This window comes from Plantactinospora sp. BB1 (assembly GCF_003030385.1).
Taxonomy (GTDB): Bacteria; Actinomycetota; Actinomycetes; order Mycobacteriales; family Micromonosporaceae; genus Plantactinospora.
This window is the reverse complement of the sequence record NZ_CP028159.1, coordinates 1,670,255-1,727,925: the sequence shown is the minus strand read 5'-3', so window position 1 is coordinate 1,727,925 and position 57,671 is coordinate 1,670,255. Positions and strand designations below refer to the sequence as shown.

The 57,671-nt window shown below is 73.1% G+C and carries 46 protein-coding genes and 3 pseudogenes (2 of these 49 running past the window's edge); 22 read left to right on the top strand and 27 right to left on the bottom strand.

What is annotated here, in order from left to right:
- Nucleotides 1–118: the 5' portion of a dihydroneopterin aldolase gene (gene folB / locus C6W10_RS07280; RefSeq protein ID WP_107257388.1), read on the bottom strand. The gene continues 305 nt to the left of window position 1, outside the view; 118 of the gene's 423 nt are visible here — the first part of the coding sequence; it begins with the start codon at nt 116–118; its stop codon lies off the left edge, out of view.
- Nucleotides 115–963 (bottom strand): dihydropteroate synthase, encoded by an 849-nt coding sequence (gene folP, locus C6W10_RS07275; RefSeq protein WP_369938654.1) that lies wholly within the window; start codon nt 961–963, stop codon nt 115–117. Before folP ends, folB begins: the two co-directional genes overlap by 4 nt.
- A gap of 465 nt (nt 964–1,428) precedes the next feature.
- On the opposite strand from folP, the gene C6W10_RS07270 reads away from it, so the two are divergent.
- The 6 genes and pseudogenes from C6W10_RS07270 to C6W10_RS07245 all read left to right on the top strand — a co-directional run bounded on the left by C6W10_RS07270 (nt 1,429) and on the right by C6W10_RS07245 (nt 9,358).
- Complete coding sequence (locus C6W10_RS07270) at nt 1,429–1,740, top strand: hypothetical protein (protein ID WP_107257386.1); 312 nt, start codon at nt 1,429–1,431, stop codon at nt 1,738–1,740.
- Nucleotides 1,741–1,755: 15 nt separating this feature from the next.
- Nucleotides 1,756–2,118 carry a hypothetical protein gene (locus C6W10_RS07265; protein ID WP_107257385.1) on the top strand — a complete coding sequence of 121 codons (363 nt, stop codon included), beginning with the start codon at nt 1,756–1,758 and terminating at the stop codon, nt 2,116–2,118.
- Between the two features lie 553 nt (nt 2,119–2,671).
- Nucleotides 2,672–5,691, top strand: a pseudogene (locus C6W10_RS07260) (ATP-binding protein); the annotation flags it as partial.
- A 2-nt stretch (nt 5,692–5,693) separates the two neighbouring features.
- Nucleotides 5,694–7,646 (top strand): hypothetical protein, encoded by a 1,953-nt coding sequence (locus C6W10_RS07255; protein WP_107257383.1) that lies wholly within the window; start codon nt 5,694–5,696, stop codon nt 7,644–7,646.
- 4 nt (nt 7,647–7,650) lie between these two features.
- Complete coding sequence (locus C6W10_RS07250; RefSeq protein WP_107257382.1) at nt 7,651–8,196, top strand: hypothetical protein; 546 nt, start codon at nt 7,651–7,653, stop codon at nt 8,194–8,196.
- A 25-nt stretch (nt 8,197–8,221) separates the two neighbouring features.
- On the top strand, nt 8,222–9,358 hold the full coding sequence (locus tag C6W10_RS07245) for a M23 family metallopeptidase (RefSeq protein ID WP_107257381.1): 1,137 nt from the start codon (nt 8,222–8,224) through the stop codon (nt 9,356–9,358).
- A gap of 368 nt (nt 9,359–9,726) precedes the next feature.
- Here C6W10_RS07245 and C6W10_RS07240 read toward each other — a convergent pair whose 3' ends face one another.
- From C6W10_RS07240 to C6W10_RS07225, 4 genes are all read right to left on the bottom strand, one after another.
- Nucleotides 9,727–10,560, bottom strand: a complete 834-nt coding sequence (locus C6W10_RS07240) for a MerR family transcriptional regulator (protein ID WP_107257380.1) — start codon at nt 10,558–10,560, stop codon at nt 9,727–9,729.
- Nucleotides 10,561–10,583: 23 nt separating this feature from the next.
- Nucleotides 10,584–11,483: an alpha/beta fold hydrolase gene (locus C6W10_RS07235; RefSeq protein WP_107257379.1), complete on the bottom strand. Its 900-nt coding sequence runs from the start codon at nt 11,481–11,483 to the stop codon at nt 10,584–10,586.
- 360 nt (nt 11,484–11,843) lie between these two features.
- Nucleotides 11,844–12,110, bottom strand: coding sequence for a hypothetical protein (locus C6W10_RS07230; RefSeq protein WP_234361653.1), 267 nt, complete (start codon nt 12,108–12,110; stop codon nt 11,844–11,846).
- Nucleotides 12,107–12,421 (bottom strand): DivIVA domain-containing protein, encoded by a 315-nt coding sequence (locus tag C6W10_RS07225; protein ID WP_369938019.1) that lies wholly within the window; start codon nt 12,419–12,421, stop codon nt 12,107–12,109. Before C6W10_RS07225 ends, C6W10_RS07230 begins: the two co-directional genes overlap by 4 nt.
- Before the next feature lie 427 nt (nt 12,422–12,848).
- On the opposite strand from C6W10_RS07225, the gene C6W10_RS07220 reads away from it, so the two are divergent.
- Complete coding sequence (locus C6W10_RS07220) at nt 12,849–13,076, top strand: winged helix-turn-helix domain-containing protein (RefSeq protein WP_199853886.1); 228 nt, start codon at nt 12,849–12,851, stop codon at nt 13,074–13,076.
- 136 nt (nt 13,077–13,212) lie between these two features.
- Nucleotides 13,213–13,842 (top strand): hypothetical protein, encoded by a 630-nt coding sequence (locus tag C6W10_RS07215; protein ID WP_107257377.1) that lies wholly within the window; start codon nt 13,213–13,215, stop codon nt 13,840–13,842.
- Between the two features lie 13 nt (nt 13,843–13,855).
- Here C6W10_RS07215 and C6W10_RS07210 read toward each other — a convergent pair whose 3' ends face one another.
- Nucleotides 13,856–14,413 carry a hypothetical protein gene (locus tag C6W10_RS07210; RefSeq protein ID WP_107257376.1) on the bottom strand — a complete coding sequence of 186 codons (558 nt, stop codon included), beginning with the start codon at nt 14,411–14,413 and terminating at the stop codon, nt 13,856–13,858.
- 194 nt (nt 14,414–14,607) lie between these two features.
- Between C6W10_RS07210 and C6W10_RS07205 the strand changes: the two genes are divergently transcribed.
- The gene (locus C6W10_RS07205) at nt 14,608–17,385 is read left to right on the top strand and encodes an FtsK/SpoIIIE domain-containing protein (RefSeq protein ID WP_369938017.1); all 2,778 of its coding nucleotides are present in this window, start codon (nt 14,608–14,610) and stop codon (nt 17,383–17,385) included.
- The gene (locus C6W10_RS07200) at nt 17,382–17,822 is read left to right on the top strand and encodes a hypothetical protein (protein WP_107257374.1); all 441 of its coding nucleotides are present in this window, start codon (nt 17,382–17,384) and stop codon (nt 17,820–17,822) included. The genes C6W10_RS07205 and C6W10_RS07200 overlap by 4 nt, the downstream gene beginning before the upstream one ends.
- Nucleotides 17,823–17,886: 64 nt before the next feature.
- Here the strand turns inward: C6W10_RS07200 and folE are convergent, their stop codons facing one another.
- The 4 genes from folE to C6W10_RS39190 all read right to left on the bottom strand — a co-directional run bounded on the left by folE (nt 17,887) and on the right by C6W10_RS39190 (nt 21,906).
- Nucleotides 17,887–18,561 carry a GTP cyclohydrolase I FolE gene (folE, locus tag C6W10_RS07195; protein ID WP_107257373.1) on the bottom strand — a complete coding sequence of 225 codons (675 nt, stop codon included), beginning with the start codon at nt 18,559–18,561 and terminating at the stop codon, nt 17,887–17,889.
- 41 nt (nt 18,562–18,602) lie between these two features.
- Entirely contained in the window at nt 18,603–20,627 is a 2,025-nt protein-coding gene (gene ftsH / locus C6W10_RS07190; RefSeq protein ID WP_107257372.1) for an ATP-dependent zinc metalloprotease FtsH, read from the bottom strand.
- Nucleotides 20,628–21,099: 472 nt separating this feature from the next.
- A complete protein-coding gene (hpt, locus tag C6W10_RS07185; protein WP_107257371.1) occupies nt 21,100–21,675 on the bottom strand; it encodes a hypoxanthine phosphoribosyltransferase in 576 nt (191 codons plus the stop codon).
- Nucleotides 21,676–21,774: 99 nt separating this feature from the next.
- Nucleotides 21,775–21,906 carry a hypothetical protein gene (locus C6W10_RS39190; protein ID WP_255416216.1) on the bottom strand — a complete coding sequence of 44 codons (132 nt, stop codon included), beginning with the start codon at nt 21,904–21,906 and terminating at the stop codon, nt 21,775–21,777.
- Nucleotides 21,907–22,090: 184 nt separating this feature from the next.
- Between C6W10_RS39190 and C6W10_RS07180 the strand changes: the two genes are divergently transcribed.
- Nucleotides 22,091–23,077, top strand: coding sequence for a GlxA family transcriptional regulator (locus C6W10_RS07180; RefSeq protein ID WP_107257370.1), 987 nt, complete (start codon nt 22,091–22,093; stop codon nt 23,075–23,077).
- 30 nt (nt 23,078–23,107) lie between these two features.
- Here C6W10_RS07180 and C6W10_RS07175 read toward each other — a convergent pair whose 3' ends face one another.
- From C6W10_RS07175 to dacB, 6 genes and pseudogenes are all read right to left on the bottom strand, one after another.
- Entirely contained in the window at nt 23,108–23,965 is an 858-nt protein-coding gene (locus tag C6W10_RS07175) for a hypothetical protein (RefSeq protein WP_107257369.1), read from the bottom strand.
- 63 nt (nt 23,966–24,028) lie between these two features.
- Nucleotides 24,029–25,672: a gamma-glutamyltransferase family protein gene (locus tag C6W10_RS07170; RefSeq protein ID WP_107257368.1), complete on the bottom strand. Its 1,644-nt coding sequence runs from the start codon at nt 25,670–25,672 to the stop codon at nt 24,029–24,031.
- Nucleotides 25,673–25,681: 9 nt separating this feature from the next.
- Nucleotides 25,682–25,900: pseudogene (locus C6W10_RS39645) on the bottom strand (TilS substrate-binding domain-containing protein); the annotation flags it as partial.
- Between the two features lie 101 nt (nt 25,901–26,001).
- Nucleotides 26,002–26,731, bottom strand: a pseudogene (gene tilS, locus C6W10_RS07165) (tRNA lysidine(34) synthetase TilS); the annotation flags it as partial.
- Nucleotides 26,732–26,738: 7 nt separating this feature from the next.
- Nucleotides 26,739–27,809 carry a zinc-dependent metalloprotease gene (locus C6W10_RS07160; protein WP_107257366.1) on the bottom strand — a complete coding sequence of 357 codons (1,071 nt, stop codon included), beginning with the start codon at nt 27,807–27,809 and terminating at the stop codon, nt 26,739–26,741.
- A gap of 48 nt (nt 27,810–27,857) precedes the next feature.
- On the bottom strand, nt 27,858–29,339 hold the full coding sequence (gene dacB / locus C6W10_RS07155) for a D-alanyl-D-alanine carboxypeptidase/D-alanyl-D-alanine-endopeptidase (RefSeq protein WP_234361882.1): 1,482 nt from the start codon (nt 29,337–29,339) through the stop codon (nt 27,858–27,860).
- Nucleotides 29,340–29,996: 657 nt separating this feature from the next.
- On the opposite strand from dacB, the gene C6W10_RS07150 reads away from it, so the two are divergent.
- Nucleotides 29,997–30,503 (top strand): inorganic diphosphatase, encoded by a 507-nt coding sequence (locus C6W10_RS07150; RefSeq protein WP_107257365.1) that lies wholly within the window; start codon nt 29,997–29,999, stop codon nt 30,501–30,503.
- 152 nt (nt 30,504–30,655) lie between these two features.
- Here C6W10_RS07150 and eccD read toward each other — a convergent pair whose 3' ends face one another.
- Nucleotides 30,656–32,083, bottom strand: coding sequence for a type VII secretion integral membrane protein EccD (gene eccD, locus C6W10_RS07145; RefSeq protein ID WP_107257364.1), 1,428 nt, complete (start codon nt 32,081–32,083; stop codon nt 30,656–30,658).
- Nucleotides 32,084–32,398: 315 nt separating this feature from the next.
- Here eccD and eccCa point away from each other — a divergent pair, with 315 nt between their 5' ends.
- Nucleotides 32,399–36,379 carry a type VII secretion protein EccCa gene (gene eccCa, locus C6W10_RS07140; protein ID WP_107257363.1) on the top strand — a complete coding sequence of 1,327 codons (3,981 nt, stop codon included), beginning with the start codon at nt 32,399–32,401 and terminating at the stop codon, nt 36,377–36,379.
- Nucleotides 36,380–36,552: 173 nt separating this feature from the next.
- A complete protein-coding gene (gene mycP / locus C6W10_RS07135) occupies nt 36,553–37,854 on the top strand; it encodes a type VII secretion-associated serine protease mycosin (protein WP_369931372.1) in 1,302 nt (433 codons plus the stop codon).
- A gap of 110 nt (nt 37,855–37,964) precedes the next feature.
- Here the strand turns inward: mycP and C6W10_RS07130 are convergent, their stop codons facing one another.
- The 6 genes from C6W10_RS07130 to C6W10_RS07105 form a co-directional block, all read right to left on the bottom strand.
- Nucleotides 37,965–39,143: a MarP family serine protease gene (locus C6W10_RS07130; RefSeq protein WP_107257362.1), complete on the bottom strand. Its 1,179-nt coding sequence runs from the start codon at nt 39,141–39,143 to the stop codon at nt 37,965–37,967.
- A 134-nt stretch (nt 39,144–39,277) separates the two neighbouring features.
- Nucleotides 39,278–40,003: a CoA pyrophosphatase gene (locus C6W10_RS07125; RefSeq protein WP_107257361.1), complete on the bottom strand. Its 726-nt coding sequence runs from the start codon at nt 40,001–40,003 to the stop codon at nt 39,278–39,280.
- On the bottom strand, nt 40,000–40,686 hold the full coding sequence (locus C6W10_RS07120) for a TlpA disulfide reductase family protein (RefSeq protein WP_234361652.1): 687 nt from the start codon (nt 40,684–40,686) through the stop codon (nt 40,000–40,002). Before C6W10_RS07120 ends, C6W10_RS07125 begins: the two co-directional genes overlap by 4 nt.
- Nucleotides 40,683–41,543 carry an endonuclease III gene (gene nth, locus C6W10_RS07115; protein ID WP_369938012.1) on the bottom strand — a complete coding sequence of 287 codons (861 nt, stop codon included), beginning with the start codon at nt 41,541–41,543 and terminating at the stop codon, nt 40,683–40,685. Before nth ends, C6W10_RS07120 begins: the two co-directional genes overlap by 4 nt.
- A 219-nt stretch (nt 41,544–41,762) precedes the next feature.
- The gene (locus C6W10_RS07110) at nt 41,763–42,830 is read right to left on the bottom strand and encodes a CapA family protein (protein ID WP_369938652.1); all 1,068 of its coding nucleotides are present in this window, start codon (nt 42,828–42,830) and stop codon (nt 41,763–41,765) included.
- Between the two features lie 406 nt (nt 42,831–43,236).
- Nucleotides 43,237–43,962, bottom strand: a complete 726-nt coding sequence (locus C6W10_RS07105; protein WP_107257358.1) for an adenosylcobinamide amidohydrolase — start codon at nt 43,960–43,962, stop codon at nt 43,237–43,239.
- 358 nt (nt 43,963–44,320) lie between these two features.
- Between C6W10_RS07105 and C6W10_RS07100 the strand changes: the two genes are divergently transcribed.
- From C6W10_RS07100 to C6W10_RS07065, 8 genes are all read left to right on the top strand, one after another.
- A complete protein-coding gene (locus C6W10_RS07100; protein ID WP_101369128.1) occupies nt 44,321–44,998 on the top strand; it encodes a Crp/Fnr family transcriptional regulator in 678 nt (225 codons plus the stop codon).
- A gap of 512 nt (nt 44,999–45,510) precedes the next feature.
- Nucleotides 45,511–46,125: a TetR/AcrR family transcriptional regulator gene (locus C6W10_RS07095; RefSeq protein WP_107257357.1), complete on the top strand. Its 615-nt coding sequence runs from the start codon at nt 45,511–45,513 to the stop codon at nt 46,123–46,125.
- A gap of 28 nt (nt 46,126–46,153) precedes the next feature.
- The gene (locus C6W10_RS07090) at nt 46,154–46,978 is read left to right on the top strand and encodes a TIGR03084 family metal-binding protein (RefSeq protein WP_107257356.1); all 825 of its coding nucleotides are present in this window, start codon (nt 46,154–46,156) and stop codon (nt 46,976–46,978) included.
- Nucleotides 46,975–48,738 (top strand): acyclic terpene utilization AtuA family protein, encoded by a 1,764-nt coding sequence (locus C6W10_RS07085; protein ID WP_107257355.1) that lies wholly within the window; start codon nt 46,975–46,977, stop codon nt 48,736–48,738. The genes C6W10_RS07090 and C6W10_RS07085 overlap by 4 nt, the downstream gene beginning before the upstream one ends.
- Entirely contained in the window at nt 48,735–49,934 is a 1,200-nt protein-coding gene (locus C6W10_RS07080; protein WP_107257354.1) for an acyl-CoA dehydrogenase family protein, read from the top strand. Before C6W10_RS07085 ends, C6W10_RS07080 begins: the two co-directional genes overlap by 4 nt.
- 87 nt (nt 49,935–50,021) lie before the next feature.
- The gene (locus C6W10_RS07075) at nt 50,022–51,560 is read left to right on the top strand and encodes an acyl-CoA carboxylase subunit beta (protein WP_369931415.1); all 1,539 of its coding nucleotides are present in this window, start codon (nt 50,022–50,024) and stop codon (nt 51,558–51,560) included.
- Between the two features lie 33 nt (nt 51,561–51,593).
- Nucleotides 51,594–53,687, top strand: coding sequence for a biotin carboxylase N-terminal domain-containing protein (locus C6W10_RS07070; RefSeq protein ID WP_107263732.1), 2,094 nt, complete (start codon nt 51,594–51,596; stop codon nt 53,685–53,687).
- 64 nt (nt 53,688–53,751) lie between these two features.
- A complete protein-coding gene (locus C6W10_RS07065; RefSeq protein ID WP_107257352.1) occupies nt 53,752–54,957 on the top strand; it encodes an acyl-CoA dehydrogenase family protein in 1,206 nt (401 codons plus the stop codon).
- An 18-nt stretch (nt 54,958–54,975) separates the two neighbouring features.
- On the opposite strand, the gene C6W10_RS07060 is transcribed toward C6W10_RS07065, so the two are convergent.
- From C6W10_RS07060 to C6W10_RS07050, 3 genes are all read right to left on the bottom strand, one after another.
- Nucleotides 54,976–56,103: a hypothetical protein gene (locus C6W10_RS07060; RefSeq protein WP_107257351.1), complete on the bottom strand. Its 1,128-nt coding sequence runs from the start codon at nt 56,101–56,103 to the stop codon at nt 54,976–54,978.
- On the bottom strand, nt 56,100–57,041 hold the full coding sequence (locus C6W10_RS07055) for a transporter substrate-binding domain-containing protein (protein ID WP_107257350.1): 942 nt from the start codon (nt 57,039–57,041) through the stop codon (nt 56,100–56,102). Before C6W10_RS07055 ends, C6W10_RS07060 begins: the two co-directional genes overlap by 4 nt.
- 86 nt (nt 57,042–57,127) lie before the next feature.
- A protein-coding gene (locus C6W10_RS07050) for a serine/threonine-protein kinase (RefSeq protein WP_107257349.1) crosses the window boundary here: on the bottom strand, nt 57,128–57,671 show its end. The gene runs 1,256 nt beyond the window's last position; 544 of the gene's 1,800 nt are visible here — the last part of the coding sequence; its start codon lies off the right edge, out of view; the stop codon is at nt 57,128–57,130.

The window sequence follows — 57,671 nt, the reverse complement described above, 5'->3', positions numbered from 1 at the left end:
AGACGCCGTGCCGCCCGCGCGCCCGCAACCCGGTCAGCACGATCCGGTCGGTGCCCGGCCCGGGAAGCCCGGTGGACCCGTCGCCCGGTCGACCCCGGTCGCCCGCCGGCCCGGTCATCCGGCCACCTCCCCGGTGGTCAGCCGGGGACGTCCGCTGGCGGTCCACACCGCGAGCGCGTCCACGGTCTCCCGTACGTCGTGCACCCGTACCCCCCAGGCGCCGGCCGCGACCGCGAGCACGCTGGTGGCGATCGTGGCGGCGGTACGCCCGTCGGTCGGCCGTGGCGTGCCGTCCGGGCCGGCCAGCAGCGCACCGAGGTACGACTTGCGGCTGGCTCCGAAGAGCAGCGGGTAGCCGAGCGCCAGCAGCTCCGGCAGCCGGGCGGTGAGCTGCCAGTTGTCGGCGGGTCGCTTGGCGAAGCCGAGGCCGGGGTCGAGCACGATGCGGTCGGCGGCGACCCCGGCGGCGAGGGCGTCGGAGACCCGCTGCGCCAGCTCGGTGCGTACGTCGGTGACCACGTCGGTGTAGTGCGCGAGTTCCTGCATCCGCTTGGCGTGCGCCCGCCAGTGCATCAGGATCCACGGGCAGCCCGCCTCGGCGACCACCTTGGCCATGTCCGGGTCGGCGAGTCCGCCGGAGACGTCGTTGACCACCGTCGCCCCGGCGGCCAGCGCGGCGGCGGCGACACCGGCCCGGTAGGTGTCGACGCTCATCGGCACGCCCCGGGCGGCGAGTTCCCGGATGACCGGCAGCACCCGGGCGGCCTCGGTCTCGGCGTCGACCCGGTCGGCGCCGGGCCGGGTGGACTCGCCGCCGACGTCGACCAGGTGGGCGCCGTCGGAGTGCATCTCGACCCCGTGCCGTACGGCGGCGTCGAGGTCGGCGTACCGCCCGCCGTCGGAGAAGGAGTCGGGCGTGACGTTGAGGACGCCGATCACCACCGGCCGGGGCGAGCGGAGCAGGTCCGCGCCGGCCCGCCACCCACCGTCGGTCGCGGCGGCTCCCTGGACTGACTCGGTCACGACTCGACGCTACCCACCTGCCCGACTCCGGGCCCGGTCGCCCCCGGGTCCCGCCGGTGGTCCCGCCGGTGGTCCCGCCGGCCCGGCGCGGACCGCCCCTGCCCCGGGGATCGGTGCCGTACCGGTGGCGGGCCCGGCGTCGGCGAGGCGCGTGAAAACCGGCCGGGGAGGAGCGATCGGTGGCACTCCGGGCCGCTTGTTCCAAACAGGCACGCGCCGTACGCTCGCATCAGCCAGATGCCAGAACTTAAGAGATGGGCCGAATCAGGACAAAGATGCCCACAAACCATCACCCTTTGCGGTGATTGCGAGACGCAGGGTCGATCAACACCCCACGACCGACCCGGTTGACCGGGCTTGACAGCAGTGCGGAGGCGGGGCGTCACCGCACCGGGGAGGATTCCGATGTTCGCCATGGAGCTGGTGGAGACGGCATGGCCGGCTGCCACGCACGCGCTCCACACCCTCGCGTTCGTGACGGCGGCCGAGCCCGAGGGCAATATCGACACCGACGGGATCGTCGGCTTCTTCGCCACCAACATCGCGCCCATCCTGCTCGCCGTACTCGGCGTGATCTTCATCGGTCGGGCCAGCAAGGGCGAGGTCTCCAAGGTGCTGACCAGCTCGGCGATCGCCCTGCTCGGCCTGGCCTTCATCGCCGGGGCGGCGACGCTGTTCTTCGTCGGCGAGAACCTGATCAACCTGATCTTCGAATAGACCGCGGAGCACGAGATGCGGCTGCGCACCGACGACGACATCTATCGGGCCCGCCTGGTCTACCTGGGGCCGCCCGGCTACACACTGCCCGTCCACCTGCCTTACACGCAGTACGGGCTGTTCATGTTGCTGGTGCCGCTCTTCATGTTCATTCATTACCTCTTCACGCTCAAGGTCGAGCTGATCCCCGCCTGGGAGATCGCGCTCGCGATCGTCACCACCTCGTTCGTATTCCGGTACGTCGACCCCGACCGGCCCGCCCGGATGGTCATCCGGACGGCACTGACCGACTGGCGGCGCACCCGCGAACCGGCGACAGAGCAGCGCGACCCCCGCCTGGTCGCGACCCGTATCCGGATCCGGGAGCAGTTGACATGACCGACCGCAGCGAGGTGACGGCGTGACCGAGCGAACCAGATTCCTCTGCCGCTGGACGGTGGAGCCCTCCGGGCCGGGCGAGGCGGCGGCATGACCCGCCCCTCCCGGCCGGGCTCGTCTCACCCGGCAGGTCGCCCGGCCGAGAACGCTGGTAACGGTACGCAGTCCTCCGGCTACAACCAGTCTGAGCTGGCCGAGGAGAGCGAGTACGACGCCGCGCTGCTCAGCAACACCGGGCACGGTGCGGTAGCGGTCTTCCAGGCGCCGCAACCACCGGCCCGGAACCGTCCGGCCCGACCCCCCGCCGCGCCGCCGGCCCGCCCGCCGGCCCCGGTCGAGCACCCGGACATCGACTCGCCCTTCCTCGACCTCTTCGGTGCCGGCCCGGTCCAGCCGGCGCCGCCGCCGAGCCCACCCGCCGCGCCGGCACCCCGCCCCGCGCCCCGCCCGCCCGCACCGCATCCGCGGGGCCGCTGGGGCGAGGAACCGGAGGCCGCGGTCGGCCTGCCGGCCTGGGAGCCGGACGAACTCCCGGCGGGTGGCGGCGGGCAGCGGGAGATCGCGTCCGGGCAGCCCACCGCCCGGTACGCTCCGCCGGCCGCCCAGCCCGCCCTGCCGGCGCAGGACGAGACCATCGCCGACCCCGGAGCCGCCGTTCGCCCGGTCGGACCCGCCAGCCTCGACCCCGGCCCGGCCGTCGAATGGCCGGCCGACGCACCCGCCCCCCGAGCCGCGCCGGGCGGCGCCGGAGCCCTGCCCGCCGCTCCCGCCGAGGGACACCCCGGGCGGCCGACCCCGGCGCCACAGCAGCGCGGCGGCGAGCACTCCGGTGCGCTGCCGATCGTCCGCGAGCCCGCCGAACAGCCGACCCGCCGCCCGGCCGAGCCGGACCGCCGGCCCGGCCGGCGACCGGAGCGGGAGACCGCGCCGGTCGCGCCGAAGCAGCGGCGGAGCACGCCGAAGCCGACCCGGCCGCAGCCGCTGACCAAACCCCAGCGGGTACGCGCACCGAAGCTCCGCTTCGGCGACCGGGATCCCGCCGTCGAGCTGGCCATCACCGAGATCGCCGGCCACCTGACCTTCACCCCGAACACCGTCACCGCCTGGTACTGGCTGCCGGAGGTGCGCTGGGCGTTCCGGCCGGACGCCGAACGGGAGGCGCTGCTCTCCGCCATCTCCGAGCAGTACGCCGGGCTGGCCGGCTTCCGGCTGCACCTGCGCCGGACCACCCGGCCGTTCCCGGCCGACGAGTGGGCCCGGACGATCGACCAGCACACCCCGCACCCGCTGGCCACCGTCTCCGGCGCGCCGAGCTGGTCGGATCACCTGGTCGCCGCCCAGCGGCACCTGCTCTCGGTCAACCACGCCGAGGGGCAGACCTATCTCGGGGTCACCTTCGCCCGCCGGTCGCTCGGCAACTCGCTGGCCGAGCGGATCCTCCGGGCCTTCGGCCGGGGCACCCCCGACGGCGAGCGCCGCAAGCTGGGCCGGACGGTCGAGCAGTTCGACGAGGTGCTCGGCGCGTTCGGGATGCGGGGGCGGCAGGTCAGCGCCGAGGAGCTGGAGTGGCTGATGTACCGCTCCGTGGCGCTCTGCATGGCCCCGCCCGGCCAGCTCTCGCCGGTCACCAACGGCCGGTGGGAGCGCGGCGACCTGCTCGCCCTGACCGAGCAGGTGGAGCGCTACCGCACCCCGTACGGGTCGACGGTGAAGCTGGTCAACCGGATGACCGGCGAGGAGCGGCACGTCGCCGTACTCGCGGTGGGCCGGATGGAGCCGCTGGAGATCCCGGAGCGGCACGAGCCGTGGCTGCACTTCCACGAGCGGCTGCCCTGGCCGATGGAACTCTCCACCCGGGTCGACATCCTCGGCCCCGGCGACTCGTTCCGCAATCTGGAGCACCGGCTGCGGATGATCCGCTCGCAGCAGCTCGACTACGCCGAGCACGGCATCGACGCCCCGCCGGAGCTGGAGCGGCTGGCCAAGCGGGCCCTGGTGATCGGCGACGAGATGACCACCGGGCTGCCGGTGGAGTCGGCCCGGGCGCACGGCTGGCACCGGATCGCGGTCGGCGGGCGGACCAGGGAGGAGTGCCTGGAGCGGGCCCGGCGGCTGATCCAGCTCTACTCCCGGGAGCTGCGGATCTCGCTCCAGCATCCGAAGAACCAGGACTGGCTGGCCCGGGAGTTCATTCCCGGCGAACCGATCGCCAACACCGGCTACCTGCGCCGGATGCCGGTGAACCTGCTGGCGGCCGCGCTGCCGCAGGCCGCCTCGACGGTCGGGGACCGGCGCGGCGACCTGATCGGGCGTACCGCCGGCACCTGCCGCCGGCCGGTCTTCCTGGACCTGCACTTCCCGATGGAGGTACGCGAGCGTTCCGGGCTCGCCGTCTTCGTCGCCGAGCCGGGCGGTGGCAAGTCGACCCTGCTCGGCGCGCTCGGCTATCTGGCCGCCCGGCGGGGGGTGCAGGTGACCCTGCTCGACCCGTCCGGCCCGCTGGCCCGGCTCTGCGCGATGCCGGAGCTGCGACCGTATTCACGCGTGCTGAACCTGACCGGCTCCGAGCACGGCACCCTGGCGCCGTACGCGCTGATCCCGACCCCGCTGCGCAGCGAGTTCGCCGCCGGCTCGGCGGGCGACCGGGAGTTCCAGATCGCCGTCTCCAACGCCCGCGCCGAGCGGCGGATGCTGGTGCAGGACATCTGCATGATGCTGGTGCCGCCACAGGTGGCCCGGGAGGCGTCCACCGCGACGCTGTTCCGGCACGCGGTCCGGCAGGTACCGGCCGAGGAGACCTCCACCCTGGACGACGTGGTGGCCTGCCTGGCCGGGCTGGAGGACGAGGGCCGGGAACTGGCCAACCTGCTGCTGGACACCGCCGAGATGCCGTTGGCGCTGCTCTTCTTCGGCCGCCCGCCGGAGGGGCTGCTCGGCGCCGACGCCACGCTGACCGTGATCACCATGGCCGGGCTGCGGCTGCCGGACCTGAAGATCGAGCGGGAGTACTGGTCGGCCGAGGAGGCGCTGGCGCTGCCGATGCTGCACACCGCGCACCGGCTGGCGGTACGCCGCTGCTACGGCGGCGCGATGTCGTCGCGCAAGCTCGTCGGCCTGGACGAGGCGCACTTCATGGAGGGTTGGCGCTCGGGGCGGTCGTTCCTGGTCCGGCTGGCCCGGGACTCCCGGAAGTGGAACCTCGCCGCGCTGGTCTCCTCGCAGAACCCGAAGGACATCCTCGGGCTCGACGTGCAGAACCTCGTCTCCACCGTCTTCGTCGGCCGGATCGCCGAGGACGTCGACATCGCCTCCGAGGCGCTGCGGCTGCTCCGGGTACCGGTCAACGACGGCTACGAGGCGACCCTCGCCTCGCTCTCCAGCGTGGACGCCTCCTCGGCGGACCGGCTCGGCTTCCGCGAGTTCGTGATGCGTGACGTCGACGGCCGGGTGCAGAAGGTACGCGTCGACGTCTCGTACGTACCCGGCCTGCTCGACCACCTGGACACCACCCCGGTCACGGCGAAGGCCGCCCCGGCCAACCTGCCCTCCCCCGTCGCGGACCTGGAGGCTTGACCATGAGGTTCGGAGCCCGGCTCGCCGCCCTGCTGCTCGCGATCGGGGTGCTGGCGACCGCCACCCTGGTCTGGCCGGTGATCGGCGGCGCCACGCCGGCCTCCGCCGCCGTGCCGGTGCCGAGCCAGGCCAAGGTCGCGCTCTGCACCACCGCCGAGTGGGAGGCGAACTTCCGGGACTGCGTCGACCGGCTCGCCAACGTCGGCCAGCACATCCGGGACTGTGTCACCGCGCCCACCCCGAGCGCGCCCGACCAGGGGCTCGGCGGCTGGTTCGCCACCCGTCCCGAGGCGAGCAGCAAGCCGGGCGTGAAGGGGATGTACACCGAGTACGGCAACGCCGGCTACAGCTACGAGACGTACGACGACTCCGGCGGCTGCGCCTCGGACGTGATCGACCCGGGCAGCAAGGTCTTCAACAAGATCGCGGACGGCGAGATCCGGATCGCCGCCGCCATCATCGGCGCCTCGAACGCGCTGCGCGAGCGGGCCTGGGACCCGAGCAGCATGTGGGACTGGGCCGACCCGCTGGTCGAGCAGGCCACCAAGGCGGTCTACGAGCGGGTCTTCAGCGTCTTCGGCATCATCACCCTCTGCGTCGTCGGCGTCTACCTGCTCTGGCGCTCCCGGCAGTCCGACATGAGCAACGCGATGACCACCGCCGGCTGGGCAGTGCTGGTGATGGTCGCGGTGACCGCGATCGCCGCCTGGCCGGTCCGGTCCGCCAACGTCGCCGACGGCACCCTGGTCACCACGCTGAACGTGGTACACGAGGCGGTCGGCCCCCGGGACAAGAGCATCCCGGCCGACCGCTGCGGCTCGCTCAACCCGGCCGGCTGCAAGGACAACCGGCCACCGGCGCTGCGGGCCAGTGACACCGCGACCGAGACGATGCTCTACCGCAACTGGCTGCGCGGCGCGCTCGGCTCCTCGGACAGCGAGACGGCCCGCAAGTACGGCCGGGCGCTCTACGACGCCAAGGCGTTCACCTGGGAGGAGACCGCCCGGATCGCCGCCAACCCGGGCACCCGGCAGACCACCGTCTCCGCCAAGCAGGAACAGTGGATGAAGGTCGCCCAGCAGATCCAGCAGGAGGACCCGGAGGCGTACGAGTACCTGCGCGGCGCCCGCGACTCGGACCGGATCGGCGCCGGGCTGATCGCCATCCTGGCCGCGATCCTCTTCGCGATGTTCGACCTGACCGCGTCCGTACTGGTGCTGCTCGGCTTCCTGCTCTTCCGGTGGGCGGTGATCGCCGCCCCGGTGCTCGGCACGGTCGGGCTGCTCCGCCCGGCCAGCGCCGGGCTGCGCCGGCTGGGCAACGCCGTCGTCGCCGCCGTGTTCAACATCGCCATCTTCGGCACCGGTGCGGCGATCTATCTCTTCGCCGTCGACCTGGTGATGAGCACCTCCACCATTCCCGGCTGGCTCCAGGTGGTGCTGGTCTGGCTCTGCGGCGTGGTGGGCTGGCTGCTGCTACGGCCGTACCGCCGGATCACCCAACTCGGCGGCAAGGACAGCACCGAGGTGATCGCCTCGGCCGGCTCCTGGCACCGCCGGTTCTTCCGGGACGTCCGGGCCGCGTCCCAGCTCGACGACCCGGACCACCGCACCGACATCCGGGTCAAGAACCGCAGCGTGGTGATCCAGCAGACCAACGTACGCCCGGAGGCCCGGCACGAGGACCCGGCCCAGACCGGGGCCGGCAGCCGCTCGGAGAGCAGCCCCGAGCGGGGTACCGAGGCACCCGACTCTCCCCCGGCGGCGGCCCCGGGTGGCGGCTCCGGCTCGCGCCCGGACCGGGCCCGGCCGTCCCGCCGCCGGCCGGCGGAGTGGACCGAGCCCGACGTACCGGTGGAGAACCCCTCCTACGTGATCTACCGGCCCGACTCCGCGCCCGCCCCCGACCCGACGCCCGCCCCCCGGGCGCCCCGGATCCGCTCCGAGGCGAGGTGACGGGATGCGGCGCGCCGTCGAGTTCCTCTTCACCCGGCTCCTCCGGTCCCGGCTCGGGATCGCGATCGTCATCGCCGTGCTGGTGGTCGGGATCGTCGGCGCGGCCCGGCTGATCGCCGGCCCCGGCGACGACCGGCCCGGACTCGTCGGCGGTACGCCCGGCCCGATCAGCATCACCGACCCGGAGGCCGGCGACGACGGGCTGACCGTGACCGAGGAGCCGTCGCCCCGGACCAGTCCCGGCGCGCCCGAGCCGGCACAGGTGGCCCGGTCTTTCGCCACCGCCTGGCTGGACCACCGGGACACCACCGCCGACGAGTGGCACGCGGGGCTGCGGCAGCTCGCCACCGACAATCTCGCCGAGCAGTTGACCGGGGTCGACCCGGCCACCGTGCCGGCGGACCGGATCACCGGGGACCTGCTGGCCGTACCGCAGAACGACAGCCTGGTCGAGGTGGTCGTACCGGTGGACTCCGGCGAACTGCGGCTCGGCCTGGTGGCGGTGCAGGGGCGTTGGCGGGTGGACACGGTGGACTGGCAACGGCGCTGAGCGGGCGCGGGGAGGTGGGTGCGGGATGACCGACCGGGGTCCGACCCGGCGACCGGTACGGCGGGTCGCGCTGGCGGTGGCGCTGACCGGCGTACTCGCGCTGCTCTGCTGCGTCGGCGGCACCGGCGCGTTCCTGGTGACGATGTTCGCCTCCGAGGAGGAGAACCTGGCGGCGGCGACCTTCGGCTGCGGCGACACCGAGCCGGTCAAGACCGACGGCGACCTGCCGCTGGTCGGGCCGTACAAGGCGAGTCAGATGCGGAACGCGGCGATCATCATCAAGGTGGGCCGGAAGATGGGGCTGCCGCCCCGGGCCTGGGTGATCGCGGTCGCCACCGCGATGCAGGAGTCCGGCCTGACCAACCATGGGCATCTCGGCGACCGCAACGACCACGACTCGCTCGGACTCTTCCAGCAGCGGCCCAGCACCGGCTGGGGTACGCCGGAGCAGATCCGCAACCCGGAGTACGCGGCCCGGAAGTTCTACGAGAAGTTGAAGACCATCCGGAACTGGCAGAAGCGGTCGCTCACCCGGGCCGCCCAGGCGGTGCAGATCAGCGCCTTCCCAGACGCGTACGCCAAGCACGAGCCGCTGGCGACCGAGATCGTGAACGCGTTGACCGGCGGGGCCGCCCGGGCCGCCGGTACCGACCTGGGGCTCGGCTGCGCCGACGGGGCGGAGATCGCCGCCTCGGGCTGGACCGCCCCGATCCCCGGCGGGGTCGGCTCCGGATTCCGTACCGCCGCCCGGCCGGCGCACAACGGGGTCGACATCGGCGCGCCGAAGTACACCACGGAGATCCGGGCGGCGGCGGCCGGCCGGGTGCTGGTCTCCCGCTGCGACCCGGACCGGCGGGGCCGGTTGAGCTGCGACGTGGACGGCTTCCCGGGCAAGGGCGGCTGCGGCTGGTTCGTCGACATCCTGCACGCGGGCAACGTGATCACCCGGTACTGCCACATGGTCAACAGACCGATGGTTTCCAAGAACGACATGGTGGAGGCCGGGCAGGTGATCGGGCGGGTCGGATCGAGCGGCAACTCCTCGGGGCCGCACCTGCACTTCGAGGTGCACCTGCGCGGCGACCGGAGCCGGCACGGCGCCATCGACCCGGTGCCGTTCATGCGGGACCGCGGCGCTCCGCTCACCGGAAATGAGCGGTGATACATCAGGTGCAACATGCGTCCGCGACGACTGCAAGCGTCCTGGATTTCGGTGGCGCGTCGGGGCCGGCCGAGGCGTCAGATGTTGACGGCGGCGGCCGTGCTGGACGCGATGGCAAGCGGTCCGGAAGAACTACTAACCAGCTTTGAACGCCCACAGCCGCAGCGCCTCGGCGAGGAGGAGTTTCGGCTTCCGCTCATGCCGAATTCCGAGCGTTTACACAGCGTGATCAGCCTCGGGTAGTGCATCCCGTCAGGACCCTCACCCTTTGCGGCTTGCCGTAGTTCTGGGGAGTCCTGGGCCGTCTCGGTCAACATCAGTGCCGAAGCCGCTGCCGGCGGCCCCGCCCGGCGGGGCTTCGCCCGCCGTCACCGATCGCGCCCGGAACGCCGCGATGCGGTGTCTTCTTGCCATGTTCCGGCCGCATCCGGTGTGGGGTTCACACGCTTGAGTTCGGTCCAGCCGGTCCAGCCTCGCTTCTTCAGCAACTCGATCAGCCGACGGGCCGGCGGCACAGTGTCGAACGCCAGCGTGTCCATCAGCTTGACCAGCGGTGGCTCGATGTGGGTGTCGTCGACGTAGTCCTCGCCCCGTTCGTCGGCCATCTGCGTGATGTAGGCGGCCAGTTTGTCGGCCAGCTCGACCAGCCGTGGGTCGTCGTCGGTGCGGTCTAGTGCCTGGCCCAAGGTGAGATAGAAGCCGATGAGCTGTGGGGCGGCGATCTGCTCACGCTTGCGTGCCATCCATTCCGGGACTCGCTCCGGTGAGTGCGCGGCCAGCGGGATCCAGCCGTCGCGCTCGACCTGGACGATCCGCTCGTCGACCCCGAGCGCCCGCAGCCGGTCGAGATACTCGACCACCACCGGGGGCAGCGCCAAGCTGTCCCCGGAGGCGAGGCGGGCGATCCCCTCCCGGTGCCGTTGCCGCTCCCGGATCTCCGCCCGCAGCCGCTTGTCGATGTCTGCGACCGCCGCGGCGAACTCCTCCTCGTCGGCCTGCAGCAGCTCCCGCACTCGCGCCAGCGGGACCCCGGCCTCGGCGAGGGTCCGGATCTTGATCAGCTCGACCACGGCGCCGGCGTCGTACCTCCGATAGCCGGAGCGATCCCGCTCCGGCTCCGGCAGCAACCCCTTGGCGTGATAGTGCCTCACCGCACGCACCGTCACTCCGGCATACGACGCCAGCTCACCGATGGTCAGCATCGCATCAGTCTCCTACAGCGCGTTCAAGGAGTCGGCTTGGCCGACTGCGCCTTGTTACTCCGGATGATCTCGGCGATCTCCGGGGCGTGGGTGAAGGCCAGCTGGTGGTCGGCGTCGAGCCAGAACGCGGCGATGTGCGGCTGCTCGCGGACAAGCCGCTCGACGCCGGCACGCCAGTTCTGATTCAGGCGCGGCGCCGGTTCTTCATCGCTGTCGCCGGCCATCGAGGTCGACATGATCATGCTGATGGGTCGGTCGATCTTCCTATATCGATGAAGGATCCCGGACCGAACCACATCGATCTCGACATTCAGGTCAAGAATCTCCTGGGCGGTGAGCAACACCTGGCGGACGGTGCCCCGCAAGGATTCCTGCTGCGTTGCCAGCTTCTCCCATAGCGTGAGAAACGCCGCCGCGTCAGCCTCGGTGATGAACGGTTCGGGCACCGGGTTCGCCCCGTCGATGAGAACAAGCCCGGCGACGGTGTCAGGATGCTCGGAGGCATAGCGCACCGCCAGGTCCGCACCCAGTGAATAGCCCACAAGCAGGGGCGCCGAGGGCAGGTCAAGGCGTTCCAGCTCCGCCATCACGGCGACGAGATCGCTGAGGAAAGCCTCGAAGGAATACCGGTCGGCGGCCGAGGCGAGGCCATGGCCCCGCAGGTCGAAGGTCACTACATCGTGGTCATGCCGCAGCAGCTCAGTCAGCTCGTGCAGGTCTGCCTGTGTCGAGTTCAGCCCGGGGCACAGGACCAGCGGTCGTCCCCGGCCGCCGCGCGACACCGGGATCGTGACACCGTCGTGATGGATCGTGAAGTGCCGCATCGTCCTGTCGCCTCTCTCGGTCCGCTCCCGATCGTCGCCGTGATCGCCGCGCGACTCGTGCGGTCCGGCTACCTCCACAGCAGTGGTTCTCATGGTCATGCCACCATGCTGAAAGGTTGCCCCTGCGTCAGGGTCAAACCGCCGCCCAGCGACATGACCTCGCACCCGCGACCGCCAGCCCGTGCCCACACCGGCTGCGGCTGGCCGCTCGAACAAGGTCAGGTGCGCACATCTGCTGCGATCCGGTGCGAGCGCGACTGAGAGCGGCGACAACGGATCGCAGTCGGCGAGACGATCTGCCGTACGACATGGAGGATTGCTCGACAGACGTCGTTGACCCTTCTGATACTCGATCTCTGTACGCTCCCCGGCGTACCTACCTGTGCACTCGTGCCTGTACGCCGACAACAGCCGTCCAGACGAAGCCGCCCGGCACAGTCGGCGCCGAGCACCACATCGTCATATCGACCGCCGTCGTACTCGTGGGGTGCACGGAATTTCGTGGTCGATCCGCAGTCCGCAGCGGCGGCCGTTGGGCAGCCGCCGGGTGCAGAAGACCCGATGGCGTACGTCCGGGTTCCGTTCTTCCGAGACGGTGGTCTCCGGCACGTCCACGCAGAGGAAGGTCAGCGCCCGAGCGACGGTCCGGGCCAGGACACGTGCCCGGGGCAGGTCGGTCGTGACGATCGTCAGGTGGATGACGTACCGATGCAGTTCGATACTCACCGTCGCGCCATCGCGCGCATGGTCGGCGCCTGGGCGGCCTGCCAGCGTCGCAGCGCGTCCTTGATCCGGGCCGCCTCCTCCTGACTGTTGGAGAGTTGGGCATAGACGCGGCCGAGGTCATCGGCAACCTGGTCGAGAAAGGCCGAGACCTCGTCCGGGTCCAAGCCGCGCCAGGTCGTCCGGAACCGCCGGCCCCGCACCTGCCAGGGTCGCATCGGCTGGTACGGCCGAGAGCGGCGCTCGCCGAGCACCGAAGACAACCGGTCCGCTCCCGTCGATCTCGTCAGGATGCGCCGAAGGAGTTGTCGCACGCCCGTCCATCCTTTCGCCTGGTGTTCCGTCCTGTTCCCGTCCTCGTGCCTGCGCTGGTGGTGGGGGTGGCCCGGCCGTTTCGGGTCCGCCCGGACCACCCCGCCCCGGCCACCGCAGCCCAGAGCGGCGGTACGGCAACAGGGGCAGCCGTGCTGCGGCAGGAATATTTCTCTGTCCACTCGATCGATTGTGAAGATCACTTACTGCTAGCTGGTACCGGAGTGGTGTTGCGGCGCTCGCAATGCCGTGCAGAGGTGCCAACCGACCACAAAGGCCCTGCAACCGCCGTCTGCGAAGTTACTCGGCCAGCGTCACCTACGTCAAGCATGTCATCTAAGGATGCAGTGTCATTTCACGTACCTGCATTGCCTATGTCGAGAACCACGATCAATACTGGATGGGCCAACCGACCGCAAGGGACGAACTGTGCCTATCCCGCCGACCATGAACGAGCTAATCGACGATCTTGTAAAGCGCATCAAGGAGGGCGACTTCCCACCCGGCACCCAGATTCCCTCGACCAGCGATCTGGCCGACCACTACGACGTATCGCCATCGACCATCTCGCGAGCAGTGGCCCGGCTCCGCCAGCGCGGAATCCTGGTCGGCCGCCCGGGTCGCGGCGTCTTCGTCGCCGAGAAGCCAGGACGATGACGGCGGCGACCTGTCCGCAAGATCTGGTCGGCTGACCGTCACGCACTGTGTTGCCGTCGAAGTGGGAGCCTGGAGAATAGCGGTGTCAGGCGCCGAGCGCGTTCCGTCCAGGAGCCACAGGTAGGTCGAGCGATCCGTGAGTCACGATCCCCTTCCCGATCCCTTCGCCGGCCAGCCCGACTGGGCGCCGGGGCCGCCCCGACCGATCGTGATCGCCGCCGCCGCGAACCGGGTGGACCTGCGCGGCCGCCGGGTGCTGGTCGGGCTCCCCGGGCTCGGCTGGCGCGCCGACCTGCGGGCGGACGAGCGGGTGGTGCAGGGCAGCCGCACCTACGTGCCGGTGCTGGCCGAGCACGAGTGGTATCGGGCCGAGGCGGAGCAGATCGAGGTCTTCGCCCCGCTGGTGCCGGCGGAACGGGTCTGGGTGGAGACCCTCGGCGAGGTCTCCCCGTGGGACGCCAGCACCCCGCCGATCCCCCGGCCGGCCCGGCCGGACGTCATCTCCCGGCTGGTGTCGCTGGACGCGCCGACGCACCGGGCCCCGGTGCCGGTGGTCGAGGCGGACGCGGTCGCCGGCCGCCGGGTGGTGCAGATCGCCGACGCGGTCGAGCGGCGCGACCTGCGCGCGGTCACCGAGGTCTACACCAGCGGCGACGGGGACATCTGCGTCCGCGTCACCGCCGAACTCGACTGGTACCGCTGGGCGTGGAGCGGCCGGCCACCGACCACGCTGGAGGTTCCGGTGCACCTGCTCTGGATCGAGTGACCCGGCGGGCCCGTCAGGTCGCCGGGTCGGCCGTGCAGACCCGCCAGCCGTCGTCCTGCTCGGTGCCGAAGCGCCACCGCTGGTGCTCGGTCTGCGAGAGGTTCTCCACCAGGTACGAGATCACCAGCTCGACGCCGACCTCGGCCCGCTCCCCCTGTGGGCGTACGTCCAGCGGCCCCCACTTGACCACGAAGGTGATCTGGAACTGCTTCTCCCGGGCCGTCAGGTCGGCGCGCAGTTGCCGCAGCGGGGCGAGCCCGGCCGGGTCGGCGCACTCGAACTCACCGGCGAGTACGTCGTTCTCGTCGACCAGGTAGGCCCGCAGGTAGTTGTCCACCACCACGTCGGGGGCGCTCCGGTCGGGGGCGGTGAACCGGTCGTAGGCGACGTACGCGACGGCGGCGCCGGCCAGGCAGAACAGCGCCAGTGCGCCGCCGACCACCGCCAGCACCAGGCCCAGGCGCCGACGAGGTGGCGCCGGTGGCGGTGCGACCGGCTCGGGAGCGGCCTGTCCGGGCGGGGTCCGCTGGGTGGGTACCCGGGACACCTGGGAATCGGCCGGGGGGTGCACTGATTCCACCCCCTGAGGCTAGCCGCTGCCGCCTCCGTACCCAATGGGCGCGAATTCCAGCTTGGTAACCAAAAGGGATCAATCGGTGACCCTCCGCCAGGTCCGGCTATCTGTGCCACGACCATCCCCGCAGGTCCGCGAAGATGCCGCCGCGCTGGGATACCGTCTCAGACCAGGACGAGGGGGTTGGTGCGGTGGACACCTGGAGGGGACCGACCGGGCACGCCGCCACGCTGCGCTGGCGGGCCGCCGCCGGCACCGCCGCCGTACTGCACCGCCGGGCCGCCGCCACCACCGCCGCCGCGGCCACCGCCCTGGAGGCGATCCGCCCGATCCCCGCCGACCAGCGGGAGCAGCACGAACTCGCCGAACGGCTGCGCGCCGCCGCGAGCGAACTCGCCCCGGGCTGGCTCGGCGCGCCGCTGGACGCCCAGTCCGAGGACGCCCCGCTCGGTGGCCCCGCCCAGCCGGCCTTCGTGCGGATCGGCACCGCCCAGCCGCTGGACGACGCCCGCTTTCCGGTGCTGGTGCCGCTGCTCGGCACCGGCCACCTCACCGTCGACGCGGACAGCCGCGATCCCCGGGTGGCCGGGCTGCTCCGGTCCGTACTCCTCCGGCTGCTCGCCGCCGCCCCGGCCGGCTCGCTGCTGGTGCGGGGCGTCGACGCCACCGCCGGGGGCCAGCTCTTCGCGCCGTTCGCCCCGCTCGCCGACGCCGGCCTGATGCCGCCGCCGGTCACCGACCGCACCGGCCTGCGGGCCGTGCTGGCCGAGGCCGAGCAGTGGGTACGCCCCACCCGGCCGGCCACCGCCCGCTACAACCGGCACGACCGCACCCTGCTGCTGGTGGTCGGCTCGCTGCCGGAGCTGACCGAGGCGGGCGACCTGGCCCGGATCGGTGCGCTGGCCCGGGAGGGGCCCGAGGCGGGACTGCACCTGATCGTGGCCGGCTGGCCACCTCCGCCGCTGACCGCCGAGACGAGTCAGGCACCGCTCTCCCGCTCCACCATGATCGCGATGCGCAACCCGTACGCGCTGGTCGGCGATCCGCCCGGTGCCTCGTTCAGCGCCCCGGTGCCGCACCTGCCCGGCACCGGCCTGAACGCGCCGGTCTTCCTCGACGAGTGCCCGCCGGTACCGCTGCTGGACCGGGTCTGCCGGGACCTGGCCGCGCGGTTCCACGCCGACTACCGACGTACCCTCGACGACCTGCTGCCGGAGCCGGCGGACGGATTCTGGACGGAGTCCGCCGCCGACGGGCTGAGCACCCCGGTCGGGCACGACGGCGACCGGACGGTGCCGCTCGGTTTCGACGAGCGCACCCCGCACTGGCTGGTCGGCGGCCGGGGCGGTGCCGGCAAGAGCGCCTTCCTGGTCAACGTCCTCTACGGGCTCTGCACCCGCTACCACCCCGACGAGTTGGCGCTCTATCTGGTCGACTTCGCCGACGGTACGGCCTTCACCGAGTTCGTACCGGAGCGGGCGGACGGCTCCGACGGCACCGGGCCGGGCGGGCCGTGGCTGCCGCACGTCCGGGCCGTCGGGGTGCAGGCCGACCGCGAGTACGGCCTCACGGTGCTCCGCGAACTCGACGCCGAACTGGACCGCCGTGGCGCGGCCGACCCACTCCCGTCGGCGGCGGTGCCGAAACGCCCGGCCGGCGCGGCGCCGGTACCCGCCCAGCGGGGCGACGCCGACCGCCCGACCCCACGGATCATCTGCGTGCTCGACGGGTACCCGCTGCTGCTGGCCGAGGAGGACGCGCTCGGGGTCGAGGCGCTGGCCCGGCTGGAGTCGGTGGCCCGGCGGGGGCGGTCGGCCGGGGTACACCTGATCCTGACCGGCCGACCGGCGCCGGCGCTGGCCGCGCTGCGGGCCCGGCGGGACTCGTTCCTCGGCCAGTTCCCGGTCCGGGTGGCACTGCCCGGCGGCACGGACGTGCTGGAGCCGACGAACGACTCGGCGGCGGGCCTGCCGCTGGGTACGGCGGTGGTGAACACCGCCGGTGGGCTCGGCGGGCCGCGCGGCGCGACCCGGGGCCACGAACGGACCGTCCGGTTCCCCGATCCGCACGCCGACCCGGGCGTGCTCAGCGGGCTCCGGCACCGGCTCTGGGCGGACCGGCCCGCCGGGATGCCGGCACCGGCCGTCTTCACCGGCTATCTGACCCCGCTGCCACCTCCGGTCCGCACCGACGACCCGGAGTCCCTCGACGGACCTGTTCGGGTTGACGAGCCGCACCCGGCGCCGACCGACGGGCGGCCAGCGCCGGTCGGTGTGCCGGTCGGGCTGCTGGTCGACGTCTCGCCGCGCCCGGCGGAGCTGCCGCTCGACGCGACACCGGGCCGGCACCTCGCGGTCCTGGGGCCGGACCCGACCGGCGCCGGGGTACTGGCCGGCGCCGCCCGGGGACTCGCCGCCCGGCATCCCGCCGGCAGCGTCGAGTTCGTCGTCGCCGCGCCGGGCCCCGACCCGGTGGCGGAGTCGCTCGCCGCCGCGCTGTCCCGGCGACATCCGGTGCGCCGGGTGGACGCCGCCGGGCTGGGCGGGGCGCTGAAACTGGCCGGGCCCGGCTGTCTGGTCGCCTTCGGGATGGACGAGCTGGCGGCGGCCCCCGAGCTGTCGACCGAGCGCCTCCGGGCGCTGCTGCGCGACGGGCCGGGCCGGGGCGTACACCTGCTGGGCTGGTGGCGGGCGGTCGCCCCGTTCGCCGACCTGGTCGCCGTACCGGCGGTGCCCGAGCAGCCCGCAGCGGCGGAGCCCGAGGAGGTCGCCGAAGCGGCCGTCGCGGCTGCGGCCACCGTCGACGGGCTGCTCCTGCTCGACGTACCCGAGTCGGAGCTGACCCGACTGCTGGGCCGGCCCGTACGGTGGCGTCCCCACCCCGGCCGGGCGCTGCTCTACGACCGCCGGACGGACCTGGCCAGCCTGGTCGTCCCGTACGGCCCGCCGGGCGGAGAGGGCACACCGTGAGCGGGGACGCCTGGCAGGACTACCTGGCCGCCGCGCAGCGGCTGGACGCGGTACGCCGTTCCGCCGCCACCGCCGCCGCCGAGCAGGAGCGGGGCGTGCACAGCGCCCGGGAGGAGCTGGCCGGGGTACGGGCCCGGCTGGTGCCCCAGCAGTCCCGGCTGCGCGCGCTGGGCGTCGCCGAGGCCGACCTGATGCCCTCCGAGCCGGAGGTGGCGGCGGCCGGTCGGGCGATGGCCGGCGGTCCGGAGGCGGTACTCGCGGCGCTGCGGGAGGCCCGGACGACCGCGGACGCGGCGGACGCCGCCACCCGGCTGCCCGGGGCCGGTCCGCTGCCCTGGAGCCGGGTACTGCTCTACGGCGCGCTCCTGACGGCGTTGCTCGGCCTGCTGGCCGTGCTCTGCCTGGGCGGCGTCTACCTGGCCGGTTGGCGCGGTTGACCGGCCCGGCCCGGCCCGGCAGCGGCGACCGGCCCGGCAGCGGCCCGGGAAGCGGCTGGCGGGGTCAGGCGGCGCGGCTGGCGTGGATCAGGGCCATCGCCTCGGCGCGGGACTTGGCGTCCCGTTGCAGCGCGCCGCGTACCGCCGAGGTGATGGTCTTGGCGCCGGACTTCTGGATGCCGCGCATCGCCATGCACATGTGTTCGCACTCCAGCACCACGATCACGCCGCGCGGCTCCAGCTTGGTCATCAGCAGGTCGGCGATCTGCGAGGTCAGCCGCTCCTGCACCTGTGGCCGGCGGGCATAGACCTCGACCAGCCGGGCCAGCTTGGAGAGCCCGGTGATCCGGCCGTTCTCGCCGGGGATGTAGCCGATGTGCGCCGAGCCCCGGAATGGCAGCAGGTGGTGCTCGCAGAGGCTCATCACGTCGATGTCCCGGACGAGTATGAGTTCCTCGTGGTTGGCCTCGAAGGTGGTGCTGAGCACCTGGGCCGGGTCGACCCGGAGCCCGGCGAAGAGTTCGGCGTACGCCCGGGCGACCCGGGCCGGCGTCTGGACCAGGCCGTCCCGGTCCGGGTCCTCGCCGACGGCGATCAGGATCTCCCGGACCGCCTTCTCGATCCGGGCCAGGTCGACGGCGTCCTCGACCGGCCCGCCGCCGAGCTTGCCGTTGACCAGCCGGGCGGCGAGGTAGTCCAGCTCGTCGTCGCCGTCCGGCTCGGTGGCTGACGCGGACAGGCCGCCGACGTTTCCGCCGGCGGCCTGGTAATTCGCTGCGTTCAGTGTGGGCCGTCCGAGTTGGGTGCGGTGTTGTTGGTGTTGCCCCCGACGGTCGCCTGGACGCCGTCCGCCTCGGCCTGCGCCTTGAGCTTCTCCTTCTCGGCCGGGGTGAGCACCGGCGGCTCGGTCGACGGCTGCCGCTTGCCGAACCCGTTGTACGGGGCCATCGGCGGCCGCTTGACCACCCGGGCGCAGATCCGCGCCATGTCGGCCGTGGAGAGGGTCTCCTTCTCGATCAGCTCCAGCACGAGGTTGTCGAGGACGTCCCGGTATTCCACCAGGATCTCCCAGGCCTCGTCGTGGGCCAGCTCGATCAGCGACCGGATCTCGGCGTCGATCTCGGCCGCCACCGCGTCGGAGTAGTCCCGCTCGTGCCCCATGTTGCGGCCCAGGAACGGCTCGTCGCCGCTGGTGCCGTATTTGATGGCGCCGAGCTTGCTGCTCATGCCGTACTGGGTGATCATCGCTCGGGCCAGCGCGCTGGCCTTGACGATGTCGTCCGCGGCACCGGTGGTCGGCTCGTGGAAGACGAGTTCCTCGGCGGCCCGGCCGCCCAGCGCGTACGCCAGGGTGTCGATCATCTCGGCCCGGGTCTGGGTGTACTTGTCCTCGGTCGGCAGCACCAGCGTGTGCCCGAGCGAGCGGCTCCGGGAGAGGATCGTGACCTTGTGCACCGGGGCGGAGTGCGGCAGCGCCCAGGCGACCAGGGCGTGCCCGCCCTCGTGGTAGGCCGTGATCTTCTTTTCCTTGTCGCTCATCACCCGGGTCCGGCGCTGCGGGCCGGCGACCACCCGGTCGATCGACTCCTCCAGCGACTCGTTGGAGATCGCCCGCTTGTCGCTGCGGGCGGTCAGCAGCGCCGACTCGTTGATCACGTTGGCCAGGTCGGCACCGGTGAAGCCCGGGGTACGCCGCGCCACCGCGTCGAGGTCGACGTCGGGCGAGAACGGCTTGCCCTTGGCGTGCACCCGCAGGATCGCCTTGCGGCCCTCCATGTCCGGGGTGTCGACCGCGATCTGCCGGTCGAACCGGCCGGGGCGCAGCAGCGCGGGGTCGAGGATGTCCGGCCGGTTGGTGGCGGCGATCAGGATCACGCCGCCCTTGGTGTCGAAGCCGTCCATCTCGACCAGGAGCTGGTTGAGCGTCTGCTCCCGCTCGTCGTGGCCGCCGCCCATGCCGGCGCCACGGTGCCGGCCGACCGCGTCGATCTCGTCGACGAAGACGATCGCCGGAGCGTTCGCCTTGGCCTGCTCGAAGAGGTCGCGGACCCGGCTGGCGCCGACACCGACGAACATCTCGACGAAGTCGGAGCCGGAGATGGAGTAGAACGGCACACCGGCCTCACCGGCCACGGCCCGGGCCAGCAGCGTCTTACCGGTACCGGGCGGGCCGAAGAGGAGCACGCCCTTGGGGATCTTGGCGCCGAGGGCCTGGTATTTCGCCGGGTTCTGCAGGAAATCCTTGATCTCGTGCAGCTCCTCGACGGCCTCCTCCGAGCCCGCGACGTCCGCGAAGGTGGTCTTCGGGGTGTCCTTGGTGATCATCTTGGCCTTGGACTTGCCGAAGTTGAGCACCCGGGAGCCGCCGCCCTGCATCTGCGACATGAAGAGCAGCAGCAGGATCACCAGAATGACGATCGGCAGCAGGTTGACCAGCAACGAGACGAAGAGGTTGTCGCCGGAGACCTCGGTGTCGATCGGGCCGCTGATCCGGCCGGCCGCCTTCGCGGCCGCGACCGAGTTCCAGACCTCGCCGCCCACCTCGTAGGGGAACTGGGCCTGGATCTTGTCGGTGTCGGTGTCACCGAACTTGGCCGAGTTCTTCAGGTCGAGCTGGAGCGTCTGCTCCTTGTCCTGGAAGATGGCCTTCTCGATGTCACCCTTGTTGAGCTGGTCGAGCACCACGTTGGTCTCGACCTTGTGATAACTCGGGCCACCGCTGAAGAATGAGCTGAGCGCTATCGCACCGATGATCACCAGGATGATCCAGACCACCGGGCGGCGGAAGAAACGCGTACGTTCCATGCTGTTGTCGAGCGCCGTAACGCCCGGACCCTCCTGATCGACGTCCTGATCGTCTGGTTGCCTTCTGCCGCCGCCGGAGCGGCGGGCCGAAACCGTCCCCTGCGAGCCGGCCTCGACGCCGGGCGCTTGGTACCGCGCCGCGGTCATTCGACGGTACACCGTGAACGCGAGGAGCGAGCCTGCGAGCCCTGGGGTAACAGGTCCGCTTCCGCCGGGGTGCCGGGTGACCACGGACCCGTGCCGGACGCCTGGCCCCGTACGGCCCCATCTTTCGGGTCAAACTGGGCAGGAGGCCCGGCGCGGGATGCTTCCGCGCCACCACCGCATACCGTAACCGCGTTTCCTGGGAGCGCGCTGTACGTCGACTCGATATTTCGGCGACGACATTCAGGATGGTCAGGGCGTATCGGACATCCGTTCACGTCCAAGACGGGACGAGGGGGTCGGAACCGGCCGAAAAGTCCGGACCGGATCAGGACCGGGCGTAGACCTCCGGCTTCAGGACGCCGACGTACGGCACCTCCCGGTAGCGCTCGGCGAAGTCCAGCCCGTAGCCGACGACGAACTCGCTCGGGATGTCGAAGCCGACGTACTTCACCGGGACGGAGACCTTGATCGCGTCCGGCTTGCGGAACAGCGCCACCACCTCGACGCTGGCCGCCGACCGGGACTCCAGATAGCGCAGCAGCCAGGAGAGGGTGAGTCCGGAGTCGACGATGTCCTCCACCACCACCACGTGCCGGCCGGCGATGTCCCGGTCGAGGTCCTTGCGGATCCGGATGGTCCCGGAGGAGGTGGTGCCCTGCCCGTACGTGGAGAGGGCCATGAACTCCAGCTCGGCCGGCGGCCCGTGCCGGCCGAGCGCCCGGGCGAAGTCGGCCATGAACATGACCGCGCCCTTGAGCACGCAGACCAGGATGATTCCGTCCGTGGTGCCGGCGTGGTCCGCCGCCACCTGTTTGGCCAGTTCCGCGATCTTTTCCCGAATCTGCTCCTCCGAGATGATCACGTGGTCGATGTCGGCGTCGTACCAGGAGCCCTGAGCCATGCGCCTAGCCTGCCGTACGCCGGTTCGCGCCCGTCGCCGGGGCGGCACCTTGCCGCGGTGCTCACCCCGGCTGGCCAGGCGGACTCTTCGGCATGGTGCTCAGCCCCGGGGCGAGGACCGCCAGCCACCCTCGCTGGGCCGCCAGTCGGCCGAGTCGCGGCTGTCGGCGGTGAGCCCGAGGAGGGAGGCGAGGAAGAGGACGAGGAAGAAGAGGGAGACGAGGAGTTCCATGGCGGCGTGACCTCTCTTGTCGATGCGGCCGGCCCGGGATGTCGGGCCTGACCAGGTCTTTTGGTTCGCCGCCGGTGCGCACCGGCTGTTCTGATCCAAGTCTGCGCCGCCGGGTACGGTTCGGACAGTGGCAGCTTTGCCACGCACCATCGATTTTCTGCCAGTTCTCGGCTATCGTCGATGCATGCTTCGCAACGTGGCCGTGATCGCCCTGGACCCGGTGGCCCCCTTCGAGCTGGGCGTGCTCTGCGAGGTCTTCGGGACCGACCGGGTCGCCGACGGCTTCCCCGGTTACCGCTTCGACGTCTGCACCCACGACGGCAAGCCCGTCCGCACCCGCTCCGGCTTCGGCCTGACCCCGAGCGCCGACCTGACCCCGGTGGAGGACGCCGACCTGGTCGCCGTGCCCGCGATGCACATCATCGGCGCCCCGATCCCGGAGACCGTGCTGGCCGCGCTGCGCCGGGCCGCCGACCGCGGGGCGTACGTGCTCAGCGTCTGCTCGGGCGCCTTCGTGCTGGCCGCCGCCGGCCTGCTCGACGGGCGCGAGTGCACCACCCACTGGAAGTACGCCGACCGGCTCGCCGAGATGTACCCGCTGGCCAAGGTGCGGTGCAACTCGCTCTACGTGCAGGACGGCAACCTGCTCACCGGTGCCGGCACGGCGGCCGGGATCGACGCCTGCCTGCACCTGGTCCGCCAGGAACACGGCTCGGCGCTCGCCACCAAGCTCGCCCGGCGGATGGTGGTGCCGCCGCACCGCGACGGCGGGCAGGCGCAGTACATCGAGGCGCCGATCGCGCCCACCCCGGCGGCACCCACCCTGGAACCCGTGCTGGGCTGGCTGATCGAGCACCTCGACCGGCCGGTGACCGTGGACGACCTGGCCGCTCGGGCCCACATGGCGCCCCGGACCTTCGCCCGGCGGTTCCGGGCCGAGACCGGCACCACGCCGCACGACTGGATCACCAACCAGCGGGTGCTGCTGGCCCGGCGGCTGCTGGAGGAGACCGAGCTGAGCATCGAGGCGGTGGCCACCCGGGCCGGCTTCGGCGACGCGGCCACCCTGCGGCACCACTTCGGCCGCCGACTCGGCGCCACCCCGCACGCCTACCGGTCGACCTTCCGAGGCCGGCTCCCGGTGACCCGGCACGAGCCGGTCACCGTCTGAGCCTCCGGCGGGCCGGGCGAGCGCGGGCGGTCAGGAGGCGGAGACGAGCCCCACGTCGATCACCGTCGGCCGGTTCACGTCCACGGTGAACGGGCCGAACCGGCCGTACTGGTAGTAGGTGGTCTCCGAGTACGGCACCAGGTCCGAGTCGGTCGCGTCGCTCCCGACGTTCGGCCGGGTGAACCGCCACTTCGACTTCGAGACCTGCACCTCGACGTAGTACCGCTTCGCCGGCACCTGGATCCGGTACGGGCCGAAGCTGTTCGACCAGCCGTAGCTGTCCTCGTCGTCCACGCTCCGCACCGAGTACTGCGTCGGGTCGACGATCGGCTCGCCGGTCCCGCGCACCCCGTCGGCGTTGACGTCGTGCCAGAACACCCCCTGGATCAGGCCCTCACCCACGATCGTGAAGACCTGCTCGTCGGTGTTGTTGCCGGTGTTGCCCTCGCGCGGCGTGCTGACCGTCGCCCGGCCGGTGAGCGGCTGCCCGACCGTGCCGCCGTAGAGGCCGACGGCCAGCCGCACCGGGTACGCCTCGGCGTGCGGCGCGAGTTCCCGCAGGTAGACGCAGTCGGCGCCGGCCGGTGCGACGAACTCGCAGTCCCAGTCGCTGGAGGTGCTCAGCTCCGATGCCTGGAACGGCGCCGGCAGGGTGAGCCTGACCCGGGCGCCCCGGGCCGGCAGCGCGCCGACGTTGCGGACCACGGCGGAGACGCTGCTCCAGCCGCCGGTCGGCAGGATGTTGCGGGGCGCCTCGACCGTGACGGTCACGTCGGCGGACTTCAGCGGGTTGGCCGTGGCCGGCGTGCCGACGGCACCGGCGGTGACGGCGACGATCCCCAGGACGGCCAGCGAGCGTGCCGGCCAGGCGATGGACGGTCGGGGCAAGGAATCCTCCTCGGCGCACAATTGATCACCAACGTTAGGGGATCCCGGCAAGCCCGGAACAGCTCAGTATCCGACCGCGCAGCCGTCGGCCCGAGGCTCCGAACCGGCCACGTAGCCGCCCTCGGGCAGCCGCCAGATCACCTGGCCGTACCCGAAGGCGGACGCCTCGGGCTCGACGGTGATCTCGTGCCCCCGGGCGCGCAACCCCTGCACCGCGTCCCGGCCCGCCCCACCGGCCAGGCCCGGCTCCACCAGCACCGAGCGGCCGGCGTGCCAGTACCAGCGCGGCCGGTCCAGCGCGGCCTGCGGGTCGAGCCCGTCGTCCAGGGTCGCGGAGACCACCTGCACGTGCCCCTGCGGCTGCATGTGCCCGCCCATCACCCCGAACGGGCCCACCGGCTCGCCGTCCCGGCCGAGGAACCCGGGGATGATGGTGTGGAACGGGCGCTTGCCCGGCGCCACCACGTTCGGATGGGCCGGGTCGAGGCTGAACCCGGCACCCCGGTTCTGCAACCCGAAGCCGAGCCCGGGCGGTACCACGAACGAACCGAAGCCCAGGTAGTTGGACTGGATCAGGCTCACCATCATCCCGCCCTCGTCGGCGGCGCAGAGATAGACCGTGCCGCCCCGGGCCGGGTCGCCGGGCGCCGGCGTGCCGGCCGTGTCGGTGACCAGTGCCCGGCGGGCGGCGGCGTACTCCCGCGTGAGCAGGTCGGCGGTCGGCACGTGCACCCGCTCCGGGTCGGCGACGTACGCGTGCGCGTCGGCGAAGCCGAGCTTGACCGCCTCGATCTGCCAGTGCAGCCGCTCGACCGGATCGAGTGCGGCCAGCTCGACCCCGTCCAGGATGTTCAGCGCGAGCAGCGCGGCCACGCCCTGCCCGTTCGGCGGCAGCTCCCACACCTCGTGCCCGCGATAGCCGGCCCGGACCGGATCCACCCAGGTCGAGGCGTGCCCGGCCAGGTCGTCGCCGGTGAGCCGGCCCCCGGTCCGGGCCGCGTACCCGGCCAGGGTCTCGGCGATCCGGCCGGTGTAGAAGTCCGCCGCACCGGTCTCGGCGATCCGGCGCAGCGTGCCGGCGGCGTCCGGGTTGCGCCACCGCTGCCCGACCCGGGGCGCCCGTCCACCGTCGACGGTGAAGACCCGGCCCCACTCGGCGTACTCCTCGCCGGTCAGCCCGGCGTGCACCTCGACCGAGCGGGCCCAGCTCGTCGCGACCCGGGGCGAGACCGGGAAGCCGTGCTCGGCGTAGCCGACCGCGTCGGCGAACAGCTCCGCGAAGGGCAGCCGGCCGAACCGCTCGTGCAGGTCCCGCCAGCCGGCCGGCGCCCCGGGTACGGTCACCGGCAGCCAGCCCCGCGCCGGCATCGCCGGCCCGACCGCCTGCGCACCGCCGTGTCCCGGGGACGGCTCGGCGCCCCGCCCGCCGGTCGCGGCGAGCACCAGCTCCCGGGTCAGCCCGGCCGGTGACCGGCCGGAGGCGTTCAGCCCGTGCAGTCGCTCCCCGTCCCAGACGATCGCGAAGAGGTCGCCGCCGATGTCGTTGGAACCGGGCTGGACCACCGTGAGGGTGATCGCGGTGGCGAGGGCGGCGTCGACGGCGTTGCCGCCCCGGCGCAGTACCGCCAGTCCGGCGGCGGCGGCGAGCGGCTGGCTGGTGGCGACGGCACCGTGCGGCGCGAAGAGCGGCTGTCGGGGGGAGGACATCCCCCATGTCTACTCCGCGACCAGCATCCCGCCGCGCCGGGTCGCCCGGATGCCGCCGGGCAGGTGCGTCGCGCCCTGGCCGCGCCAGGCGGTGACCAGCGAGTTCAGCGCCGCGATGTGCCGGTACGAGAGCGCGGCCGGCGGCGCGCCGAGTTCGCGGCACCAGAGGTGCAGCACCCGGGTACGCACCGCCGGCGGCATCCCGGCCAGCACCGGTACGGCCAGCCCGTCGGCCGCCCCGCCCGCGCTCCCTGCCCCGGGCACGCTCCCCGCCCCGCCCGCGTTCGCCGGCCCGGCCGCCGGGATCCGGGCCTCGGCGTAACCGGCCCGGGCCAGGTCGTCCAGTGCCGCGCCGTCCTCGGCCGCCAGCCGGGCGGTCCGGGCCAGGTTGTCCAGCACCCCGGGGCCGAGCGCCCGGACCAGCACCGGCAGCACGTCGGAGCGGACCCGGGCCCGGGCGTACCGGTCGTCGGTGTTGTGCGGGTCCTCCCACGGGGTCAGCCCGAGCAGCGCGCACGCCTTACGGGTCTGCTCGCGGGTGATCTCCAGCAGTGGACGGGCCAGCGTCACCCCGGCGTACTCCCGGCTGGCCGGCATTCCGGCGAGCCCGCGCGGGCCGGCGCCCCGGGCGAGCGCGAGCAGCACCGTCTCGGCCTGGTCGTCGCGGGTGTGCCCGAGCAGCACGGTGCCGGCGTCGTACCGGTGGGCGGCCTCGACCAGGGCCCGGTAGCGGGCCTCCCGGGCCGCCGCCTCCGGACCGCCCGGCCGGCCGGCGACCTGGACGGTCGCCACCTCGATCGGCGCGAACCCCTGCCCGCCGGCCCACTCCGCGACGTCGGCGGCCCGCCGCGCCGAACCCTCCTGCAAACCGTGGTCGACCGTGACCAGCCCGGCCGGCAGCCCCAGCCGGGCGGCCACGAAGGCGGTGCCGGCGGCCAGCGCGAGCGAGTCGGCGCCGCCCGAGCAGGCGACCAGGACCGGCCGGTTCCGGGGTACGCCGGAAAGCGCCCGCCGGAGCGCGACCCGGATGGCCGCGACCGGCGGCGGCAGGGCTGCCACGGTCGGGTCAGCCGGTGGCGGCGACCGGGCCGACCGGACCGTGCACCCGGGCCACCCAGGCGTCCGGGTCGGAGAGTTCCTCCAGCCGGGGCAGGGTCAGCGGCGAGCTGAAGATCTTGTTGAAGCCCTCCATGCCGACCCGCTCCACCACACCGTGCACGAACTTGCGGCCCTCGGCGTACTGGCGCATCTTGACGTCGACGCCGAGCAGCTTGCGGATCGCCTTCTCCAGCGGGTTGCCGGACTCGCGGCGCCGGTTGAACTTCGCCCGGATCGACTCGACACTCGGGATGACCTCCGGCCCGACGCCGTCCATCACGAACTCCGCGTGCCCCTCCAGCAGGGTCATCAGCGCGGTCAGCCGGTCGAGTACGGCCCGCTGGCCGGGCGTCTGCACGATGTCCAGCACGCTGGCCCGGCTCTCCGGGTTGCGGACCGAGTCGGAGAGGGTGCCGACGCCCCGGCGGATCCGGTCGAGGAAGTTGTCCCCGCCGGCCTGGGAGGCGTCGACGAACGCCTGCACCTCGCCGAGGAAGTGCCCGCGCATCCACGGCACGGCGGTGAACTGGGTGCGGTGGGTCACCTCGTGCAGGCAGACCCAGAGCCGGAAGTCCCGGGGGTCGGCCTGGAGCTTCCGCTCGACCTCGACGATGTTCGGGGCGACCAGCAGCAGTTGGCCGGGGTCGGCGGAGAAGACCTCGTACTGGCCGAGGACCCGGCCGGAGAGGTAGGCCAGCACCGTACCGGCCTGCACCCCGGTCAGCCGGGAACCGATCGTGTCGGTGATGACCCCCGGCGGCCTGTCCCCGGAGAGGCGGGTGATCAGCGGAGTGATCACCTCACGCAGCCCGGCAATGTTGGTCGCCGCCCAGTCCCGCCGGTCCACCACCCGCACCGGCGGATGGGCCACCTGCGAGCGCAGCCCGGTGTACGCCAACACGTGCCCGGCCGCCTCGTCGGTCAGTCGACGCAGCTCGGACACCACCTCGGTCGCCTCGTCGTACGAGACCCGTGGTCCCGACTTTCCCAACGCCCCTGCGGTGGCGGCGGCCAGATCCCAGTCCACGAACTGCGCCATACCACCACCGTACCCGGGTGTTCACACCCCAACCCCGAGCTGGCGGGGTCAGCGGCAGCCGCACCGGGCCAGCGTGGTGGCGATCCGGTCCAGCTCCCGCTGCGCCTCCTCCTGCCCCACCGGCACCCTGTTGGCGAGTACGGCGAAGGCCAGCAGCCGGCCGTCGGCGGTGGTCACCACGCCGGAGATCGCGTGCACCCCGCTCAACGTCCCGGTCTTGGCGCGTACCACGCCCGCCCCGGCCTTGGTCGCCTTCTCGCCGGACCGGTCGAACCGGTCGCGCAGGGTGCCCGACCAGGCCGCCACGGGCAGCCCGGGGAAGAGGTCGGCGAGTTCCGGCCGGGTCCGCTTGGCGGCCATCGTCAGTACGTCGGTCAGCAGACTCGGGGTGACCCGGTTGGCCCGGGACAGCCCGCTGCCGTCGGCGAGCGAACTCTCCGCCGCCGGCAGCCCGAGTTCGCCGACCATCTCGTCGACCGCCTCGGCCGCACCGACGAACGAGGCCGGCTTGTCCCGGCTCAGCGCGACCTGCCGGGCCAGCGCCTCGGCCACCACGTTGTCGCTGTCCCGGAGCATGAACTCGACCAGGCGGATCATCGGCGGCGAGGAGACCCGGCCCAGTTCGGTGCCGGCGCTCTGGGTGCCGGGGCTGGCGCTCGCCGCCGCGGCCGGGGCGGTCGCGGCCGCCGCCGGTGCCTTGCCGATCACCACCGCCGAGTTCGGCAGCCCGAGCAGCTTGGCGAAGGCCCGCCCGGCGGCCTCGTCCGGCTTGGCGTACCGCTCCTGGCCCCGCCCCTTGTCCTCCGGGTCCTTCCGGGCGCCGTCGGTCATCAGCGCCGTGATCACCGCACCGAACCCGCCGGTGGGGATGTCGGGGTCCCAGGCCGGTTCGAGGACCGGGCCGGGGAAGAGGGTGTTGTCGACGATCACCTTCGTCGGCGCGGTGCCGCCGAGCGCCTTCTTGACCTGGGCGGCGAGCCGGTCGAGCCGCCCGGCGCCCGGGTACCAGCCGGTGCCGTTCACCGCCAGCGTCGGGTCACCGGCCCCGATGATCACCACCTCGCCCGGGTTCGCCCCGGCCACCACCCGGGTGGCGATCCGGTACGCCGGGCCACGCGCCGCGAGTACCGCCGCCGCGGTGACCAGCTTGGTGGTCGACGCCGGCACGGTCGGGGTGTCCTGGCCGTTCTCGTAGAGCGCCTGCCCGGTGACCGCGTCGACGACCGAGATGTTCACCTCGTTGCCGAGCGTGGAGGAGGTGACCAGCGGGCCCAGCGCGGCCCGTACGCCCTCCGGGGTGGGTGCCGGAGCGCTCGCCCCGGCGGCCGCGAGTACGGGTGGTGGCGGCGGTTCGCTCGGGTCGACGGCACCGGGTGTCGGCGAGGCGTCCCCGCCCAGCCAGCCGTCCACCGGGCCGGGGCGGACCACGGCCACCCCGGCGACGGCGAGCGCCAGCACGAGGACGCTCGCGAGCACGCCGAGCAGCCTGCCCCGGCCCCGCCGTCCCGTCGGCGGTGGCCCACCGGGCACCGCCCCGCCGACCGGTACCCCGGCAGGCGGGCTGCCGGGCGGCGGCGTACCCGCTGGGAGGGCTCCGTTGCCGGCGGCCGGCGTGCCCGGCGTGTCGCCGCCGGACCGGCCGGGCCAGGCCGGCGGCGCGGGCCGGTCCGACCAGGCGGAGGGGTCGGTCGGAGCCTTCCCCGGGACGCCGGGCGGCACCGGCGGCACCGGCGGGGCCTGGCCGGGCCGGCCGGCGGCACCGGGCGGCGGGATCGGCAGGCTCTGCCCCGGCCAGCCGGCGGCTCCCGGCGGCGGGGTCGCCCGGCCGGACGGCGCGGGTGGGGGAGCCGGGGTGTGCGACGGCGGGATCGGTAGGCTGGTCGGCAGCGGCACGACGGCGCGCCCCCGGACCGGCGCGGACCCGGCCGGCGGCTGCGGGCCGCTGGCGCCCGGCACCACCACCCGGCCCTGCGCCGGGTGCTCCGGCGGGTTCTCTCCGGTCAGGCCCGAGTGTGAATCTTCACTCCCCACCGGCCCCTCCTCCCCGTCGAATTCTGCCTAGGCGACACTACTTTGGTCCGAACACCGCACGGGGGCCGGCGGCAAGGTGAATCGCGAGATCACCCGCGCAGGTGCCGACCGTTGTGGTTCCGTTGGCCAGCGCCGGCAAACGAGGGAGCGTGCGAGATGGATTTCGACGTCACGGTTGAGATCCCCAAGGGTCACCGAAACAAGTACGAGGTGGACCACGCGACCGGCCGGATCCGGCTGGACCGCACCCTCTTCACGTCGACCCAGTACCCGGCGGACTACGGCTTCATCGAAGGCACGCTGGGCGAGGACGGCGATCCACTCGACGCTCTGGTGCTGGTACCCGAACCCACGTTTCCAGGTTGCCTCATCCGGTGCCGGACGATCGGCATGTTCCGGATGACGGACGAGAAGGGCGGCGACGACAAGGTCCTCTGCGTGCCGTACGAGGACCCGCGTCAGGAGCACCTGCGGGACATCCACCACCTCGGCGAGTTCGACCGGTTGGAGATCCAGCACTTCTTCGAGGTGTACAAGGACCTGGAACCAGGCAAATCGGTCGAGGGCGCCACCTGGGTCGGTCGGACCGAGGCGGAGGCGGAGATCCGGACGTCCTTCCGCCGGCACCAGGAAGCGGTCGAACGGGGCGAGTCGCCGCACTGACCCCCGATAACACGGCAACCGGCCGGTGGCACCCCGTCAGGGGCCACCGGCCGATTTCGGTTCACGTCGGGCTGACCGCCCGGCTCCGGCCGATGTCGGTTCACGTCCGCGCCGACCGCCCGGCTCCGGCCGAGACGGGCCGGGCGCGCGGGTCAGCCGAGCAGACCCCGCGCCTGGGCGTACAGGCCGAGCACGGCGCAGGCCACCGGCACCACCGCGATCACCATCAGGGTGTCGATGATGTCGGCGGTCCGGCCCAGGTAGGGCCCCGGCTCCCGCTTCGAGTAGGTCGCGCCGGCCCCGATCACCACCAGGGCGAGCACCAGGCCGCCGGCGGTGAGCAGCAGCAGGCCGGTCTCCTGCATCCGGAACAGCAGGGCGATCCCGAGCACCACCGCGCTGCCGATCCCGGCCGCCATCAGCGGCACCCGCTGCCGGACCGTGACGAAGAGCCGGGAGCGCAGCAGCAGGGCCGCCGCCGAGACCGCGACCATCAGCCGGCCGGAGAAGCCGCCCGCGACCACCAGCACCAGCGCCGCCACCACGGCGAGCACGGCGTGCCCGACCAGCATGCCGGTGAGCATCTCCTCGGTCCGGGCGACGGCCGCGAAGACCCGCCCCCGGTCCGGCCGCTCCCGCACGCCGCTCTGCTGCGGAGTCGACGCGGTGAAGCCCTCCGCCGCCTCGGCACCGGTGGGCAGCGTGATCGGCGGCATCGGCAGCTTGCCGAAGCGGATCGCCAGCAGCGGCAGCATGCCGATCGCGCAGACCAGCGCGGCCATCAGGATCGCCGCCGACCCCGCCGCCGAGAGCACGAACCCGACCAGCGCGGTCAGCGCGCCGAGCAGCCCGACCGAGACACCGGCGGCGTAGACCCGCAGCCCGGCGGCGACCCCGACCATGCCGAGCACCGCGATCAGCAGCAGCGCGACCGAGCCGGCCAGCGCCTCCGGCGCACCGAGCCAACTGATCCAGCCGACCACGCCCACCGGATCGCCGGAGGCGACCAGCAGGGCGCCGCCGAAGAAGGCGAACGGCATCGCGTACCCGCCGAGGGCGGCACCGGCCGTGGCGTCCCCGTACGCCCGGGAGGCCACCACCGCGCCCAGGGTCAGCAGTACGGCGGCACCGAGCGCGACAAAGGCGCCCAGCTCCCAGAGCGTGCCACCGGCGATCACCGCGAAGAGGCAGACGGCGAGCAGCGCACCCGCCGCGGTGAGCGTGCCGATCCGGGTGTTCCGGCCGGACCACGCGCTGCCCCGGCGCCTCGCCCCGTCGGCGATCGCCTCGACCACGTCGTCGTACTCCAGCTCGGGCCACTGTGCCCGGGCCGGGACGAGGTGCAGCACGTCGCCGTCGCGTACCCCCTGCGGCAGCAGGGCCTTGCCGGCGGCCAGTGGTTCGCCGTCGGTGCGGCGCAGCAGCCACCCGCCGTGCTTCTCGCCGTCGTCGGCCAGTCCCTCGCCGGCATGCCGGAGAACCTCGGGCAGGAGTTCGGCCAGCGGCAGGTGTTCGGGCAGCGCGACGTCCACCCGTCGTTGCGGCGCGCTGATCGTGACGCGGGCGAGCCCGGTACTCATCGACAGTCCTCCATCGAGGGGGCAACCCATGGCTGCGCGGACGACCGCACTTTACCTAGGATGGGTCACACTCGTCCGACCGAGCGCGATGACATTTGCGACGCGGGGGCGTCGGATGGCCCGCCAGGACGGCCAACTCCAACCGTCGGCGTGGCCTTAGGGGAGGTCTGGAATGGACACGGGTAGCCAGGGCCGGGGCGGCACAGACCGCGCCGGAGGAGCCCCGGAGCTCGGCGTACGGCCCGATGGCGGCCGGTCCGGGCCGGCGGGCGACGGCCGGCGGGCCAGCGCGGAGCGGGTGGCGGGAGGCGACCGGTGAGTACCGTCGTCATCAAGCGCCCACCACGCCGTCCCGCACCGGAGATCCCCACCGGTGAACTGGCCGTCGAGGCGCCGCCCGAGATCCCGCAGGCGACCGGCGGCAAGTGGCAGCAACTGATGATGGTGCTGCCGATGCTCGGCGGCTCGGTCGCGATGGCGATGATGTTCGGCCGGGGCGGCGGCGCCTACTCGTACGTCGTCGGCGCCATGTTCGGCATCTCCTCGCTCGCCATGGTGGCGTCCTCCTGGGGCAGCGCCTCGGGTTCGCCGAAGAAGTCGGAGATGATGCAGGCCCGCCGGGAATACCTGCGGCACCTGGCGACGCTGCGGCGGCGGGTCCGGGAGACCGCGTCGAAGCAGCGGGCCGGGCTCTTCTACCGGCACCCCGACCCGACCCAGCTCTGGTCCACTGTGGGCAGTTACCGGGTCTGGGAGCGGCGCCCCAGCGACGGCGACTTCGGCGTCGTCCGGGTCGCGGTCGGCCCGCAGACCCTGGCCACCCCGCTGGTGCCGCCGGTGACCCGGCCGCTGGAGGACCTGGAGCCGATGACCGCCGGTGCGCTGCGCCGGTTCCTCGACGCGTACTCGGTGGTGCCGGACCTGCCGGTGGCGCTCTCCATCCGGGGCTTCGCCCGGGTCTTCGTCCGCAGCGCACCCCACCAGCGCGACCAGTCCCGCGAGCCGGCCGGCGGCGACCCGCAGGCGCTGGCCCGGGCGGTGCTCACCCAGCTCTCGGTCTTCCACGCCCCCGAGGAGCTGCTGATCGCGATCTGCGCCGGCCCCGAGCGTCGGGCCCGGTGGGAGTGGGTCAAGTGGCTGCCGCACGCCCACCACCCGACCGCCGTGGACGCGCTCGGCCCGGTACGCCTGGTGGCGAGTTCCGCGGTCGAGCTGGAGAAGCTCATCGACGACGTGGTCGGCAACCGGTCCCGGTTCAGCCTCTCCGGCCCGGCGACCGACGGCCCGCACGTGGTGATCGTGCTCGACGGCGGCGACCTGAGCGGCGCCGGCTACCTGGCCGGGGACAGCGGCATCGACGCGGTGACCATCGTCGACCTGGACAGCCCGCCGCCCCGGCTGCTGGACCGGGCCATGCTGGTGCTGGAGACCGACGGCGGCCGGCTGAACACCTACTCGATGGACGGGCAGGCCGAGGTCGGCACCCCCGACCGGCTCAGCGTCGAGGAGGCCGAGGCGGTGGCCCGCCGGCTCGCCCCGCTGCGGCTCGCCGCCGCCCAGAAGGGCTCCTCGGACGACTCCCTGGTCAAGGAGATGACCCTGGGCGAGCTGCTCGGGGTCGGCGACCCGGAGAACTTCAGCACCGTGCAGGGCTGGGCGCCCCGGCCCAACCGGGACAAGCTGCGGGTGCCGATCGGCGTCGGCGGCGACGGCGGCGTGGTCGACCTCGACCTCAAGGAGTCCGCACAGGACGGTATGGGCCCGCACGGCCTGCTCATCGGCGCCACCGGTTCCGGCAAGTCCGAGCTGCTGCGTACCCTCGTGCTCGGCCTGGCGGCGACGCACTCGTCCGAGGCGCTCAACTTCGTCCTGGTCGACTTCAAGGGTGGCGCGACCTTCGCCTCGCTGGACCGGCTGCCGCACACCGCCGCCGTGATCACCAACCTCGCCGACGAGCTACCGCTGGTCGACCGGATGGTCGACGCCATCAACGGCGAGATGATCCGCCGGCAGGAGTTGCTCCGCAAGGCCGGCAACTACGCCAACCTGAAGGACTACGACAAGGCCCGCTCCGGCGGTGCGGCGCTGGCACCGCTCCCCTCGCTGCTGATCATCTGTGACGAGTTCTCCGAGCTGCTCAGCGCCAAGCCCGACTTCATCGACCTCTTCGTGCAGATCGGCCGGCTGGGCCGGTCGCTCGGGGTGCACCTGCTGCTCGCCTCGCAGCGGCTGGAGGAGGGACGGCTGCGCGGGCTGGACACGCACCTGTCGTACCGGATCGGTCTGCGGACCTTCTCCGCGCTGGAGTCCCGGGCGGTGCTCGGCGTGCCGGACGCGTACGAGCTGCCTCGGGCACCCGGGCACGGCTACCTGAAGTTCGGCACCGAGCCACTGGTCCGGTTCAAGGCGGCGTACGTCTCCGGGCCGTACCAGAAGGCCACCGCGGGCGGGCCGGGCGCGCAGGGCTACACGGGTCCCCGGCTGCTGTCGTACTCGACGCACTTCGTGCCGGTACCGAAGCCGGTGGTGCAGGCCGCCCCGAAGCCGGCCCCGGAGGACCCGGCGGCGCAGAGCCTGCTCGACGTGATGGTCTCCCGGCTGGTCGGCCAGGGCCCGCCGGCCCACCAGGTCTGGCTGCCGCCGCTCTCCCAGGCCCCGGCGCTGGACGAGATCCTCGGGCCGGTGATCACCGACCCGGCGCGCGGGCTCACCTTCGGCAACCCCGAACTGCACGGCGCGCTCCAGGTGCCGGTGGCGATGATCGACAAGCCGTTCGAGCAGCGCCGTGACCTGCTCTGGCTCTCCCTGGAGGGCGGCGCCGGGCACGTCGCGGTGGCCGGCGGTCCGCAGTCCGGCAAGTCGAGCCTGCTGCGCACCATGATCTGCGGGCTGGCGCTCACCCACACCCCGGCCGAGGTGCAGGTCTACTGCCTCGACTTCGGTGGTGGCTCGCTCGCCGCGCTCCGCGACCTGCCGCACGTCGGCGGGGTCGCCGGCCGGTCCGAGGCGGCGGCGGTACGCCGTACCGTCGGCGAGATCTCCACCCTGCTCAACGAGCGCGAGCAGCGCTTCGCCGAGCTGGGCGTGGAGTCGATGCCGGCGTACCGGAAGCGGCGCGCCTCGGCCGGCGGCGTCGGGGTCGGCGCGGACCCGTTCGGTGACGTCTTCCTGGTCATCGACGGCTGGCCGACCCTGCGCGGCGAGTACGACGACCTGGAACCCCTGGTCACCGACATCGCCACCCGTGGCCTCTCGTACGGCGTGCACGTGGTCGCGGCGGCGCCGCGCTGGATGGACTTCCGGCCGGCGATCCGCGACCTCTTCGGCTCCCGGCTGGAGTTGCGGCTCGGTGACCCGACCGACTCGATCGTCTCCCGCAAGGCGGCGGTGAACGTGCCGGAGAAGACGCCGGGTCGCGGCATCACCGCCGAGAGCCTGCACTTCCTGACCGTGCTGCCGGAGCTGTCCAGCCTCGGCGGCGGGCAGACCCAGGCACTGGTCAAGGCGGTCGCCGGCAACTGGAGCGGCGCACCCGCCCCCCGGGTCCGGCTGCTTCCGCCGGTGCTGCCCTACGCCGACCTGGACGTCGCCGGTGCGGCCGGCCTGCGGCTGCCGATCGGCATCTCCGAGGCCGACCTCCAGCAGGTGTCGATCGACTTCGCCTCCGAGCCGCACTTCCTGCTCTTCGGCGACGCCGAGTGCGGCAAGTCGTCCTTCCTGCGGGCGCTGGCCACCTCGATCACCAGCCGGTACACCCCGGAGCAGGCCCGGATCATCCTGGTCGACTTCCGGCGCAGCCTGCTCGGTGTGATCCAGTCCGACCACCTGATCGGGTACGGCACCGCCGCCCAGGCGACCAGCGAGCTGATCGAGTCGGTCGCCGGTTACATGCAGCGCCGGCTGCCCGGCCCGGACGTCACCCCGCAGCAGTTGCGGGACCGCTCCTGGTGGACCGGGCCGGAGCTGTTCGTCCTCGTCGACGACTACGACCTGGTCGCCACCGGCCCGAACAACCCGCTGCTGCCGCTGGTGGAATACCTGCCCCAGGCCCGGGACGTCGGTCTGCACCTGGTGCTGACCCGGCGTTCGGGTGGCGCCTCCCGGTCGCTCTACGAGCCGATCATCCAGCGGCTCCGGGAACTCTCCTCCCCCGGTCTGGTGATGTCCGGCAGCAAGGACGAGGGCGCCCTGATCGGCTCGGTACGCCCCGGCCCGATGCCGCCCGGCCGGGGCCGGCTGGTCACCCGGAAGGAAGGGATCCGGCTGGTGCAGCTGGCCTACCTTCCGTCGACCTGACCCTTCGTCGAGCCCGAGGGCCCGGCCGACCCGATCACCCGGGTGGCCGGGCCCTCGGTCTCGGGGCGGTGGACAGTGGATCTCAGATCGGTTGCAAAGTTTCACCACGCGACAGGGGTGAAACGGGGTAACCTCCGTGCATCATGTGTCCCCCGGGGTGAAATGACCATGCTGTGACCAGGCTGCCGCAGATACCCGAACGTGCTGTCGCCCGGGTCGCCGGAGTGGCGCTGCTCGCCACGGCCGGGATCGCCGGATCGCTGTTCGGTCCGCGTCCGGCACCGGCGACGGCCGCCGTGCCGGCGCCGCCGCTCAGCCTGCCCGTGCTGGCCGACGCGGTACGCGACGAGCAGTGGCAGTTGGACGAGTTCAACGCCAAGGCCATCTGGAAGGTCGCCGCCGGCAAGGGCGTCACGGTGGCGGTGGTCGACTCCGGAGTGGACGCCTCACACGCCGACCTCGCCGGACAGGTGCTGCCCGGCATCGACCTGGTCGACGGGAGCGGCAACGGCCAGACCGACCCGGTGGGGCACGGCACCACGGTCGCCGCGCTGATCGCCGGCCGTAACGACGACACCCGGGGCGTCGCCGGGCTCGCCCCCAAGGCCAAGATCCTGCCGGTCCGGGTGCTCGACGAGGAGAACCGCTACGACGACGCGCTGATCGTGGCGAAGGGCGTCCGGTGGGCGGTCGACAACGGCGCCCAGGTGGTGAACCTGTCGCTGGGCGGCACCGGGGAAAGCCCCGCACTCGCCGCCGCCCTCGACTACGCCTTCGCCCGGGACGTGGTCGTCGTCGCCTGCACCGGCAACCTCGGCTCGTCCGCCGGCAAACGCGTCTGGTATCCGGCCCGCGAGCCGGGCGTGGTCGCCGTGGCCGGCCTGGAACGTGAGAGCGACGCGCTCTGGTCGGGCTCGATCACCGGCGCCGAGACGGTGCTCTCCGCCCCGGCCACCGGCCTCACCGGCGCCCGGCCGGGCGGCTTCTGGCGGGTCCAGGGCACCAGCTTCGCCGCGCCGCTGGTGGCCGCGGCGGCGGCCCTGGTCCGGTCACACTGGCCGAAGATGTCCGCCGGTGACGTGGTCAACCGGCTGATCAACACCGCCCGGGACGTCGGCCCCTCCGGCCGGGACGACCGGTTCGGCTTCGGTGTCGTCGACCCGGTCGCCGCGTTGAACGGCGAGGTGTCGAGCGTACGGAGCAATCCGCTGGACGACGGCGCGGCGCCGCCCGGCGTCGCCGGCTTCGGCTCCGCGCCCGGTCAGGAGTCCGCGACCCCGCCGCCCGGCGACGGCGCGGAGAGCGTCGGTACCGCCGCCTCCGGCCGTTCCGCCGACTGGACCGCCCAGGCGGCGGGAAACCAGGTCGACGACCCGTCACCCGGGCTGTGGAGCGGTGCCGGGCTGCTCTTCCTGGTGGTCGTCGCCGGTGCGGTGCTGGTGGCCCGGCGCCGCTTCCCCCGCGACCACCCCTGACAGCGGCCTCCTCGACCGCGAGCCCGTGACCGGTTCAGGAGCCTGTTACCGGTTGAGGAGCCTGCTACCGGGTCAGGAGCCTGTTACCGGTTAGGGAGCCCGGTCACCGGTCAGGTGCAGGCGCCGGTGTTGGTGACCCTGGTCCGTTCCAGGCCGGTGCTGGCGGTGGAGCGGGCCTCGTCGGCCGTCACCGCGAAGCCGGTGTTCGGGTCGTCGGCTGCCGCCGCGAAGATCACCCCGAGCACCTGACCGTCCGGGGCGACCAGTGGGCCACCGGAGTTGCCGCTGCGGACCAGCCCCCGGATCGTGTAGATCTCCCGGTTGACCCGGCCCGACTCGTAGATGTCCGGACCGGCGATCTCGCCGACGTCACGGATCCGCGCCGGCTGCGCGTTGTAGGGCCCGTCCAGCGGGAACCCGAGCACGATGGCATCGTCCTCGATCGCCGCCTCACCGGTGGCGAACCGCATCACCGGGGCGGACAGCTCCGGTACGTAGAGCACCGCCAGGTCGCGGTCCGGGTCGTAGACGACCACCCGGGCGCTGTGCCGCTCACCGGCCACCTCGACCTGGACGGTCCGGGTGCCGGCCACCACGTGCGCGTTGGTCATCACCCGGTTCTCGGCGTAGACGAAACCGGAGCCCTCGATCCGGCGGGAGCAGCTGGGCGCGTTGCCGAGCACCTTCACCACCGAACGCCGCCCGTTCACCACCACCTGCGAGCCGGCCAGCGCCGGGTCGGGCGAGGCCACCTCGCGGGACCGGGTCGGGGCCAGCCCGCCGAAGACGTCCGGGAAGCCGTTGGTGTCGACGGTGTCCCGCAGCGCCCGGGACAGCGCCTGCGCCTCCGGCGGCAGTACCCGGTCCACCACGGTCAGCAGCGCGCTGTTGCGGACCGCGCTGGCCAGCCCTGGCAGCGAGGAGGAGGCCAGCGGTACGGCCACCAGCCAGGCCACCAGGAGTACGGCGAGCAGCGAGACCACCGCCCCGCCGACGTCGTCGGCCGTCCGGCCGGCCTGGCTGGTGATGGCGTGCCGCAGGTGTGAGCCGAGCCAGCCGGCGAGCGCCTGGCCGAGCACCGCCAGGCCGAAGATCGAGGCCAGCGCGACCACGACCCGGGTCGAGTTGCTGGTGAACTGCTCCGCGAGCAGCGGACCGACCTGCAACCCGATCAGTGCGCCGCCGAAGAAGCCGGTGAAGGAGAGCAGACCGATGACGAATCCCTGCCGGTAGCCGCTGATCGCGAACAGCAACATGAGCAGGATCAGAACGACATCCACCACCGACACCCGTTCAGGGTACGGGGGAGAACTGGGAATGGCCTGGGCCACCGACGCTTACCGCCGAATCGGTGCCTGGCACCACTCCCCGCCGCAGGCGCCCCGCACCACCCCCGCACGGCTCGCCTCGTCGGTTTCCCGGGTCAGGAGGGTGTCGTCGGCCGGGTCAGCTCGTCGGCTTCGTCGGCCTCGTCGGCCTCCACGATGCCGGGCGCGGAACCCGGCGGCGGGCTCGTCGGCGGCAGGTCGAGAATCCGGTCCTGCGGCCAGGGTCGCGCCCAGCCGGCCATCTCCAACAGCGTGGCGAGCACCCCTGCGGTGAACCCCCAGACCAGCATGCCCCGGGACTGGAAGGCCGGCCCGATCCAGCCGCTCGGATGGCGTACCCGGACCCGGTTGGCCGGGTCGACGAGTTCGGCGATCGGCAGCCGGGCGACGTGCGCCACCTCGGCCGGCTCCCGCGAGTGCACCGGATGGGGCCGGTGCCACCAGGCGAGTACCGGGGTGACGACGAAGTCGCTGACCGGAATCCACAGCCGGGGCAGTTGCGCCAGCACGGTGACGCTGGTCGGATCGAGGCCGACCTCCTCGTGCGCCTCCCGCAGGGCGGTCGCCGCCGCGTCCTCGTCCTCCGGATCGCACGCCCCGCCGGGAAAGGCCGGCTGCCCGGCATGGGTACGCAGGGTCGCGGCCCGTTGCAGGATCAGTACGTCGAGCCCGTGCTCGGGCTGCTCGCCGAGGAGCACCAGTACGGCACTGTCCCGCCCTCCGTTGGCCGGGGTGCGTACCCGGGTGAAGTCCTCGGTGCGGGCCGACCGGACCCGGGTGAGCAGCGGCTCGCACCAGGCCGGAAGTTCGTGCTCGGTCACGACGGCACCGCCACCCCCAGGTGCCGCCGGACGAGCGTGGCCAGCTCGGCGTCGTCGAGGGCGCCCGTCTCGTCCCGGTGCCGGATCCGCCCCTCGGCGTCCACGAAGAGCGTGACCGGCAGTACCGCCCGACCGCCCAGCCCGGTCAGCAGCTTCTTGTCCCGGTCGTAGAGGTTGGGAAACTCCAGCCCGAAGTCCTCGCCGATCGACTGGGCGGCGGGGCGCGAGTCCCCGCTGTTCACCCCGACCACCCGGAGCCGGTCGCCGGCCCGGTCGGCGAGCCGCTGGAACGCGGGCAGCTCCTTGCGGCACGGCGCGCACCACGAGGCCCAGAGGTTGAGTACGGCCGGCCCGCGCAGCTCGGCCACGGCGACCTCGCCGGCCCCGACGAAGCAGGGCAGCTCCAGCGCCGGCAACGACCGTCCCGCTGCCGCTGTCGCGCCGGGCGTGCTCGCCGGGGTGCTGGTTGTGTTGGCCGGGGTGCCGGACGTGCCGGGCGAGGCGTTGGTTGTGCCGGATGTGCCGGCCGGGGTGGTCAGCGCGGCGCAGTCGGTGAAGGCGGTCGTCGTGGCGCTCTGCCCGACCGGCGCCGGTCCGGTCTCCGGCTCCGCGTTCCGGCCGGTGCAGGCGGTGCCGAGCAGCAGCAGTGCCAGCAGCGGCCCGCCGAGTGTCAGCCGCTTCACGGGGTGTCGCCGGCGGCGGCGGTCGCCGGCACCAGGTCGGGATCGACCCCGGCCTGCACCGCCAGCTCCCGGGCCCGGGGACCCTTGAGCAGTTTCGCGGCGGCGGCCGGGTCGGTCGGGCCGAGTCCGTAGGAGGGGCAGAGCCGGGCCAGGGTGCAGGCACCGCAGGCCGGCTTGCGGGCGTGGCAGACCCGCCGGCCGTGGAAGATCACCCGGTGCGAGAGCATGGTCCAGTCGCGCCGCTCGTAGAGCGCGCCGACGGCGTGCTCGATCTTGACCGGGTCGGTTTCGGTGGTCAGCTCCCAGCGGTGCATCAACCGGTCGAAATGGGTGTCGACGGTTATCCCGGGCACCCCGAAGGCGTTGCCGAGGATGACGTTGGCGGTCTTGCGGCCGATCCCGGGCAGGGTCACCAGGTCTTCGATCCGGTGGGGCACCTGGCCGTCGTACCGCTCGACGAGCTGGCGACCGAGGTTGATCAGAGAATTGGTCTTGTTCCGGAAGAACCCGGTGGGCCGGATCATCTCCTCCAGCTCGGCCCGGTCCGCCCCGGCGTAGTCGGCCGCCGTCGGATAGCGAGCGAACAGCTTCGGCGTCACCTCGTTGACCCGCTGGTCGGTGCATTGCGCGGAGAGGATGGTCGCCACCGCCAGTTGCAGCGGACCCTGGTGGTTGAGCTCGCAGTGGGCGTCGGGATGCGTCTCGGTCAGCACCCGGCCGATCCGCCGGGCCCGCCGCTTGCGGCCCAGCTCTGATTCGACGGTACGGCGGGTCGGCCGCGCCGTCCGGATCGCCCGGGTCGCCTCGCCGGGCGCGACTCCGACTCCGGTCTGCGCGGAGTCGTCAGTGGCACTCACGCCGGCCAGCCTACGTCGCGGCGCCGACATCGACCCGGGGGAGCCCGCCCCGGCCGAACCCTGGGAAAGCCCCGCCCCGAGGGCCGGCCGCCTCGGCATCCCGCCGCCCCGGCATCCCGCCGCCCCGGCATCCCGCCGCCCCGGCTCGCGCCGGACCGGCACGCGGTCCCGCTCGCCTCAGGCTCCTTGCCGCCCGGCCTCAGGGCCCAGCGCCGCGCCTCAGCTCGCGGCGGCCGGCGGCGTGATCTTGCCGTCCGGAGCCACCCGGGCGCCCGTCTTCGGGAAGTCGGACCTGCACAGGTCCCGGACGAGACCGGCGGCGCGCCGCTGCGAGTCCATCGTCGGCCTGCCCGCGCCGTTCATGTACGTCGAGACGAGCTGCCCGCCCGCCCACTCGCCCTCGGCGGTCAGCGAGACCTTGAGCACCGCTCCCCAGCCGAGCCGGCCGTTGTTGCTGAGCGTCCCCTCGCCACCGGCGAAGTTGCCGAGGCTGTACGCGATCAGCCGGCCCTTGTAGAACTCCAGCGCCCGCATCACGTGCGGCCCGTGCCCGACGACCAGGTCGGCACCCGCGTCGATCATCGAGTGCGAAAACTTGATCGGGTCGCCCCGGTTCTCGCCGAGGAACATCTCCGTGCCGGGACGGACCCGGGTCTTCTCCGAGCCCTCGCCGCCCATGTGCACCTGCACGACGACCAGGTCCGCCATGGTGGCGGCCTTCTGGATCACCTTCTTCGCCGAGCTGATGTTGGTCAGGCTGTTCGACCAGGCGTACGACGAGAAGCCGGCCACCGCCACCTTGACACCCTCGACGTCGACCACGGTGATCTGGTTGGGCGCGCCGGTGTGCTGGAGGCCGTACTTCTCCAGGGCCTCCTGGGTGTTCTCGTAACCGGCCTTGCCGTAGTCGTACCCGTGGTTGTTGGCCTGGTTGAGCAGCTCGAAGCCGGCCTCCTTGAGGTGCCCGGCGTACGACGGCGGAGCCCGGAACTGGTGACAGCGGGTGGAGTTGGCGCCGCACTTGGAGGTACCGGTGTCGTCGGTCAGCGGCTCCTCGAGGTTGCCCATCACCAGGTCGGCGGCGAGCGCCTTCTTGACCGAGTTGAAGAAGCCCTTGCCACCATTGGCCGGCAGCCGCCCCGGGGCGTTGCCCATCACGATGTCCCCGGTGGCGGACATGGAGATGACCTTGGGTGCCGGTTCACCGGTCGGCGACGGGGCGGCCGAGGCCGAACCGGCGGCGCTCGGCCCGGCCTGCGGCCCGGCCTGATCGTCGCCGCCGAACATGTTGAACGCGGCCACCGCCGCCACCCCGGTACCGAGGAGCACGGCGAGGACCGCGGTCACGACGAGGGCGGTCCGGCCGGCGCTGCGGGGCGCCCGGCGGGACTTGGGTGTGGTCGGCTCGGTGTCGTACATCGCCCGGTGACAGTACCGGGATCGGGCAACGGGAGCGACCGTCGACCGGCCGATGTTCTCCCGCCGCGCGTCCGTGCTCCCCCGAACGGCCGACTCCACCGCCGGCCCCGACCACCCGTGACCGGCCCGTCACGCATCCACGACCGGCGCGTCGCGCATCCACGGCCGGCGCGTCGCGCATCCACGGCCGGCCGGCGCGCCGGCTACCGTCGCCGGCTACCGTCACGCCGGTTACAGCGGCGGCGTCACCTGGCCGACCCGGGCGCGGCGGCGTTCACCGCTGTGACCAGGGGACGGTCGGTCGGGCCCCGCCCTCACGTACCGCCCGGCAGGCGGCGCGGGCCAGCGGGGCACCCCAGCGCGACCGTGGACCCCCGTACGGTTCGGCGGGGCCGTCCGGCGGGCAGAGCACGGTCACCGCGTCGGTGGCGGTACCGGTGGCGGGCAGGCCCAGCTCGCGCAGCGCCTGCGCCTTCGCCTCGGTGATCGTCGCGACGGCGTTGACCAGGGCGGCGTCGCCGAGGCGCTCCGGCAGCAGCGCGACGATGTTGACCGTGCCGACGTGCCGCACCGCCGTGCTGCCGGGACCCGCCGGGCCGGCAGGGTGCACCGTCGCGCGGGGATCGGGCGCGGTGGCGGATTCGGGTGGCGGCGCCGAGACGTCTGCGGCCCAGATCGGGGCACCGAGACCGACGGTGGCCCAGATCCGGACACCGTGGTCGTCGGCGGTCACCACCTCCGCGACGTCGACGCCGGTGAGCAGTCCGACCCCGGGTCCGCGCAGGCCGAGCCGCTCGGCCAGCTCACCGAGGTGGGCGTCCGGGTCGTCCCGGCGGTACGACATCGGCACGGTCGCGTTGACCACCCAGTGCCGTACCCCGATCCCGCCACCGAGCGGGCCGGAGCTGATCGCCAGCGCGGGCCGGTCGAGCCGCCAGACCAGCAGCGGAGCCTCCCGCCCCTCCTCGACCCGGTAGGTCAGCTCCAGTTCGCGCAGCACCGCCCGACCCTACGGTCCGGCCCCGACCTCCCTGGTTCGCGGTCGGGCCCGACAGGCGCCTCACCATCGACCTGGACACCAGGGGCGTTACCAAGGACCGATAACGCCCCTGGTGTCCAGGTGACCGTCCGGCGATGACGACCTGGGCCCGGTGGGGGGCCGGAGACTCGCCCGGGCGGACACGGCAGGCGTCAAACCGGGCGTACCCCCGGGTCATCCGGGGTTACGGGTACCGGCACCGGATCAAGATTCCAGGGGTGCTCCTCCGATTACTCTTCACATGCGCCTAGACTTGGCGGGCGCGCCGATCACCGGCCGGAACCCGGCCGCGGGCGGCTCGCGTGGGCGGAGGTGCGCGATGGACGAGGTGTTGGCTCGGAGCGGGATCTTCCAGGGCGTGGACCCCGAGGCTGCCGAGGCACTCGCGAAGGACATGGAGACGCTCGAGGTCCGAAAGGGCGAGATCGTCTTCAACGAGGGCGAACCGGGCGACAGCCTTTACATCGTCCTGAGCGGCAAGATCAAGGTCGGTCGCCGGGCCGCTGACGGCCGGCAGAACCTGATCGCCGTGATGGGCCCGTCCGACATGGTCGGCGAGCTTTCGCTCTTCGACCCCGGTCCGCGTACGGCGACCGCCACCGCCGTGATCGACACCCGGCTCGCCCGGCTGCGCAAGCAGGCGCTGCGGCCGTGGCTGAACAACCGGCCGGAGATCGCCGAGCAGTTGCTCCGGGTACTCGCCCGCAGGCTGCGCCGGACGAACGACAACCTGGCCGACCTGATCTTCACCGACGTGCCCGGCCGGGTGGCGAAGAACCTGCTCCAGATGGCGGGCCGGTTCGGCACCCGGGACGGCGGCGTACTCCGGGTAACCCACGACCTGACCCAGGAGGAGATCGCCCAGCTCGTCGGCGCCTCCCGGGAGACCGTCAACAAGGCGCTGGCCGACTTCGCCTCGCGGGGCTGGCTGCGGCTGGACGGCAAGAGCATCATCATCCTCGACCCGGAACGCCTGGCCCGCCGCGCCCGGGTCTGACCCCCGCGTACGCCCTCGGCCCCGCATCGCCAAGCCTGGCTGGTGCGGGGCCGATCCGTGCCGCCACCCCGCCCCGGCCCCGGCTCCTTCCAGCCCGGCGCGCCGTAGTCGGCGCCGCGGCTACATCAGCCGCGCCAAGATTCTTGGCGACTTATGGTTCGCTACGCGCCATAACTCGCCAAGATCGCCGAGTTCTTGAGCAGGGTTAGTTGCCGTCGATTTCGACGTCGAGGCCGACGTCCTCCAAGGCGTCCTCCAGCTCGTCGAGATCTTCCTGAATCTCTTCTACGAGGTCGTCGAACATGCTGCTGACCTACCTTCCGGGAGCGTGCGAACGCCTCGCGTACGCGAAGCAAAAATAGGGTACTTTTCACCGCAAAACGCCGTCAACCAACTCCTGGTTGCCACGACGCTTCGACTCGGTGCGCCGAGTGTACAAAGTGGATTCGACGAACCAGCGACGAAAAACAAGCAGTCTTGACTGTTTGTTTCTGACGGAGCAGGCTGTCCCCGTGCCCACCACACCGACCCGTACCCCCCAGCGGGAGCGCAGCCGGGCCACCCAGGCCCGGGTGCTGGAGGCCACTGTGGAGTGTCTGGTCGAGCGGGGCTGGTCCGGCACCACCACCACGGTGGTGGCGGCCCGGGCCGGCGTCTCCCGGGGCGCTCAACTGCACCACTACCCCACCAAGAGCACGCTGGTGATGGCCGCTGTCGAGCACCTCGCCGAGCGCCGGGCGGCGGAGATCCGCACCGAGGCGGCCGACCTGCCGGCCGGTCCCGAGCGGTTCGACCGGGTCATCGACATGCTGGCCAGCGCGTTCACCGGCCCGCTCTTCGTCGCCGCCCTCGAACTCTGGGTCGCCGGCCGGACCGATCCGGAGTTGCGGGACGCGCTGGTGCCGCTGGAGGCCCGGGTCGGCCGGGAGATGCACCGGCTCACCGTCGACCTGCTCGGGGCCGACGAGCGGCAACCGGGGGTACGCGAGGCGATCCAGGCAACCCTCGACCTGCTCCGAGGGCTCGGGGTGGCCAACCTGCTCTCCGACGACTCGACCCGACGCGCCGCCCTGCTCGGCATCTGGAAACGCCAACTCGCCTCGATCGTCGCCACCGCACACCACTGACCCACACCACCTGGCAAGGAGCCCGCGCATGGTCGATCTCGACAGCCTGCTGACGGACCTGGCCGCCGAGTCGGCGGCACTGGAGACGCTGGTGGTGAGGCTGCCCGAGGCGGACTGGGCCCGGCCCACCCCCGCGCCGGGCTGGACCGTCGCGCACCAGATCGCCCACCTCGCCTGGACCGACCACGTCGCCACACTGGCCGCCACCGACGTCGACGCGTTCGCCGAGTCGATCCGGCACGCGGCGAACGATCCATCCGGCTTCATCGACCGGGGCGCGGCGGAGTTCCTGGCGCCCGTACCCGAACTGCTGCAGCGCTGGCGGGCCGGCCGGTCGGCACTGGACCGGGCGCTGCGCGACGTACCGGCCGGGACGAAGATGCCCTGGTACGGCACCCGGATGTCGGCCACCTCGATGGCCACCGCCCGGATCATGGAAACCTGGGCGCACGGCGAGGACATCGCCGACACCCTCGGCATCACCCGTACGCCGACCGCCCGACTCCGGCACGTCGCCTACCTCGGCGCCCGTACCGTCGGACACGCCTTCGCCACGCACGGCCGCCCGATCCCCGAGGCGCCCGTACGCGTCGAGCTGACCGGCCCCGACGGCGAGCCCTGGCACTTCGGGCCGGCCGACGCGGCGGACCGGGTTTCCGGGCCGGCACTGGACTTCTGCCTGCTGGTCACCCAGCGACGGCACCACGCCGATCTCGCCCTGGTGGCGGTCGGACCGGTCGCCACCGAGTGGCTCGGCATCGCCCAGGTCTTCGCCGGCCCGCCCGGCCCCGGCCGCCGGCCCGCCGACCACCGCGGATCAGGTGAACGCGACGAGCCGGCCGGAGTGTCATGATCGGCGGCAGCCCGGAGGTGCTGCGGATCGGCAACGCCTCCGGGTTCTACGGCGACCGGTCGAGCGCCTGGCGGGAGATGCTCGACGGCGGCGACCTCGACGTGCTGACCGGCGACTACCTGGCCGAGCTGACCATGCTGATCCTCGGCCGTGACCGGCGGCGCGACCCCGAACTCGGCTACGCCCGGACCTTCCTCCGGCAGCTCGAACCCTGCCTCGGCACCGCGCTGGACCGGGGCGTGCGGATCGTGACGAACGCCGGCGGCCTGCATCCGGCCGGGCTGGCCGCCGCGCTGCGGACCCTCGCCGACCGGCTCGGGCTGCCGGCCCGGATCGGGTACGTCGACGGCGACGCGCTGGACCGGCCGGGCGCGCTGACCGCGAACGCGTACCTGGGGGCGTTCGGCATCGCCGCCTGTCTCGATGCCGGGGCGGACGTGGTGGTCACCGGGCGGGTCAGCGACGCCTCGCTGACGGTCGGGCCGGGGATCGCCCACTTCGGCTGGACCCGGGCCGATCTCGACCCGCTCGCCGGGGCGACCGTGGCAGGCCACCTGCTGGAGTGCGGTGCCCAGGTCAGCGGTGGGAACTTCAGCTTCTTCACCGAGCTGCCGGACGGCGGACGCCGCCCCGGCTTCCCCCTCGCCGAGTTGCATCGGGACGGCTCGGCGGTGCTCACCAAGCATCCTGACACCGGCGGCGCGGTGACCCGGGAGACCGTCACCGCCCAACTGCTCTACGAGATCGCCGGACCCGACTATCTCGGCCCGGACGTGGTGACCCGGCTCGACTCGGTCACCCTGACCGACGCCGGACCCGACCGGGTACGCGTCAGCGGGGCCCGTGGCACGCCTCCACCGCCCACCCTCAAGGTCGGGGTCACCCGGCTGGGCGGCTTCCGCAACTCGATGACCTTCGTCCTCTGTGGACTGGATATCGAGGCGAAGGCGGCACTGGTCCGGGAACAGCTCACCGACGCGGTCGGCGCCGAGGGGCTGGAGTTCACGCTCGCCCGTACCGACCATGTGGACGCGGTCGACACCGAGACGGCGAGCGCGCTGCTGCACGTACACCTGAGCGACGGTGACCCGAAGCGGGCCGGGCGGGCCTTCTCGGCCGCCGCCGTCGAACTGGCCCTGGCCTCCTACCCCGGTTGCACCCTGACCACCCCGCCCGGCGACGCCAGCCCGTACGGGGTGTTCGCCGCCGAGGAGGTGGCCCAGGAGCTGATACGGCAGGTCGCCGTGCTCCCCTCCGGCGAGCGGATCGAGATCCCCCCTCCGACGGTCACCGCAGCGCACCACGAGCAACCGGGCACCGCAGGGCGCGACCAGGAGCCGGTCCGTGGGTCGGGTGGGCAGGTGCCGGGCGGGGGTGGCCCGACCCGGCGGGCGCCGTTGGGGCTGGTGCTCGGGGCTCGCTCGGGTGACAAGGGCGGCGACGCCAACCTCGGAGTCTGGGCCCGGTCGGCCGCCGGGCACCGGTGGATGCTCGGCTGGCTGACCGTCGAACGGCTGCGCACCCTGCTGCCCGAGACCGCCGCACTGCCGGTACGCCGATACGAGCTGCCACGGCTGCGGGCGGTCAACTTCGTGCTCACCGGGCTGCTCGGCGCGGGGGCGGCCGGCTCGACCCGGTTCGACCCGCAGGCCAAGGCGCTCGGTGAGTTGCTGCGTGCCCGCCTCGTCGACCTGCCGGTCGAGCTGCTCGACGGGCCGACCGCCCCGCCCGGCGAGCCGGCGGTCGGGGAGCCGGGATGACCGAGCCGGAGACGCTGGAGCGGCGGCAGCTCCGCGAGCTGACCCGACGGTTCGTCACGCGCGACGTGCTGCCCCACCTGGACGGCTGGGAGCGGGCCGGCGAGGTGCCCCGGGCGCTGCACGGCACCGCCGCCGAGCTGGGACTGCTCGGGCTCGGCTTTCCCGAGGCGGTCGGCGGCAGCGGCGGCGACCTGCGGGACAGCCTGCTGGTCACCGAGGAAGTGATCCTGGCCGGTGGCTCTTCCGGGCTGGTCGCCGCGCTCTTCACCCACGGCATCGCCCTGCCGCACATCGTCGCCGCCTGGCAGCGGGACGGCCACCCCGGACCCGAACCCGGCTCCGGACCCGGCTCCGAACCGGGGACAGCCGCCGCGCTGGTCGACCGGTACGTCCGGCCCACCCTCGCCGGGGCGCGGATCGGGGCGCTCGCGGTGACCGAGCCGGACGGCGGCTCGGACGTGGCGGCGCTGCGCACCACCGCCCGGCGGGACGGCGCCGACTACCTGGTCAACGGCACGAAGACCTTCGTCACCAGCGGGGTACGGGCCGACTTCGTCACCACCGCCGTCCGGACCGGTGCACCGGGTGCGGCCGGCATCTCCCTGCTGGTGATCGACACGGACGCACCGGGCTGCACCGTCGACCGGCGGCTGGAGAAGCTCGGCTGGCACTGCTCCGACACGGCCACCCTCTCCTTCGTCGACGTCCGGGTCCCGGCCGGAAACCTGATCGGCGTCGAGAACGCCGGCTTCGCCGCCATCATGCGCCAGTTCGGCACCGAACGGCTCTCCCTGGCCACCCAGGCGTACGCCACCGCGCAGCGCTGCCTCGACCTCACCGTGGCCTGGTGCCGGGACCGGCACACCTTCGGCGGTCCGCTGATCGGGCGGCAGGTCGTCCGGCACCGGCTCGCCGAGATGGCCACCCGGACGGCGGCGGCCCGGGCGTACGTCCGGCAGGTCGCCGACCGGGTGGCGGCCGGCGAGCCGGTGCCGGCCGAGGTGGCGATGGCCAAGAACGCCGCCGTCTCGGCCTGCGACCGGGTGGTCGACCAGGCCGTCCAACTGCACGGCGGGCACGGCTACCTGCGCGACGCCGAGGTGGAGCGGCACTACCGGGACGCCCGGATCCTGGGCATCGGCGGCGGCACCACGGAGATCATGAACGAGATCATCGCCAAGGGCCTGGGAATCTGAGGGCGTGGACAGGAGGAACCGGTCGTGACCGTGTTGCGGACGGCCGTCGACCCGGCGGCTGCGGCGTACCAGGAGAACCGGGCCGCGATGCTGGACCGGCTGGCGGAGCTGGAAGGTGCGCTGGACGCCGCCCGGGGCGGCGGCGGCGAGCGGTACGTGGCCCGGCACCACGAGCGGGGCAAACTCCTCGCCCGGGAACGGATCGAGCTGCTGCTCGACCGGGACGCGCCGTTCCTGGAACTCTCCCCGGTCGCCGCCTGGGGCACCGACTTCCCGACCGGTGCCGGCGTGGTCACCGGGATCGGCGTGGTCGAGGGCGTCGAGTGCGTCGTCGTCGCCAACGACCCGACGGTACGCGGCGGCGCGGTCAACCCCCACACGCTGCGCAAGACCCGGCGGGCCGGCGAGATCGCGTTGGCGAACCGGCTTCCGATGATCAACCTTGTCGAGTCGGGTGGCGCCGATCTGCCCAGCCAGGCGGAGATCTTCATCCCCGGCGGTCAGGTCTTCCGGGACCTGACCCGGCTCTCGGCGGCCCGGATCCCGACCGTCTCGGTCGTGTTCGGCACCGCGACGGCGGGCGGGGCGTACGTGCCGGGGATGTCCGACTTCACCATCATGGTGCGCGGCCGGGCGAAGGTCTTCCTGGCCGGGCCGCCACTGGTGAAGATGGCGACCGGCGAGGAGGCCGACGACGAGTCGCTGGGCGGCGCCGCCATGCACGCCGGTACCTCCGGACTGGCCGACTTCGTCGCCGCCGACGAGCGGGACGGGCTGCGGCTGGCCCGGCAGTGCGTACGCCGGCTCGCGTGGCGCAAACACGGCCCGCCGCCCCGCACCGCCCGACCCGAGCCGCCGAGGTACGACCCCGAGGAGCTGCTCGGCATCCCCAACGGTGACCTGCGGGTGCCGTTCGACCCGCGCGAGGTGCTGGCCCGGGTCCTGGACGGCTCGGAGTTCGACGAGTTCAAGCCGGCCTACGGCCGCGCCCTGGCCACCGGCTGGGGCGAGTTGCACGGCTATCCGGTCGGCGTACTGGCGAACGTGCAGGGCGTGCTCTTCTCCGAGGAGGCGCAGAAGGCGGCCCAGTTCATCCAGCTCGCCAACGCCGCCGACGTCCCGCTGCTGTTTTTACAGAACACCACCGGCTACATGGTCGGCACCGAGTACGAGCAGCGCGGCATCATCAAGCACGGCGCACTCATGATCAACGCGGTGTCGAACTCGACCGTGCCGCACCTGACGGTCAACCTCGGCGCGTCGTACGGGGCGGGCAACTACGGCATGTGCGGGCGGGCGTACGAGCCGAGGTTCCTCTTCACCTGGCCGAACGCCAAGTCGGCGGTGATGGGCCCGACCCAGCTCGCCGGGGTGCTCTCGATCGTGGCCCGGCAGGCGGCTCAGGCCAGGGGCCGGCCGTACGACGAGGACTCCGACGCCGCCATGCGGGCCATGGTCGAGCAGCAGATCGAGACGGAGTCGGCCGCGCTGTACCTCTCCGGCCGGCTCTACGACGACGGCGTCATCGATCCCCGGGACACCCGTACCGTCCTCGGGCTCTGCCTCTCGGCGGTCCACAACGGACCGGTTCGCGGCGCCGACACCTTCGGCGTCTTCCGGCTCTGAGCCATGCGCGTCGACGACAAGGAGGAGCGGCGGATGATCCGCAGACTGCTGGTGGCCAACCGGGGCGAGATCGCCCGGCGGATCTTCGCCACCTGCCGGTCCCTCGGCATCGAGACGGTCGCCGTGCACTCCGACCCGGACGCCGACGCGCCGTACGTCGCCGAGGCCGACGTCGCGGTCCGGCTGCCGGGTGCCGCGCCGGTCGAGACGTACCTCCGGGTCGACCGGCTGGTCGAGGCGGCGCGGCGGACCGGGGCGGACGCGGTGCACCCCGGTTACGGCTTCCTCGCCGAGCACGCCGGCTTCGCGGGCGCGGTCGGCGACGCCGGACTGACCTGGGTCGGCCCGCCCGCCAAGGCGATCGCGGCGATGGGTGACAAGACCGAGGCGAAGGCGCTGCTCGCCGACGCGGGCGTGCCGATGCTGCCGACGTACACCGCCGCCGACCAGGTCGAGGCGTTTCCGGTACTGGTCAAGGCGGCGGCCGGCGGCGGTGGGCGCGGGATGCGGATCGTCCGTGACCCGGCGGACCTCGCCGGGGCGATCGAGGCGGCCCGCCGGGAGGCCGCCGCCGCGTTCGGCGACGGTACGGTCTTCGTCGAGCCGTACGTCGAGCGCGCCCGGCACGTCGAGGTGCAGGTCGTCGCCGACGCGCACGGCACCGTGCTCTGCCTCGGCGAGCGCGAGTGCTCGATCCAGCGCCGGCACCAGAAGATCGTCGAGGAGACACCCTCGGTCGCGGTCACCCCGGAACTGCGGGCCGGGCTGGAGGACGCGGCGGTGGCCGCCGTCCGGGCCGTCGACTATCTCGGGGTGGGTACCGTCGAGTTCCTGCTCACCCCGGCCGGCGAGTTCCACTTCCTGGAGATGAACACCCGGCTCCAGGTCGAGCACGCGGTCACCGAGTGCGTCACCGGCATCGACCTGGTCCGGCTGCAACTGCTGGTCGCCGAGGGCGGCCGGCTGCCGGCCGCCGCCCCGCCGGTCACCGGGCACGCCATCGAGGTACGCCTCTGCGCCGAGGACCCGGCCGCCGACTGGCTGCCGGCCACCGGGACGCTGCACCGGTTCGCGGTGCCGGGGGTGACCGCCGAGTTCGGTACCGGCCCGGGGCGCGGTTTCGGCCTGCGCCGCGACTCCGGACTGCGGCTCGACTCCGGGGTGCGGGACGGCTCGGTGGTCGGGGTGCACTACGACTCGATGGTCGCCAAGCTGATCGCCTGGGCGCCGACCCGGGACGAGGCGGTCCGGGCCCTCGCCGCCGCGCTGCGCCGGGCGGAACTGCACGGCGTGACCACCAACCGGGACCTGCTGGTCCGGGTGCTCCGCTCGGCGGAGTTCCGGGCCGGTGAGATCGACACCGGTTTCCTCGACCGGCATCCGGAGGTCTTCACCCCGCTGCTGCCGCCGGACCGGGTCGGGCTGGCCGGGCTGGCCGCCGCGCTGGCCGGGGCCGCCGAACGCCGGGCCGCCGCACCGGTGCTCGGCACGCTGCCCTCCGGCTGGCGCAACGTCCCCACCTCGGCACAGACCATCGGGTACGCCGGCCCGACCGGCCCGGTCGAGGTCGACTACCGGCTGGACCGCTCCGGCGCCCTGGTCGCCTGGACGACCCGACCCGCCGGCACCACCCCGAACCGACAGCCCGAGCCGAGCAGCCAGCGCGAACCGAGCAGTCAACCCGAGCCGAGCGGACAGCCCGAGCCGAGCCGGCAGCCCGAGCCGAGCGGGCAGCCGGAGGTGGTGCTGCTCGCCGCCGAGCCGTCCCGCACCGTGCTGGCGGTCGACGGGGTGCGGCAGGCGTTCGCCGTACACCGGGTCGGCGAAACGTCCTTCGTGGACGGTCCGGACGGTTCGGTCGCGCTGACCGAGCTGCCCCGGTTCGCCGAGCCCACCCCCGAGCTGGCCGAGGGCTCACTGCTGGCGCCGATGCCCGGCACGGTCAGCCGGGTACTGGTGACCGCCGGGCAGCGGGTCGCCGCCGGTGCACCGCTGCTCGTGCTGGAGGCGATGAAGCTCGAACATCCGGTCACCGCCCCCGGCGCCGGGGTGGTGGCCGAGCTGCCGGTCGGCGCCGGTGCCCAGGTGGAGACCGGTGCGGTACTCGCCGTGGTCACCCCGGAATAGTCCGCCTCCACCCATCCGCCCGGTCCCCGTCGGACCCCGGTCCCCTCGTCGGAAGGCATCCCGCATGGACTTCGACCCCACCCCCGAGCAGCGGCAGCTCCGTGCGGCCGTCCAGGCGCTCGGGAAGCGTTACGGCCACGACTACTTCGTCGCCAAGGCGAAGGCCGGCGAGCACACCACCGAACTCTGGGACGAGGCCGGCCGGCTCGGCTACCTCGGGGTGAACATCCCCACCGAGTACGGCGGCGGTGGCGGCGGCATCACCGAACTGGCCATCGTCTGCGAGGAACTGGCGGCGGCCGGCTGCCCGCTGCTGCTCCTGGTCGTCTCGCCGGCCATCGCCGGTACGGTGATCGGCCGGCACGGCACCGAGGCGCAGCGCCGGACCTTCCTGCCCGGACTCGCCGACGGGTCGCTGAAGATCGCCTTCGCGATCACCGAACCGGAGGCGGGCTCGAACTTCCACCGGCTCGGCACCGTCGCCCGTCGGGACGGTGCGGAGTGGGTCCTCTCCGGCCGGAAGTGCTTCATCTCCGGCGTGGACGAGGCGCCGTACGTCCTGGTCGTCGCCCGGGTACCCGCCCCGGAGAGCGGCGGTGCCGGCGGGCCCGACGAGCGGCTCCGGCCGGCGCTCTTCCTCGTCCCGACCGACGCCCCCGGGCTGACCAGGTCCAAGCTGGATATGGAGATCGTCTCCCCGGAGAACCAGTGGCTGCTCTACCTCGACGACGTACGGCTGCCCGCCGACGCCCTGGTCGGCGGCTCGGCCGAGCCGGGCGACCGGGACGGGCTGGACGCCGGGCTGCCGGCGCTCTTCGCCGGGCTCAACCCCGAACGGATCACGGTCGCCGCGATGAGCGCCGGAACCGGCCGGTACGCGATCGAGCGCGCCTCCACCTACACCGCGACCCGCCGGGTCTGGGGCCGGCCCGTCGGCGCCCACCAGGGCGTCTCGCACCCGTTGGCGCACGCCGCCGTCCAGGTGGAACTGGCCCGGTTGATGATCGCCAAGGCCGCCGCCCTCTACGACGCCGGGCGGGACGTCGAGGCCGGCGTCGCCGCGAACCTCGCCAAGTACGCCTCGGCGGAGGCGGCGGCGCTGGCCGTGGACACCGCCATCCAGGTGCACGGCGGGAACGGGATGACCACCGACTACGGGGTGGCCACCCTGCTCGGTGCGGTACGGGCCGGCCGGATCGCCCCGGTCAGCCGGGAGATGATCCTCAACTTCGTCGCCCAGCGGGTCCTCGGCCAGCCGAAGAGCTACTGAGCGCCTGCGGGAGCGGCCTCAGAACGCCGGGGTGGCCGTACGGCACTCCGCGTCGATCCGGTGCACCGGGCGTACCCGCCGACCCATCCCCTCCAGCAGCGAGTCCTCGACGTGGAAGCCGTGGATCCGCAGCCGGTAGCGGGGCAACTCCTCCTCGGTCGGGCAGAGCACCTGCGCCTCGACCCCGCCGGTCGGCACGTACCGGACGCCGCCCCGCTCCTGGAGGATCACCATGCTGACGTCGTCCACCGTGATCACGTGTCCCCGGATCCGCTCGACCTCGCCGGCCGCCGGATCGGGTGCCGCCGGCCCGGCCTCGGGGGCGGCCGGGGTGGCGCCGGTGCCGTCGTCGACGGTCCGGACCGTGGTGACGGTCAGCGGCAGCACCGGTGTGGTGATCACCGGCAGCGCCGCCCAGCAGAGCATCACCAGCACCGCCACCTGCACCGTCATGGCGAGCGGTCGCACCACCGCCACCGGTACGGGCCCGGTGACGAGCAGGGCGAGCAGCGGCGGGGCGGCGATCACGAGTGTCGCGAACAGTTCCCGCTGCCGCCACGCGTCGCCCAGGGTCGGCAGCATCAGCACCGCGTACCCGGCCAGCAGCGCGGCGAGGAGCAGCAGCCGGGGGATCCGGCGCTCGTCGAGCCGGGCCGGGCTGAGCTGGAACGCGGCCGCGAACGCCGGCAGCAGCAGCGGCAGGTAGAGGATCGGCCAGGTGGCGAGCGCGACGGCGAAGCTGGCGATCACCACCCACGGCGGGGTGATCGCCCGCCAGCGGGCGAAGAGCGGCGGGTGCCGGCCGATCCGGTGCCCCGGGTTCGCCTCGGCGCTGGCCAGCAGCACGGCGCCGATCGCGAAGACCGCGACCAGCCCGGCCGAGACCAGCCGGGCGGCGGTGGTGACCAGCGCGGCGGCCAGGTTCACCGGGTTCACGTTGGCGACGAGCAGCAGGGTGGTCTGCAACTCGCCACCGGCCTCGACGCCGAGCCGGAGTACCGAGAAGATCGCCGGCACCCCGACGACCAGCGTCCAGAAGGACTGGCTGGCCCGGGACCTCCGCTCGGCGGCGTCGGCGGCGGACGGCCAGCCCGGTGCCGGCGCGCCGGGCGCCGGGGCGCTCCGATCCCGCTCGGCGAGGGTCACACCGGCGCCTTCTCGTCGAAGTCGACCAGGTCCGGGACGTTCAGCGGCGGCGGCTGTTGACGGTCGGCGCCGAGCCACGGCCCCAGGTTCCGGTGGTACGCGCTGAGCCACGGACTGGTCCGGCCGTCCCGCCCCTGCTGGTAGCTCTTCTGTAGGAAGAAGGCGACCAGGTCGCGGAGCGCGGGATCGCTGATCGGCACCCCGATGCCGAGCTGTTCGCTGGTGCCGAACGGCATGTCGACGACCTCGAACCTGCCCGGATGGTGCGAGCGGAACCCGGCGAGGATCGTCTCGTCGGAACTCACCGCGTCGTACCTGCCGTCGATGATCCCGTCGACACAGTCCCGGACGTTCTTGACCACCAGCGCCTTGATCTCGTGTTTCTCCAGTTCGGCCTCGGTGGTCGAGCCGCCGCCGACACAGATCCGGAAGCCGGGGGTACGCAGGTCCTCGATCGTGCGGATCCGGTTCTTCATCGCGACCGGGATCATCACCTCCTGGGTGGTGACGAAGTACGGCCCGGCGAAGCTGACCAGCTTCTGGCGTTCCTCGGTGATGGAGAAGCTGGAGACCACCATGTCGACCTGCCCGCTCTGTAGCGCGGGGATCCGGTCCTCGGTGGCGAGGTGGACGAACTCAATCCGCTCGTCCCCGGCGTAGCCGAGCGACGCCGCGATGTAGCGGGCGATGTCGATGTCGAATCCGATGTACTTGCCGGTGTCGTCCAGTACGCCCATCAGTGGTTCGTAGGTGGCGACCCCGATCCGCAGCTTGCTCTGGCCGTGGATGTGCGACTGCTTGAGCTTTTCCTGCACGGAGGGCGGCTCGGGACCGCGCCGGCTGTCGCAGCCCGCTCCGGCGGCGAGCAGCAGGGTGAGCACGACCGCCATGGTCGTGCCGAGGAGGCGTACCCGGCCCCTGGGAGATGTCTCGGTCATCGGCGGACCCCGGTCTGGAAGAGGGGGGATGCTATCGCCGAGCGTAGCGGTCAATGTCCACTTCGGTGCTCGACACCACGCGGAGGTCAGCTCGCCGTGAGGGTGGGCCCGGTGAGCCGGTCGACGCCCTTGCCGGCCAGGCAGCGGAAGGTCCGCCCGGTCCCGCCGGCCGGCGGCGGAAGCACCTCGAACCGCCACGGTGCGACGTCGATCAGGGTGGTGGTGCGCCGGAATATCGTGGCGTTGCAGACCTGGCGGACGGTGGTGTCGTCCTTCACCGCCGCGTGGTCGGCCGGGTCCAGCCCGAGCGGCAGGTCACCCTCGGCATAGGACTCCCAGGTGTGCCGGCCGGCGCAGGAGGTCTCGGGGGCCTCCGCGGCGGTCCCCCGGAGCCGGACCGGGCCGAAGCACTCCAGCTCGACCGGGCAGCGGGCGGCCTCGGGCAGCGGCAACTGGCAGCCGGGCAGCGCACCGGTGCCGAGCGGCGGCCGGCTGGCGGTCGGAGCGGCGGTCGTCGCCACCGCCCGCCCGCTCGGCGACGGGCCCGGCAGGGCTCGGGTGGCGACGAACCAGGAGCCGCCGGCGATGCTGGCGAGCAGGGCCAGCACGCCGAGTCCGCCGAAGATCCAG

What these genes read in the sequence shown, in the direction of transcription:
- C6W10_RS07065 (WP_107257352.1), top strand. Translation starts at nt 53,752, where the DNA reads ATGGACTTCGACCCCACCCCCGAGCAGCGGCAGCTCCGTGCGGCCGTC.
- C6W10_RS07180 (WP_107257370.1), top strand. Translation starts at nt 22,091, where the DNA reads ATGCTTCGCAACGTGGCCGTGATCGCCCTGGACCCGGTGGCCCCCTTC.
- C6W10_RS07075 (WP_369931415.1), top strand. Translation starts at nt 50,022, where the DNA reads ATGCTGGACCGGCTGGCGGAGCTGGAAGGTGCGCTGGACGCCGCCCGG.
- eccD (WP_107257364.1), bottom strand. Translation starts at nt 32,083, where the DNA reads ATGAGTACCGGGCTCGCCCGCGTCACGATCAGCGCGCCGCAACGACGG.
- C6W10_RS39190 (WP_255416216.1), bottom strand. Translation starts at nt 21,906, where the DNA reads ATGGAACTCCTCGTCTCCCTCTTCTTCCTCGTCCTCTTCCTCGCCTCC.
- C6W10_RS07235 (WP_107257379.1), bottom strand. Translation starts at nt 11,483, where the DNA reads ATGACCATGAGAACCACTGCTGTGGAGGTAGCCGGACCGCACGAGTCG.
- C6W10_RS07255 (WP_107257383.1), top strand. Translation starts at nt 5,694, where the DNA reads ATGAGGTTCGGAGCCCGGCTCGCCGCCCTGCTGCTCGCGATCGGGGTG.
- C6W10_RS07250 (WP_107257382.1), top strand. Translation starts at nt 7,651, where the DNA reads ATGCGGCGCGCCGTCGAGTTCCTCTTCACCCGGCTCCTCCGGTCCCGG.
- C6W10_RS07110 (WP_369938652.1), bottom strand. Translation starts at nt 42,830, where the DNA reads ATGTTCGGCGGCGACGATCAGGCCGGGCCGCAGGCCGGGCCGAGCGCC.
- C6W10_RS07160 (WP_107257366.1), bottom strand. Translation starts at nt 27,809, where the DNA reads ATGGCGCAGTTCGTGGACTGGGATCTGGCCGCCGCCACCGCAGGGGCG.
- C6W10_RS07245 (WP_107257381.1), top strand. Translation starts at nt 8,222, where the DNA reads ATGACCGACCGGGGTCCGACCCGGCGACCGGTACGGCGGGTCGCGCTG.
- C6W10_RS07080 (WP_107257354.1), top strand. Translation starts at nt 48,735, where the DNA reads ATGACCGAGCCGGAGACGCTGGAGCGGCGGCAGCTCCGCGAGCTGACC.
- C6W10_RS07170 (WP_107257368.1), bottom strand. Translation starts at nt 25,672, where the DNA reads ATGTCCTCCCCCCGACAGCCGCTCTTCGCGCCGCACGGTGCCGTCGCC.
- C6W10_RS07100 (WP_101369128.1), top strand. Translation starts at nt 44,321, where the DNA reads ATGGACGAGGTGTTGGCTCGGAGCGGGATCTTCCAGGGCGTGGACCCC.
- C6W10_RS07070 (WP_107263732.1), top strand. Translation starts at nt 51,594, where the DNA reads ATGATCCGCAGACTGCTGGTGGCCAACCGGGGCGAGATCGCCCGGCGG.
- C6W10_RS07150 (WP_107257365.1), top strand. Translation starts at nt 29,997, where the DNA reads ATGGATTTCGACGTCACGGTTGAGATCCCCAAGGGTCACCGAAACAAG.
- C6W10_RS07240 (WP_107257380.1), bottom strand. Translation starts at nt 10,560, where the DNA reads ATGCTGACCATCGGTGAGCTGGCGTCGTATGCCGGAGTGACGGTGCGT.
- hpt (WP_107257371.1), bottom strand. Translation starts at nt 21,675, where the DNA reads ATGGCTCAGGGCTCCTGGTACGACGCCGACATCGACCACGTGATCATC.
- C6W10_RS07090 (WP_107257356.1), top strand. Translation starts at nt 46,154, where the DNA reads ATGGTCGATCTCGACAGCCTGCTGACGGACCTGGCCGCCGAGTCGGCG.
- C6W10_RS07265 (WP_107257385.1), top strand. Translation starts at nt 1,756, where the DNA reads ATGCGGCTGCGCACCGACGACGACATCTATCGGGCCCGCCTGGTCTAC.
- C6W10_RS07085 (WP_107257355.1), top strand. Translation starts at nt 46,975, where the DNA reads ATGATCGGCGGCAGCCCGGAGGTGCTGCGGATCGGCAACGCCTCCGGG.
- C6W10_RS07270 (WP_107257386.1), top strand. Translation starts at nt 1,429, where the DNA reads ATGTTCGCCATGGAGCTGGTGGAGACGGCATGGCCGGCTGCCACGCAC.
- ftsH (WP_107257372.1), bottom strand. Translation starts at nt 20,627, where the DNA reads ATGGAACGTACGCGTTTCTTCCGCCGCCCGGTGGTCTGGATCATCCTG.
- C6W10_RS07055 (WP_107257350.1), bottom strand. Translation starts at nt 57,041, where the DNA reads ATGACCGAGACATCTCCCAGGGGCCGGGTACGCCTCCTCGGCACGACC.